Annotated in this window: 50 protein-coding genes, 1 tRNA gene and 2 pseudogenes (2 of these 53 running past the window's edge); 32 read left to right on the top strand and 21 right to left on the bottom strand. The window is 65.4% G+C overall.

The features are described from left to right. Window positions 1–701: the 5' portion of an Lrp/AsnC family transcriptional regulator gene (locus tag LDH74_RS18595; RefSeq protein ID WP_226040166.1), read on the bottom strand. It extends 340 nt beyond the left edge of the window; only the first 701 of its 1,041 coding nucleotides appear in the window; its start codon is at window positions 699–701; the stop codon falls past the left edge of the window. Window positions 702–874: 173 nt separating this feature from the next. Here LDH74_RS18595 and LDH74_RS18590 point away from each other — a divergent pair, with 173 nt between their 5' ends. Together LDH74_RS18590 and LDH74_RS18585 are read left to right on the top strand one after the other, a co-directional pair. Then, window positions 875–1,957 (top strand): anthranilate phosphoribosyltransferase, encoded by a 1,083-nt coding sequence (locus LDH74_RS18590; RefSeq protein WP_226040165.1) that lies wholly within the window; start codon window positions 875–877, stop codon window positions 1,955–1,957. A 629-nt stretch (window positions 1,958–2,586) separates the two neighbouring features. Further along, on the top strand, window positions 2,587–3,384 hold the full coding sequence (locus tag LDH74_RS18585) for an enoyl-CoA hydratase/isomerase family protein (RefSeq protein ID WP_226040164.1): 798 nt from the start codon (window positions 2,587–2,589) through the stop codon (window positions 3,382–3,384). Window positions 3,385–3,888: 504 nt separating this feature from the next. On the opposite strand, the gene LDH74_RS18580 is transcribed toward LDH74_RS18585, so the two are convergent. Beyond that, a complete protein-coding gene (locus LDH74_RS18580; protein WP_226040163.1) occupies window positions 3,889–4,626 on the bottom strand; it encodes a 3-hydroxyacyl-CoA dehydrogenase family protein in 738 nt (245 codons plus the stop codon). A gap of 164 nt (window positions 4,627–4,790) precedes the next feature. On the opposite strand from LDH74_RS18580, the gene LDH74_RS18575 reads away from it, so the two are divergent. From LDH74_RS18575 to LDH74_RS18545, 7 genes are all read left to right on the top strand, one after another. Next, window positions 4,791–5,042, top strand: coding sequence for a hypothetical protein (locus LDH74_RS18575; RefSeq protein ID WP_226040162.1), 252 nt, complete (start codon window positions 4,791–4,793; stop codon window positions 5,040–5,042). Next, window positions 5,039–6,475 (top strand): amino acid permease, encoded by a 1,437-nt coding sequence (locus LDH74_RS18570; RefSeq protein ID WP_226040161.1) that lies wholly within the window; start codon window positions 5,039–5,041, stop codon window positions 6,473–6,475. The genes LDH74_RS18575 and LDH74_RS18570 overlap by 4 nt, the downstream gene beginning before the upstream one ends. A 125-nt stretch (window positions 6,476–6,600) precedes the next feature. Continuing rightward, window positions 6,601–7,533 carry a ribonucleoside-diphosphate reductase gene (locus tag LDH74_RS18565; protein WP_226040160.1) on the top strand — a complete coding sequence of 311 codons (933 nt, stop codon included), beginning with the start codon at window positions 6,601–6,603 and terminating at the stop codon, window positions 7,531–7,533. A 93-nt stretch (window positions 7,534–7,626) separates the two neighbouring features. After that, on the top strand, window positions 7,627–8,790 hold the full coding sequence (locus LDH74_RS18560) for a CaiB/BaiF CoA-transferase family protein (RefSeq protein WP_226040159.1): 1,164 nt from the start codon (window positions 7,627–7,629) through the stop codon (window positions 8,788–8,790). A 77-nt stretch (window positions 8,791–8,867) separates the two neighbouring features. Next, complete coding sequence (locus LDH74_RS18555; RefSeq protein WP_226040158.1) at window positions 8,868–10,505, top strand: long-chain fatty acid--CoA ligase; 1,638 nt, start codon at window positions 8,868–8,870, stop codon at window positions 10,503–10,505. Between the two features lie 30 nt (window positions 10,506–10,535). Further along, on the top strand, window positions 10,536–11,756 hold the full coding sequence (locus LDH74_RS18550) for an acyl-CoA dehydrogenase family protein (protein ID WP_226040157.1): 1,221 nt from the start codon (window positions 10,536–10,538) through the stop codon (window positions 11,754–11,756). Between the two features lie 5 nt (window positions 11,757–11,761). Next, a complete protein-coding gene (locus LDH74_RS18545; protein WP_226040156.1) occupies window positions 11,762–13,198 on the top strand; it encodes an amidase in 1,437 nt (478 codons plus the stop codon). Between the two features lie 35 nt (window positions 13,199–13,233). Here LDH74_RS18545 and LDH74_RS18540 read toward each other — a convergent pair whose 3' ends face one another. After that, a complete protein-coding gene (locus LDH74_RS18540; protein ID WP_226040155.1) occupies window positions 13,234–14,019 on the bottom strand; it encodes an SDR family NAD(P)-dependent oxidoreductase in 786 nt (261 codons plus the stop codon). Window positions 14,020–14,180: 161 nt separating this feature from the next. Between LDH74_RS18540 and LDH74_RS18535 the strand changes: the two genes are divergently transcribed. The 6 genes and pseudogenes from LDH74_RS18535 to LDH74_RS18510 all read left to right on the top strand — a co-directional run bounded on the left by LDH74_RS18535 (window position 14,181) and on the right by LDH74_RS18510 (window position 19,832). Next, window positions 14,181–15,329, top strand: a complete 1,149-nt coding sequence (locus LDH74_RS18535) for a thiolase family protein (protein WP_226040154.1) — start codon at window positions 14,181–14,183, stop codon at window positions 15,327–15,329. Between the two features lie 168 nt (window positions 15,330–15,497). Continuing rightward, a complete protein-coding gene (locus LDH74_RS18530) occupies window positions 15,498–16,748 on the top strand; it encodes an acyl-CoA dehydrogenase family protein (RefSeq protein WP_226040153.1) in 1,251 nt (416 codons plus the stop codon). A 272-nt stretch (window positions 16,749–17,020) separates the two neighbouring features. Further along, the gene (locus tag LDH74_RS18525; protein ID WP_226040152.1) at window positions 17,021–18,271 is read left to right on the top strand and encodes an acyl-CoA dehydrogenase family protein; all 1,251 of its coding nucleotides are present in this window, start codon (window positions 17,021–17,023) and stop codon (window positions 18,269–18,271) included. A 201-nt stretch (window positions 18,272–18,472) separates the two neighbouring features. After that, window positions 18,473–18,577 (top strand): annotated as a pseudogene (locus tag LDH74_RS18520) (dehydrogenase); the annotation flags it as partial. A 303-nt stretch (window positions 18,578–18,880) separates the two neighbouring features. Next, a complete protein-coding gene (locus LDH74_RS18515; RefSeq protein ID WP_226040151.1) occupies window positions 18,881–19,162 on the top strand; it encodes a hypothetical protein in 282 nt (93 codons plus the stop codon). 148 nt (window positions 19,163–19,310) lie between these two features. Then, window positions 19,311–19,832, top strand: coding sequence for an RDD family protein (locus LDH74_RS18510; RefSeq protein ID WP_226040150.1), 522 nt, complete (start codon window positions 19,311–19,313; stop codon window positions 19,830–19,832). A gap of 6 nt (window positions 19,833–19,838) precedes the next feature. Here LDH74_RS18510 and LDH74_RS18505 read toward each other — a convergent pair whose 3' ends face one another. The 8 genes from LDH74_RS18505 to LDH74_RS18470 all read right to left on the bottom strand — a co-directional run bounded on the left by LDH74_RS18505 (window position 19,839) and on the right by LDH74_RS18470 (window position 30,111). Further along, window positions 19,839–20,924, bottom strand: coding sequence for an ABC transporter ATP-binding protein (locus LDH74_RS18505; RefSeq protein WP_226040149.1), 1,086 nt, complete (start codon window positions 20,922–20,924; stop codon window positions 19,839–19,841). A 44-nt stretch (window positions 20,925–20,968) separates the two neighbouring features. Further along, the gene (locus LDH74_RS18500) at window positions 20,969–21,841 is read right to left on the bottom strand and encodes a carbohydrate ABC transporter permease (RefSeq protein ID WP_226040148.1); all 873 of its coding nucleotides are present in this window, start codon (window positions 21,839–21,841) and stop codon (window positions 20,969–20,971) included. Beyond that, a complete protein-coding gene (locus LDH74_RS18495; RefSeq protein ID WP_226040147.1) occupies window positions 21,838–22,791 on the bottom strand; it encodes a sugar ABC transporter permease in 954 nt (317 codons plus the stop codon). Before LDH74_RS18495 ends, LDH74_RS18500 begins: the two co-directional genes overlap by 4 nt. Before the next feature lie 151 nt (window positions 22,792–22,942). Continuing rightward, complete coding sequence (locus LDH74_RS18490) at window positions 22,943–24,307, bottom strand: ABC transporter substrate-binding protein (RefSeq protein WP_226040146.1); 1,365 nt, start codon at window positions 24,305–24,307, stop codon at window positions 22,943–22,945. 326 nt (window positions 24,308–24,633) lie between these two features. Beyond that, window positions 24,634–26,175 (bottom strand): molybdopterin-dependent oxidoreductase, encoded by a 1,542-nt coding sequence (locus LDH74_RS18485; RefSeq protein ID WP_226040145.1) that lies wholly within the window; start codon window positions 26,173–26,175, stop codon window positions 24,634–24,636. A gap of 111 nt (window positions 26,176–26,286) precedes the next feature. Continuing rightward, window positions 26,287–27,579, bottom strand: a complete 1,293-nt coding sequence (locus LDH74_RS18480; protein WP_226040144.1) for an MFS transporter — start codon at window positions 27,577–27,579, stop codon at window positions 26,287–26,289. A gap of 42 nt (window positions 27,580–27,621) precedes the next feature. Continuing rightward, entirely contained in the window at window positions 27,622–29,211 is a 1,590-nt protein-coding gene (locus LDH74_RS18475; protein ID WP_226040143.1) for a class I adenylate-forming enzyme family protein, read from the bottom strand. 126 nt (window positions 29,212–29,337) lie between these two features. Then, window positions 29,338–30,111, bottom strand: a complete 774-nt coding sequence (locus LDH74_RS18470) for an SDR family NAD(P)-dependent oxidoreductase (protein WP_226040142.1) — start codon at window positions 30,109–30,111, stop codon at window positions 29,338–29,340. 69 nt (window positions 30,112–30,180) lie between these two features. On the opposite strand from LDH74_RS18470, the gene LDH74_RS18465 reads away from it, so the two are divergent. The 3 genes from LDH74_RS18465 to LDH74_RS18455 are packed head-to-tail and all read left to right on the top strand — an operon-like array spanning window position 30,181 to window position 31,653. After that, entirely contained in the window at window positions 30,181–30,357 is a 177-nt protein-coding gene (locus tag LDH74_RS18465; protein WP_226040141.1) for a hypothetical protein, read from the top strand. Between the two features lie 17 nt (window positions 30,358–30,374). Next, a complete protein-coding gene (locus LDH74_RS18460) occupies window positions 30,375–30,644 on the top strand; it encodes a hypothetical protein (protein ID WP_226040140.1) in 270 nt (89 codons plus the stop codon). Continuing rightward, window positions 30,634–31,653, top strand: a complete 1,020-nt coding sequence (locus tag LDH74_RS18455; protein ID WP_226040139.1) for a MaoC family dehydratase N-terminal domain-containing protein — start codon at window positions 30,634–30,636, stop codon at window positions 31,651–31,653. Before LDH74_RS18460 ends, LDH74_RS18455 begins: the two co-directional genes overlap by 11 nt. Window positions 31,654–31,691: 38 nt before the next feature. Here the strand turns inward: LDH74_RS18455 and LDH74_RS18450 are convergent, their stop codons facing one another. Together LDH74_RS18450 and LDH74_RS18445 are read right to left on the bottom strand one after the other, a co-directional pair. Next, a complete protein-coding gene (locus LDH74_RS18450; protein ID WP_226040138.1) occupies window positions 31,692–32,117 on the bottom strand; it encodes an OB-fold domain-containing protein in 426 nt (141 codons plus the stop codon). After that, window positions 32,114–33,262: an acetyl-CoA acetyltransferase gene (locus tag LDH74_RS18445; RefSeq protein ID WP_226040137.1), complete on the bottom strand. Its 1,149-nt coding sequence runs from the start codon at window positions 33,260–33,262 to the stop codon at window positions 32,114–32,116. Before LDH74_RS18445 ends, LDH74_RS18450 begins: the two co-directional genes overlap by 4 nt. A 267-nt stretch (window positions 33,263–33,529) precedes the next feature. Between LDH74_RS18445 and LDH74_RS18440 the strand changes: the two genes are divergently transcribed. The 3 genes from LDH74_RS18440 (at window position 33,530) to LDH74_RS18430 (ending at window position 37,117) form a co-directional block, all read left to right on the top strand. Further along, the gene (locus LDH74_RS18440; RefSeq protein ID WP_226040136.1) at window positions 33,530–35,104 is read left to right on the top strand and encodes an AMP-binding protein; all 1,575 of its coding nucleotides are present in this window, start codon (window positions 33,530–33,532) and stop codon (window positions 35,102–35,104) included. 3 nt (window positions 35,105–35,107) lie between these two features. Then, window positions 35,108–36,046: a D-2-hydroxyacid dehydrogenase gene (locus LDH74_RS18435; RefSeq protein ID WP_226040135.1), complete on the top strand. Its 939-nt coding sequence runs from the start codon at window positions 35,108–35,110 to the stop codon at window positions 36,044–36,046. Window positions 36,047–36,127: 81 nt separating this feature from the next. Beyond that, complete coding sequence (locus LDH74_RS18430) at window positions 36,128–37,117, top strand: TIGR03617 family F420-dependent LLM class oxidoreductase (protein ID WP_226040134.1); 990 nt, start codon at window positions 36,128–36,130, stop codon at window positions 37,115–37,117. On the opposite strand, the gene LDH74_RS18425 is transcribed toward LDH74_RS18430, so the two are convergent. Together LDH74_RS18425 and LDH74_RS18420 are read right to left on the bottom strand one after the other, a co-directional pair. Beyond that, a complete protein-coding gene (locus LDH74_RS18425; RefSeq protein WP_226040133.1) occupies window positions 37,090–38,088 on the bottom strand; it encodes an MBL fold metallo-hydrolase in 999 nt (332 codons plus the stop codon). The two genes, LDH74_RS18430 and LDH74_RS18425, sit on opposite strands and share 28 nt — an antisense overlap. Window positions 38,089–38,094: 6 nt before the next feature. Then, on the bottom strand, window positions 38,095–39,291 hold the full coding sequence (locus LDH74_RS18420) for an acyl-CoA dehydrogenase family protein (protein WP_226040132.1): 1,197 nt from the start codon (window positions 39,289–39,291) through the stop codon (window positions 38,095–38,097). 195 nt (window positions 39,292–39,486) lie between these two features. Here LDH74_RS18420 and LDH74_RS18415 point away from each other — a divergent pair, with 195 nt between their 5' ends. Further along, on the top strand, window positions 39,487–40,260 hold the full coding sequence (locus LDH74_RS18415; RefSeq protein ID WP_226040131.1) for an IclR family transcriptional regulator: 774 nt from the start codon (window positions 39,487–39,489) through the stop codon (window positions 40,258–40,260). Between the two features lie 590 nt (window positions 40,261–40,850). On the opposite strand, the gene LDH74_RS18410 is transcribed toward LDH74_RS18415, so the two are convergent. Then, window positions 40,851–42,224: an MATE family efflux transporter gene (locus LDH74_RS18410; protein ID WP_226040130.1), complete on the bottom strand. Its 1,374-nt coding sequence runs from the start codon at window positions 42,222–42,224 to the stop codon at window positions 40,851–40,853. A 598-nt stretch (window positions 42,225–42,822) separates the two neighbouring features. Here LDH74_RS18410 and LDH74_RS18405 point away from each other — a divergent pair. Then, a complete protein-coding gene (locus tag LDH74_RS18405) occupies window positions 42,823–43,581 on the top strand; it encodes an SDR family oxidoreductase (RefSeq protein WP_226040129.1) in 759 nt (252 codons plus the stop codon). A gap of 36 nt (window positions 43,582–43,617) precedes the next feature. Here the strand turns inward: LDH74_RS18405 and LDH74_RS18400 are convergent, their stop codons facing one another. Then, complete coding sequence (locus tag LDH74_RS18400) at window positions 43,618–44,589, bottom strand: succinylglutamate desuccinylase/aspartoacylase family protein (RefSeq protein ID WP_226040128.1); 972 nt, start codon at window positions 44,587–44,589, stop codon at window positions 43,618–43,620. 151 nt (window positions 44,590–44,740) lie between these two features. Between LDH74_RS18400 and LDH74_RS18395 the strand changes: the two genes are divergently transcribed. From LDH74_RS18395 to LDH74_RS18370, 6 genes and pseudogenes are all read left to right on the top strand, one after another. Further along, window positions 44,741–45,259, top strand: coding sequence for a peptidylprolyl isomerase (locus LDH74_RS18395; protein ID WP_226040127.1), 519 nt, complete (start codon window positions 44,741–44,743; stop codon window positions 45,257–45,259). Between the two features lie 272 nt (window positions 45,260–45,531). Continuing rightward, a pseudogene (locus LDH74_RS18390) lies at window positions 45,532–45,675 on the top strand (peptidylprolyl isomerase); the annotation flags it as partial. Between the two features lie 107 nt (window positions 45,676–45,782). Beyond that, a complete protein-coding gene (locus LDH74_RS18385; protein ID WP_226040126.1) occupies window positions 45,783–48,803 on the top strand; it encodes a PAS domain-containing protein in 3,021 nt (1,006 codons plus the stop codon). An 85-nt stretch (window positions 48,804–48,888) separates the two neighbouring features. Beyond that, the gene (locus LDH74_RS18380; protein ID WP_226040125.1) at window positions 48,889–49,839 is read left to right on the top strand and encodes an oxidoreductase; all 951 of its coding nucleotides are present in this window, start codon (window positions 48,889–48,891) and stop codon (window positions 49,837–49,839) included. Between the two features lie 143 nt (window positions 49,840–49,982). Beyond that, window positions 49,983–50,324: a ferredoxin gene (locus LDH74_RS18375; RefSeq protein WP_226040124.1), complete on the top strand. Its 342-nt coding sequence runs from the start codon at window positions 49,983–49,985 to the stop codon at window positions 50,322–50,324. 386 nt (window positions 50,325–50,710) lie between these two features. Next, a tRNA-Leu gene (locus LDH74_RS18370) sits at window positions 50,711–50,794 on the top strand. Between the two features lie 74 nt (window positions 50,795–50,868). Here LDH74_RS18370 and LDH74_RS18365 read toward each other — a convergent pair. The 4 genes from LDH74_RS18365 to LDH74_RS18350 all read right to left on the bottom strand — a co-directional run bounded on the left by LDH74_RS18365 (window position 50,869) and on the right by LDH74_RS18350 (window position 54,817). Next, window positions 50,869–51,792, bottom strand: a complete 924-nt coding sequence (locus LDH74_RS18365; RefSeq protein ID WP_226040123.1) for a hypothetical protein — start codon at window positions 51,790–51,792, stop codon at window positions 50,869–50,871. Window positions 51,793–51,852: 60 nt separating this feature from the next. Continuing rightward, the gene (locus LDH74_RS18360) at window positions 51,853–53,325 is read right to left on the bottom strand and encodes an aldehyde dehydrogenase family protein (protein WP_226040122.1); all 1,473 of its coding nucleotides are present in this window, start codon (window positions 53,323–53,325) and stop codon (window positions 51,853–51,855) included. A gap of 92 nt (window positions 53,326–53,417) precedes the next feature. Beyond that, window positions 53,418–53,849, bottom strand: coding sequence for a hypothetical protein (locus tag LDH74_RS18355; RefSeq protein WP_226040121.1), 432 nt, complete (start codon window positions 53,847–53,849; stop codon window positions 53,418–53,420). Window positions 53,850–53,905: 56 nt separating this feature from the next. Continuing rightward, window positions 53,906–54,817 carry a DUF5806 family protein gene (locus tag LDH74_RS18350; RefSeq protein WP_226040120.1) on the bottom strand — a complete coding sequence of 304 codons (912 nt, stop codon included), beginning with the start codon at window positions 54,815–54,817 and terminating at the stop codon, window positions 53,906–53,908. A gap of 171 nt (window positions 54,818–54,988) precedes the next feature. Between LDH74_RS18350 and LDH74_RS18345 the strand changes: the two genes are divergently transcribed. The 3 genes from LDH74_RS18345 to LDH74_RS18335 all read left to right on the top strand — a co-directional run. After that, window positions 54,989–56,125: a thiolase family protein gene (locus LDH74_RS18345; RefSeq protein ID WP_226040119.1), complete on the top strand. Its 1,137-nt coding sequence runs from the start codon at window positions 54,989–54,991 to the stop codon at window positions 56,123–56,125. A gap of 419 nt (window positions 56,126–56,544) precedes the next feature. Continuing rightward, the gene (locus LDH74_RS18340) at window positions 56,545–56,862 is read left to right on the top strand and encodes a PLD nuclease N-terminal domain-containing protein (RefSeq protein ID WP_226040118.1); all 318 of its coding nucleotides are present in this window, start codon (window positions 56,545–56,547) and stop codon (window positions 56,860–56,862) included. A gap of 108 nt (window positions 56,863–56,970) precedes the next feature. Then, window positions 56,971–57,273, top strand: partial view of a TraB domain-containing protein gene (locus LDH74_RS18335; RefSeq protein WP_226040117.1) — the 5' portion only. Its footprint extends 456 nt past the window's final position; only the first 303 of its 759 coding nucleotides appear in the window; it begins with the start codon at window positions 56,971–56,973; the stop codon falls past the right edge of the window.

Genomic DNA, 57,273 nt, shown 5'->3' with positions numbered 1-57,273 from the left:
CCGCTCTCGAGCAGGCGTTCGATAGCCGCGAGCACGTCCTCGACCGCGTATCCCGCGTTCGCGGCGATATCGCGATACGGCGTCGCCGACAGCGGGAACCCGTCCTGGATCTCGAGGAGGAGTTCGGCCTCGAGCGCGGAGAGATCGCCCGTGGCCTCCTCGCTGATCCGGGTGGCCGAGGAGTCGGTGCGCCGTGCCAGCGATTCGCGCGCGAACCGATCGCTGTTGACGACGGGAAACTCGAGGTCGATGTAGTAGTCGGTCAGCATCGGCAGGTTCAGCACGTCACAGCCGGTTCGGGCCTCGATATCGGCGAGGATCTCGTCGCGGGCCTCGCGCGAACCGGCGGTGACGACGAACCACATGTTCCACTCGTGATCGCGGGCGTAGTTGTGGTTGACTTGCCGATACTCGTTGATGACGGTCGCAATCTCGTCGAAGCGGTCCGCGGGTGCCCGCACCGCGGCGAGCGTCGACGAGCCGATCACGGGCGGGTTGAGGACGGCACCGAACCGGCGGACGATCCCCGCCTCCCGGAGTGCGCGGACGCGGTCGACCGCCGCCGATTCTTCGATCCCGATGTCGGCGGCGACGCGGCGGAACGGGCGCGCTTCGATCGGAAAGCCGCTCTGATAGCCGTCGATCAGCGCCGCGTCCACGTCGTCGATGGCCTCGCGCCAGTCCCCCGACAGGCTACTCATTGGTTGCCCTAGGGAGAAGGGGACCGTATCGTTTTCGGGTCCGACTCGAACCGCGTGCGGCGGTGCCGTTCTTGGGGTTCACCCGATTATCGGTGTGAAACCCGTCAATTGACGGCCGAACGAGCGCCGGAAGCGGGAGACTTTTGCGCGATCCGACCCAACGGGTGCACAACATGGCGCACGCAACCCAGGAATTCGGCGACTGGCCGCTCACGCGGCTCATGACCGAGGTCGTCGGCTCCGGCCCGAAGTCGGCCGACGACATGACCCGCGAACAGGCTCGAGAGGCGTTCCAGCGTATTCTGGCGGGCGAACCGGACGAAACGACGCTCGGCGCGTTCTGGCTGGCAAACCGCTGGAAGCGAAACATCCCGACGGAGCTGGCGGCCTACACCGACGTGATGCGCGAGGAGTCGGTCGTCACCGCCGAGCCGGAGTGCGATCCGGTCGACTGCGGGGCGAACTACGACGGCAAGCACAGCTCCGCCGTCCTCGGCGTCGGAGCCGGCGTCGTCGCCGCGGCCGCGGGCACCCCCATCGTCGTCCACTCCGGCGATCGGGTCCCGACGCAGAAGGCGACGGCGTACAAACACGTCCTCGACGAGCTCGGCGTCCGAACCGAACTCGAGCCCGACGAAAGCGCGGACATGGTCGACGAGACCCGCTTCGGCTTCTACTACCAGCCGAATTTCAACCCCGGAATCCATGACCTCTACGACCGGCGCGATCAGATGGGCGTCCGCACGTTCGTCAACACGATCGAAACGATCGCGAATCCGGCGAACGCCGACGTCCACTTGGGCTCGTTCTACCACCTCGCGTTCGCGAAGAAGCTGACCGACACGATCACCGAGAGCGAGCGACTCGGGTACTCGCGGGCCATCTTCTTCCAGGGGATGGAGGGATACGACGATATCCGGCCCGGATATACGAAGGTCGCGGAGTGGGATCGAGACGGCGACGACGGTGCGGATTCCTTCGAGGATTACGAGATCGAAACCGCGAACTACGGCATGGCGATGGAGGCCGAGGACCTCGAGGTCGACGACGTGACGGCCGACTCCGCGTCGATCACCGAGGCCGTCCTCACTGGTGACCGCGAGGGACACTTCGCCGACGCCATCGCCCTCAACGGCGCGTTCCGGATGCACGCCCGTCAGGACGTCGACAGCCTCGAGGACGGACTCGAGCGGGCGCGCGAGGTCATTGCCGACGGCAGCGCGGAAGCCGTGCTCGAAGACCTCCGGGCCTTCTGAGCCGAGCGGTCTGAGTCGGGCGTTCGGAGTCGGCGTTCGAAGCGGTCGAACACGATCGGACCGGTGCTCGAGCGGCATTCGAGCCGGCACGCAGTATCGTCGGCCGTCCGTCGAAGCGGGAGATGATTTGCCTCTCTTCTGACTATCATAGATATATAACACATCCAGTACAATACAGGTGGGCCAGTAACACCATCGAGAGGTGTGAGACGATCATTCGCGACCAAGTTAGAGGGTTCGACGTCTCTCGCCCCGAACACGATCCGGACGTTTCCAAACTGACGTATAATCCACAATCATCCGCTTTAGACGTTCTATCTGCCGAGATAGATTTTTGGAACGGGACTTACCAAAGAGTAATAAATAGAATGATTATTCATTGGTGTCAGATTCAGTGTATTCTACACTACTATCTCGACCGCCGTCGCCGGCGGCCCTGAACGCGACTCGAGCGAGCGATCGCAGCGTCGGCTCGCTCCCGACCGATCCGTCCGACGACGAGCAAACGGGTGGCGTTCGCCTCGCAAGGTCTGTGATCGGTGTCCGGGACGGTCGTCGGGAGAACGAATTCGCGACGCCTGAAACGACGAACAGTGTACCTTTTTGACTGTTGGCCGTGACCACCGTGCATGGACCACTCATTCGACACTGTCCTGGTGGAGTACGACGACGAGCGCGGCGTCGGCACGATCACGATGAACCGGCCGGACGCGTTGAACGCGCTGAACGGCCAGCTCAGAGATGACATCATCGCGGGGCTCGAGTCCCTCGAGGAACGGAACGAGGACGCCGACGGCGTCGCGCTGCGCGCCGTGGTGCTCGAGGGTGCCGGCGAGAAGGCTTTCTGTGCGGGGGCGGACATCGGCGGCTTCTCCGACGAGTCGGCCGGCGGCACCTCGGCCCGCTCGCACTACGACGTCATCAGGGACTTCCCGACCCCGGTCATCGCGAAGATTGACGGCTACTGTCTGGGCGGCGGCCTCGAGACCGCGCTGGCGTGTGACTTCCGACTGGCCAGCGAGGGGAGCACGTTCGGCTTCCCCGAAGTGAATCTCGGCATTCTCCCCGGTGCCGGCGGCGTTCAGTACGTCGAGAAACTGGCCGGGCCCGCCGTCGCGAAGGAGCTCGCGATGACCGGGAAACACATCTCGGCGGAGCGAGCGGGCGAGGAGGGGATCGTCACCCACGTCCACGCCGCCGACGAGTTCGACGAGGCGGTCGACGAGTTCGTGACCGACCTCGCCGGACAGGCACCGCTGGCGATCCAGGGGATCAAGAAGTCCGCGGATATGGCCGTTCACTCCGGGCTCGAGGAGGGGCTAGCGTACGACAGCTCGCTCTTCCAGGAACTGCTCAAGACGGAGGATCACGCGGAGGGTGCGGCGGCGTTCGCCGAGGACCGCGACCCCGAGTTCGAAGGGAAGTAACGGGACAAGGCGGGCGACCGCCGTCTCACTCCCGTCCGGTTTTCGACCTGCGGTGGCGCGCGCTGTCGATCGGCCAGAGCGGTAGCGAAGGGCGATCGATGATACTGCGCGAGGGATGAGTGAGCGCCGTAAGGCGCGAGCGAATCGGCTGGGGAGGTCGTGGCCCCTCGTGTTGCCACGATAGCAGCGCAACTATCTTGGTCAACGATACACGTTGAGCGCTGTTTAGAACTGGCGAATAAGGGTGTCCTGCTATCGTGACAACTAGGGATTCCACATCCTTCCCAGCCGATTTCTACTCACGGCGGCGGAGCCGCCGTTCGTATGGTTCGCGGAACCGTCGGTTCCGCGCTAACGCTCAGTCACTCCGTTCCTTCGCTCATCCCTCGCGCAATATCAAACCGCAGTTCGCTCGTCGCTCACTGCGGTTCAGCGCGCGCCACCGCATGTCGGTTCGTCGGTCCGAAGCGAAAACGAGTCCGCATCGCTGTGGAAAAACTGACCTCAGTCCCACTCCTCGCCGAGGCCGGCCAGCGAGAACGGGCCGACGGGGAGGTTGTATCCGTCCTCGAGGGCCTTGTCGACCTGATCCTTCGTGGCGATGCCCTCGTCGACGATCTTCTTGGCCTCCTCGCGCATGGCCGCGTGACAGCGGTTGGCGAGGAAGCCGTAGGAGCCGGGATCGTCGTCGATGGTGACGCGCGTTTTCCCGAGTTCGTCGACCAGTTCCTCGGCGCGCTCGACGACGGCCTCGTCGGTTTCGGGCGCTTGCACGATCTCGACCATGTCCATGACCGCGACGGGATTGAAAAAGTGCGTCACCGCGACCCGCGAGGGGTCGGAGACGGCGTTGGCGATCGACGTGACGGCGAAGCCGCTCGTATTCGAGTACAGCGGCTGCTCGTCCGTGACCTCGTCCAGATCGCGGAAGACCTGCCCCTTGATCGCCAGATTTTCCGTGACCGCCTCGATCGTGAAGTCGGTCCCGTCGGTCGCCGCGTCGAGGTCCGTCGTGAACGTCATCCGCTCGAGAACCTCGTCCATCTCGTCCTCGGAGAGATAGCCGCCTTCGACGGCGTCCTCGAGTCCGTAGTTGCCCGAGATTACGCGTTCGCGAGCCTCGTCGGCCAGCTCCTCGTTGATCTCGCGGACGGCCACGTCGTAGCCGTTCCGTGCCAGTACCTGTGCGATGCCAGCGCCCATGATGCCGCCTCCGACGACGGCAGCACTCTTTTGTGCCATGGCAGCAACCTTCACGGGTATCGACTTAGTTCTTATCAACCCTCGTAGACGCCGGTTCGATCGCGGGCCCGTTGCGTACCGACCGCGATCGGGAGGATCACGGACTCTCGCACCTGGTATCAGCCTCCCTAAAATACTTTAGCCGCAGTGTGGTAGGTCATGGCATGGCCATCGGACAGTACCGCGATGATCCGACGGAGATGGACGACATCGAGCGCGAGGTAGCCGCGGCGCAGTATCCCGAGGGCGGGCTCGTGGTCGGTCTCGGCATCGGGATCGTACTCCCCGTACTGACGGTTCAGGCGCTGCTCGTCGTCACACCCTTCCTCGGCGGTGTCGTCGGGTTCGTCCTCGGACGACGGTTCCGCGACTACGCGATTCGTCGCCGCCGCAGGGACCGGTCGGCGACGGAATGAGCACGATTACCGACGACGACGGGGAGACGCTTTCCTCGAGCATCGGCATCCTCGGGGTGCTGGCGCTCCTGGTCGGAAACGCGATTTCGGTCCCGATATTCGTCTTGCCGGGGCCGCTGGCGGGAACCGCGGGGCCGGCGCTCGTCCTGGCGATCATGCTCGCAGCGATCCCGGCCGGATTCGTCGTCCTGTACAACGCCTTGCTCGGCTCGGCGATGCCGGTCGCCGGCGGCCTGTACGTCTACATTTCTCGGCTCACGGCCCCCTACTGGGGGTTCCTGGTCCCGTTCACGATCCCCCTCGTCGCGTGGGCGTCGCTGCTCATTACGGCGACCGGCTTCGCCGAGTACACCCGAATCTTCTTCGACGTGCCGTCGATGTGGCTCATCTACGTCCTGCTCGGATTCGTCTTGCTCGTCAACGTCGTCGGGCTCAGAGTCGTCGCGCAGGTGCAGATCGTCTTTTTCGTCGGTCTCGTCGCCGCACTCCTGACGTTTATCGTCCCCGGAGCGGCCGCGATCGATACCGCCAATTACACCCCGTTTTTCCCGGATTACGGCGGGTTCGGGCTCGCAATCGTGGCACTGTTCTACCCGTTCCTCGGATTCGGGTTACTGATCGAACTCGGGGAGGAGATAGAGGACCCCGGACGGACGATCCCGCTCGTACTGGGGCTCGGTATCGGTATCGTCGTACTGTTTTACGTGGGGTTGATCGCCGTCCTCGTCGGAGTCGTTCCGTACGCGGAACTGGGGAACGAAGCCGATCTCGCGCTCGCCGCCTCGAGATATCTCCCCTGGTGGGGCGAGTACGTCGTCGCCGCCGGCGCGATCTTCGCGGTCGTCACCACGGTGAATACGACGCTGCTCGTCTTCTCCCGAACGCTCATGCGCGCGAGCCGTGACGGCATTCTCCCGGCGTCGCTCTCCCGGATTCACCCCCGGTTCGACACGCCCCATTACGCGATCGCCGTGCTCGGCGTCCCGCCGTTCGTGCTCGTCCCCCTCGCGGACGAAATTGTCGGTCTTTCCGTGTTCATCGGCCTGGCCAGTCTCACGGCGTACTTCTTCTGTGCGATCGGCCTCTGGAATCTGCCGCGGGAGTTCCCGGCACACTACGCCAACGCCCCGTTTCGACTCCGCCGATACCGCGGGCTCCTCCTCGCGGTGCTGGGCGGGGGAGTCGCAACCGGCGCGTTCTGGCTGGTCACGCTCCTCCAGCGACCCGTCGTGGGCGTGGTCCTCATCGGCTGGTTCGGCGTCGCGTACGTCTATTATCGATATCGACTCGCCAAGACCGACCGAATCGAAACCTACCGAGCGATGACCACGCTCGACGTCCACGAGCGCGTCGAGGAGAGCGAGGCGCAACGCGCCTCGGGTGACGCGAGCGGGGACACCCCGCGAGCGAACGCCGACGAGAGCGGCGGCTGACCGACGGACTACACCCCCGTCCCCGTGTCGGCTATCAGCCAGAGACGGTCCGAACGGAGTCCTCGCGGGTCGAGCACAACCGACAGCGACCGCACATTTAATAGTCGAGTCGACATATGTGGGATATGGCAACAGAGTACACGCCGACGGCGATGATGGACCGGGAGTCCAGATCGAACCGCTACTATCGAAACGCGGTCGAGCGACACTGGGACCCCGGCGAGATCGACCTCGAGGAAGACGTCGAAAACCTCCTTGCGTTCATCGAAGCCTCGAAGTCGTACGACCGGGAGTCGTGGTACGGCACCCTCAACGGCATCGCGAAGTTCGGGGCGGGGGAGGACGCGGTTACCGAAGATCTCGCGCCGCTGGGGGCGGTACTCGACAATATCGACGATCAGCTGTTCCTGACGACCCAGCTGTACGAGGAGGCCAAGCACGCGGACTTCTTCGACCGCTACTGGCGGGAGGTCGTCTGGACGGTCGAGGACGAACTGGGCTGGGAACGGTCCGATCCCCGCCACGAGCGGTGGTTCAACGACCCGTACATCGAACTGTTCGACCGCAACCGGAAGGCGCAGTTCCGGCTGCTCGAGGAAGACACGCCCGAAAACCGAGCCAGAGCGTACTGCCACTACCACCTCACGGTCGAGGGGATCCTCGCGCAGACGGGGTACTACGGGATGCAGACCTCCTACGGCGGCGAGTTCGACGAGCTCCCCCACCTGCCGGGGCTCGTCCAGGGCTTTACGAAGATCCGCAGCGACGAGGGGCGCCACGTCGGTTTCGGGATGAACCAGCTCAAGAAGCTCATCGCCGAGGGCGTCGACCCCGCGATCATCGAGGAGACGGTCGAGGAACTCCTTCCGCTCGTACAGGGGATCACCGAGGACGAGCGGTTCCAGCCGGACGATCCCGAGGAACGCGTCGGCCTCGAGGACGGGAGACTGGCCGCCTACGCGGTCGACAAGCACACCGACCGGATGCAACAGATCACGGACGCCGCGGCCGATATCCCGGACGTCGACGAGTTAGTGCAACTCGAGGGCGACGACTGACAGTGGAGGACGGCGACTGACGGAACGGGAGCACCACGAACTGCGAACGACCACCGACAGTAGGCTTTTGAGAGAAGACCGGGACGTGGTACCATGCAGCTCGATTCCGTCCGAGTACTCGACCTGTCCCGCCTGCTTCCGGGCCCGTACGCGACGCAACTGCTCGCCGACGCGGGCGCTGACGTGATCAAAGTCGAGGACACCGACGCGGGAGACTACGCGCGGTACACGCCGCCGACGACGGACCGCGGCGTCGGCGCGCTGTTCGACGGCGTCAATCGTGGCAAGCGTAGCATCGCCGTCGACCTGAAATCGGACGCGGGCCGGACGGCCTTCTACCGGCTCGTCGAGGACGCCGACGTCGTCTTCGAGCAGTTCCGACCGGGCGTCGCCGAGCGACTCGGGGTCGACTACGAAACGCTGCTCGAGTACAACGAGGACCTCGTCTATTGCTCGCTCTCGGGCTACGGTCAAACCGGGCCGTACGCCGAGCGCGCGGGCCACGACCTCAACTACGTCGGGCTCGCGGGGCTGCTCGAGATGACTCGCGAGGACGAGACGATGGCACCGCAGATCCCCGGCTACCAGATCGGCGACCTCGGTGGCGGGCTGTTCGCGGCCTTCAGCATCGTCGGCGGACTCCTGTCTCGCGAACTCGGCAACGGCGGCGAGTATATCGACGTGGCCATGACCGACGTGGTCGCCTCGTTCTCGCAGGCGATTTCCCACGAGGCGCTCACCGGCGACGATCCCCGGCCCGGCGAGACCGCGCTCACCGGACGGTACCCATGGTACGACGTGTACGAGGCGGCCGACGGGCGCTACGTGACGCTCGCGGCGCTCGAGCCGAAGTTTTGGGAGGCCTTTTGCGAGGAGACCGGACGGGAGGAGCTGATCGACGCCCACGGCACCGACGACCCGGCCGAACTCGAGGCGGTCCGCGAGGAACTCGAGTCGCTGTTCGCGAGCCGCTCACGGGACGAGTGGCTCGAGACGCTTTCCGACGAGACGATGGTCGGGCCGGTGTGTACGCCGGCCGAAGCCCTCGAGCACCCCCAGCTCGAGGCGCGCGGACTGATCGAGCGGCCGGCGGACGCGCCGCCGCGGGTCGGCTTTCCGGCGATGGGGTCGAACGTACCCGACAGCCACGACGAGTCGGTTCCGGGCCACGGAGCGCACACCGACGCCCTACTCGCGTCAGTGGGGTACGACGAGAGCGAGCGAGCCGACCTCCGCGAGTCCGGGATAATCCGCTGACGGCTCCGTTCGTCTGTCACGACGGCGTACTCGTCCCAAATCATAAGGTACTGGACAGAATAGCTACGACGGCTATGATGAGAGTCGAGTTAACACTTGACAAGTTACTCGAGCGGGCGATCGACCTGTTCCCCGAGCGGGAACTGGTGACGAAACTGCCCGACGGGAGGGTGCACCGGTATACGTACGCCGACGCGTCCGAACGGATCAACCAACTTGCCCACGCGCTCGACGAACTCGGCCTCGAGCGGGGGGACCGCGTCGGCGTCGTCGCGACGAACCACTACCGGCACTTCGAACTGTACTTCGGGCCGGCCTGTTCGGGGCGGTCGATCCACATGTGCAACATGCGACTGCCCGATCACCACTTCGTCCACACGATCGACGACGCCGAGGACCGGGTGATCTTCGTCGATCCCGGCCTCATCGAGACGGTCGAGGCGAACGCCGACGACCTCGAAACGGTCGAGCAGTACGTCGTCCTCGACGACGAGGTGCCCGATACCGACCTCGAGCCGGTGACCGACTACGAGTCGCTGCTCGAGGGTCAGTCGACGGAGTACGAGTGGCCCGACATCGACGAGGACGCGGAGTACGGGATGTGCCACACCTCGGGGACGACGGGGCTGCCGAAGGGCGTCGCCTACTCCCACCGGGCGATGTACCTCCACAGCATCATGTGCGGCCACACGGACGCCAACGGGGTCGGCGAGGACGACGTCGTCCTGCCGGTGGTGCCGATGTTCCACGCCAACGGCTGGGGAATCCCGTACGCCGCGACGCTCGTCGGCGCGAAACAGGTCTTCCCCTCGGTCCACACTGATCCCGAATCGATCGCCCGGCTGATCGCCGAGGAGGACGTGACGTTCTCGGCGGCCGTGCCGACGATCTGGCTCGAGATGGCCGAGTTCCTCGACGAGAACCCCGAGGTCGACATCTCGAACATCGACCGGCTGACGGTCGGTGGGAGCGCGCCGCCCGAATCGCTCATCCGGAAGTACGACGAGGAGTACGACGCGCCGATCATCCAGGGGTGGGGAATGACCGAGACCTCGCCGCTGGGGTCGCTCAGCACGCTCCGCAAGGAGGTCGCGGAACTGCCGAGCGACGAGCAATACGAGTATCGCGCGAAGGCGGGGCTGCCCGTGCCGGGTATGCAGACCCGCATACTCGACGACGACGGCGAGGAGGTGCCCGACGACGGCGAAACGATGGGCGAACTGCAGGTCCGCAGCCCGTGGGTGGCCGACGGCTATCACAACCGACCGGAGGAAAACGAGCAGTCGTTCACCGAGGACGGCTTCCTGCGGACCGGCGACATCGCCACCCGAGACGGACTCGGCTACATCGATATCGTCGACCGCGACAAGGACGTCATCAAGTCCGGCGGCGAGTGGATCTCGTCGGTGCAACTCGAGAACGAACTGATCGGTCACGAGGGCGTCAGCGAGGCGACCGTGATCGCGGTCGAGCACGAGCGCTGGCAGGAGCGGCCCATGGCGATCGTGGTGCCGCGGGACGGAGCGACGATCAACGAGGACGACCTCGAGGCCCATCTCGCGGAAACGTTCCCCTCGTGGTGGCTGCCCGACGTCTACGAGTTCATCGACGAGATTCCGAAGACCTCGACCGGGAAGTTCGACAAGAAGACGCTTCGAGACCAGTTCGACGTGGTTCTCGAGGCGGAAGACGATGAGCAGACACCCCAGCAATAAGCGGTCAACGGATATCGTTCAAATTTAGACATGGTAGCTAACACCACAGGCGGCGTGAGTTTCGACACCGACGACGAGACCGAACTGATCCTCGACAGTATCGACGACTTCATCGAACGAGAGGTCGACCCGATCGTCGAAGAGCTGGGAGACGTCTACACCAACCCCCGCAAGGGACACCACGAGAACGGCCGCTGGACCGACGAACTGCTCGAGGCCCGCGAGGAGATCCGACGCAAGTCGGCCGAGGCGGGCTTCTACGCGATGAACCTACCTGAGGACGCGGGCGGCGACGGTATCTCTCCGGTGACGTGGTATCGAGCGAAGAAACACGTCGCCAGCCACGGCGGCGGCCTCGAGCGCTACGTCCTCGCCGGCCCCGAGGGGCCGAAGCCGCTGCTGTTGCAGGCCGAGGGCGACCAGCGGGAGAAATACCTCGAGCCCGTGGTCCGCGGCGAGAAGTCGACGGCGTTCGGCCAGACCGAGCCCGGCGTGGGGTCGGACTCGCCCAATATGGGGACAACAGCGGAGAAAGACGGAGACGAGTGGCTCATCAACGGCCGCAAGCAGTGGATCACCAACGCGCCCTACGCCGACTTTATCCAGCTCTTCGCGCGGACGACGCCCCAGGAGGAAGCCGGCCGCTACGGCGGCATCACGTGCTTCATCGTCGAGCGCGACGAGTACGAGATCGGGTCGTACAACAACGCCGTCGGCGCGGAGGGGTCACAGGCCGAGATCGTTCTGGACGGCGTGCGCGTCCCGGAGGACCGCGTGCTCGGCGCGGTCGACGAGGCGTTCTACGCCGCGATGGACTTTCTCTCGCTCGGACGGCTCGAGTTGGGTGCCGAGGCCGTGGGGTACAGCGAGTACCTGCTCGAGGAGGCCGGCGAGTACGTCACCGAGCGCGAGGCCTTCGGCGAGCCGATCGGGAACTTCCAGCAGGTCTCCGCGAAGCTCGCGAAGGGGCGGGCGAAGACCTACGCGGCCGACGCCGCGGGGCTGAAACTCGCCTGGAAGATGGCCGAAGACGAGCGGACGATCATGGACTCGTCGGTGCTGAAGTGGTTCGCGACGAACGTCCTCTGGGAGGTCGCCGACGCGGCCGTCCAGGTCAACGGGGCCAACGGGTTGGCCGAGGAGAACCCCTACATGGATCTGGTCCACCAGGCGCGCATCCTGCGGATCGTCGAGGGGACCGACGAAATTCAGCTCAACACGATCGCGAAATCGATGGGGATCACGGACTGATCCGGATGGTCGCACCACTCACGCGCACGACCGCCGCGGGGATCGCGAGAGCGATCCGAGACGGGGAGTGCTCACCGACCGAGGTCGTCGACGCCACCCTCGAGCGCATCCACGACCGAAACGATCGGACGAACGCGTTCGTGACGGTAACGGACGATCTGGCCCGCGAGATGGCCGCCGAGGCCGACCGCGCGATCGACGAGGGCGAGCCGCTCGGGCCGCTGCACGGCGTCCCCGTCGCGATCAAGGATCTCGACGACGTCGAGGGAGTCCGAACGACCTCGGGGTCGTTGCTCTTCGAGGACCGGGTCGCCGAGTCGGACTCGCCGTTCGTCGCCCGGCTGAAGGACGCGGGAGCGATCGTTGTCGGGAAGACGAACACGCCCGAGTTCGGGCTCGGCGTCACGACCGATAACCGCGTCACCGGGCCGACGGGGACGCCGTTCGATCCCGATCGCGTCTCGGGCGGGTCCTCCGGCGGGGCCGGGGCGGCGCTGGGCGACCGGCTCGTGCCGCTCGCACCCGGTTCCGACGCCGGCGGCTCGGTTCGCGTGCCGGCGAGCTTCTGTGGCGTGTACGGACTGAAACCCACACAAGGCGTGATCCCGAACGTCAGCCGGCCGAACGCGTTCGCCAGTCACACCCCCTTCTCCACGAACGGGCCGCTGGCCCGAACGGTCGAGGACGCGGCGCTCTCGCTGGACGTGATGGCCGGAACCCACCCGCGCGATCCGTTCTCGATCCCGAAGGGGGGCGAGTACCGCGCCGCCGTCGATCGCCCCATCGACGACGTGCAAATCGCGTACAGCCCGGGTATGGGCATCTATCCCGTCGAGCCCGCCGTGCGCGACGTACTCGAGGACGCCGTCTCGGCGCTCGAGCGCGCCGGCGCGACCGTCGACGCGGTCGATCCCGACCTGGGACACGACAACGAGGAGATTCTGGACGCCTACTACACGATGGCGACCGTACGGTGGGGATCGCTGCTCGAGAACCTCGAGGACGAGGGGTTCGATCCGCTCGGCGAGGACCGCGATCGCCTTCGGCCGTATCTCGTCGATCTCGTCGTGGACGCCGAGGAGCCGACCACGCGGGAGTACAAGCGCGCTGACGTCGTTCGAACCCATGTCCTCGACGGACTGGGAGACCTGTTCGCCGAGTACGATCTCCTCGCGACGGCGACCTGCGGGACGACGCCGTTCCCCCACGGTGAGGAGCCGACGGAGATCGACGGCGTCGAGATCGAGCCGTACCGCGGCTGGGTGCTCACGCAGCCGTTCAACCTCACCGGCCAGCCGGCGGCCTCGGTCCCGGCCGGCGTCATCGACGGACTCCCCGTCGGGATGCAAATCGCGGGCCCACGCCACGCCGACGACGACGTGATCGCCGCAAGCGCCGCGTTCGAGCGCCAGCGGCCGTGGCGCGACACGTATCCCGAGTGATCGGCACGACGCAGCCGACGCGTTTCCGCGTGCGATCAGAAGCTAAAGAGGTCGATCCCGCCGGTGACGCCGACGATCTGTCCCGTGACGTAGGAGGCCTGGTCCGAGCAGAGGTACGTGACCATGTTGGCCACGTCCTCCTCCTTCCCGAGGTGGCGCATCGGCGTCGCCTCGGCGATACGAGCGTAGTACTCGTCGACGTTCTCCCGGAGTTCGTCGGGATCCATATCGGCCCAGTCGCCGACGACGATGTTGGGTGCGATGACGTTCGAGGTGACCCCCGACTGGGCTCCCTCGAGCGCCATCGTCCGGCCGAAGCCGATCATGGCGGCTTTCGTCGCCGAGTAGGAGATCTGGCCGAAGCCGCCGTACCAGCCTGCCATCGAGGACATGTTCACGACCCGCCCCCAGCCGCGGTCGCACATCTCGGGGAACACCTCCGCGCTGATATTGTAGGTGCCGGTGAGGTTGATCTCTACGTCGCGGTTCCAGACGTCGTCGTCGTAGTCGGCCAGTCGGGAGCGCGCGTCGACCATCGCGGCGTTGTTCACGAGGATGTCGACGCCGCCGAACGTCTCGCGGACTTCGTCCATCGAGTCGGCAACCGCCGTGCGATCGGTCAGATCGCACTCGAGGGCCATCGCATCCCCGCTGTCAGCTGTCTCGTCGATCTCGTCGGCGACCTCCCGCGCGCCGTCGGCGTCCACGTCGAGGACGACGACGTTCGCACCCTCTTCCGCGAGCGTTCGACAGTCGGCGCTTCCGATCCGTCCGGCCCCGCCGGTGACGACAGCGGTCCGGTCCTGTAGTCCGAAGTCCATCGTCCGAGCGACTACTACGCTATCTGATTTAATTATTGTGACGCGGTAGCAGCGGTCACAGTTTTTCACGAATCGATTTAGCCGAGAAAGAGTCCAGTACCGTCGATCACGAATTTATGCACAACCTCTATGATCGATCGTGTAATAGCCAGTCGCACGTCATGAACTCCGCAGTCATCGTCGACGCCGTCCGAACGCCGTTCGGGAAACGCGACGGCTCGTTCCGGGACACGCATCCGCAGGACCTGGCCGCCGAGCCGCTCGAGGCGCTCCGGGAGCGCAACGGATTCGAGCCGGAGACGATCGAGGACGTCATCTACGGCTGCGTAACGCCGGTCGACGAGCAGGGCCTGAATATCGGGCGACTCGCGCCGATGGTCGCCGGCTGGGGGGACATCGTTCCGGGCGTCCAGCTCAATCGGATGTGCGGCTCTGGCCAGCAGGCGGCCAACTTCGCCGCGGCGAACGTCATGGCCGGCCAGCACGACGTGCTCATCGCGGGCGGCGTCGAGCACATGACCCGCGTGCCGATGGGATCGGACGGCGACGCGCCGACGGACACCTATTTCGAGTATTTCGACGAGCTGACCACGCAGGGCGAAGGTGCCGAGCGAATCGCCGAGGAGTACGGCCTGACGCGAACGGAACTCGACGAGATCGCCGCCGACTCCCAGCGCCGCTGGAAGGAGGCCTGGGACGAGGGACGGTACGACGACCAGATCGCGCCCGTCAAAACGGAACTTGACGGTGAGGAGGTCGTGGTCGAACAAGACGAACACCCCCGTCCCGGCACCGACGAGGAGACCCTCTCCGAACTCCCGCTGTCGTTCCGCGAGGAAGGCGAGGGCTTCCACCACCCCGGCAATTCGTCGGGTATCGTCGACGGCTCGGCTGCGCTGCTCATCGCGAGCGAGGAAGCCGCCGCGGAACACGGCTGGGAGCCGATGGCCCGCATCGTCCAGACCGAAGTCGTCGGCGTCGATCCCGTGACGATGCTGAAGGGACCGATTCCCGCAACCGAGAACGTCCTCGAGAAGGCCGACATGACGGTCGGCGACGTCGATCTCTTCGAGGTCAACGAGGCGTTCGCGGCGGTCGTCGGCGCCTGGCTCGAGGAGACCGGTGCCTCCTGGGAGGACGTCAACGTCAACGGCGGGGCGATCGCCCACGGCCACCCGCTGGGCGCGACCGGCGCAATGTTGCTGACGAAACTGGCCCACGAACTCGAGCGAACGGAGCAGGACACCGCGCTGTCGACGATGTGCATCGGCTTCGGCCAGGGCGTCGCGACGATCCTCGAGCGGGTCTAAGCCACTCGAGCGGGGACCGGCACAACGAACTGCGTCGAGACAGACGGGTGCGACGCAATCGGGAAAAGAGACGACAGGTCTCGACGAGCGAGTAGCATCGCCAACGGTTGCCAATTAATGCGATCCGCTACCTATAGCTTTACAGTGCTGTGTGCGATCATGGATGATATGGAGTACCACGACTCCGAGAAAGCCAAGGAGGTTGCGGGTCGCGTAGAGGAGTTCATGGACGAGGTCGTCATTCCGCGCGAGCGCGAAGCGCTGGCCACGGGTGAGCAGATCACGATGGACGAGATCCACGAGATGTGGGAGATGGCCAAAGAGCGGGACCTGTTCGCGCCGCAGGTGCCAGAGGAGTACGGCGGCCAGGGACTCGACTTCAGCGACATGCTGCCGTCCTTCGAGCAGGTCGGCCGCTCGCTGATCGGCGCGCTCGCGATCCGTGCGAACGCGCCCCAGGAAGGGAACATGCACACCCTCGAGATGGTCGGCACGGAAGAACAGAAAGAGGAGTGGCTCCGCCCGCTCGTGCAGGGCGACATTCAGACGGCGTTCGCGATGACCGAGCCAAAGGTCGGTGCCGGCTCCGACCCGAAGATGCTCCAGAGTACAGCCGTCAAAGACGGCGACGAGTGGGTCATCAACGGCCACAAGTGGTGGACCTCCGACGGGCTCGGCGCCGACTACTATCTGGCGATGGTCCGAACCGACCTCGACGCCCATCCATACGAGGGCACATCGATTATCATGGTGCCACGCGACGCTGACGGCGTCGAAGTCGTCCGTAACGTTCCCCACCTCGGTGGGCACGGCATCACCGAGCGTGAAGGCGGCCACGCCGAAATGAAGTTCGATAACGTCCGCGTCCCCGTCGAGAACACGATCGGCGAGGAAGGTGAGGGCTTCCAGATCGCCCAGATGCGACTCGGCGGCGGTCGGCTTACTCACTGCATGCGCTACTCCGGCATGGCCGAGCGCTCGCTCGACATCGCAAAGGCCTACCTCCAGGAGCGCGAGGCCTTCGGTTCGAAACTCGAGGACAAGCAGGCACTGCGTCACCGCATCGCCGACGCCGAGACGCAACTCCACGCCGCACGGACGATGGTCCGGCACGCCGCACGCGAACTCGACCGCAACGACGCCCGCATCGAGGTCGCGATGTCGAAGATGTTCACGGCGAACGTCACCAACGAGACGATCGACCTCGCCCTGCAGTGCTGTGGCGGCAACGGGATCGGCAAGGATCTGCCGATCGCGCACTTCTACGAGAACGTCCGCGCGTTCCGCATCGTCGACGGGGCCGACGAAGTCCACCGCCGCTCGATTGCCCGCTGGGCCTTCGAGGACGTCGACGAAGCCGAGATCGAAAACTCCCTGCAGTTCGACGAGGAGCTGCGCATCGACGCACTCGACGACTAACGCGTTCGACCGCGAGACTCACCTTTCTCTCTTTCGACGGCCGTCTCGAACGTGAAGCCTGTCCGACGGTCCCCGGAACGACCGGCACATCGTCCTCGAGCGAGTCCGAGTCGCTCGAGCGGAGACCGACACAGCAGGCCACGACAGGACGGACGCGACGCGATCAAGACGGGCAGCGACGGGTCTCGAGGTGTCGATAGTCCCGCGATCGCTTCCAATCAATGGGAATTGTTACCTATGGATTTACAATGGTGTGATACAGTATAGATACTATGGAATACCACGATTCCGAGAAAGCCAAGGAGGTTGCGGGTCGCGTAGAGGAGTTCATGGACGAGGTCGTCATTCCGCGCGAGCGCGAAGCGCTGGCCACGGGCGAGGAGATCACGATGGACGAGATCCACGAGATGTGGGAGATGGCCAAAGAACGGAATCTATTCGCGCCGCAGGTGCCCGAGGAGTACGGCGGCCAGGGACTCGATTTCAGCGACATGCTACCATCCTTCGAACAGGTCGGCCGCTCGCTGATCGGCGCGCTCGCGATCCGTGCGAACGCGCCACAGGAAGGCAACATGCACACCTTGGAGATGGTCGGCACGGAAGAGCAGAAAGAAGAGTGGCTCCGCCCGCTCGTGCAGGGAGACATTCAGACGGCGTTCGCGATGACCGAGCCAAAGGTCGGTGCCGGCTCCGACCCGAAGATGCTCCAGAGCACCGCCGTCAAGGACGGCGACGAGTGGGTCATCAACGGCCACAAGTGGTGGACCTCCGACGGGCTCGGCGCCGACTACTATCTGGCGATGGTCCGAACCGACCTCGACGCCCATCCATACGAGGGCACATCGATTATCATGGTGCCGCGGGACGCCGACGGCGTCGACGTCGTCCGCAACGTCCCCCACCTCGGCGGACACGGCATCACCGAACGCGAGGGCGGCCACGCAGAAGTGAAGTTCGATAACGTCCGCGTCCCCGTCGAGAACACGATCGGCGAGGAAGGCGAGGGCTTCCAGATCGCCCAGATGCGACTCGGCGGCGGCCGACTCACCCACTGCATGCGCTACTCCGGCATGGCCGAACGCTCGCTGGACGTCGCGAAGGCCTACCTCCAGGAGCGCGAGGCCTTCGGTTCGAAACTCGAGGACAAGCAGGCGCTGCGTCACCGCATCGCCGACGCCGAGACGCAACTCCACGCCGCACGAACGATGGTTCGTCACGCCGCACGCGAACTCGACCGCAACGACGCCCGCATCGAGGTCGCGATGTCGAAGATGTTCGCCGCGAACGTCACCAACGAAACCATCGACCTCGCCGTGCAGTGTTGTGGCGGCAACGGGATCGGCAAGGACCTGCCGATCGCGCACTTCTACGAGGCCGTCCGCCGGTTCCGCATCGTCGACGGGGCCGACGAAGTCCACCGCCGCTCGATCGCCCGCTGGGCCTTCGAGGACGTCGACGAGAGCGAGATCGAGAACACGCTGCAGTTCGACGAAGACCTCCGAATCGACGCGCTCGACGAATAGCAACGCAGTGAATCGTCTCGGGGCTTGGTCCCAAGGCACTCGGCCTACTTTTCTCTATAACGGTTGAGCGGCCCGTTTCGGACACCGTGTCTCGAGCAGAGACTTGAGTCGCCGTTCGACGCTCGAGGTGGCGTCGCTACCGGCCTTTTCCGCCGATATTCATCAATAAAATAACTTCGCCGAACTGCCATCGGTGAGGGTATGGATCTCGGACTCGCGGATCGAACGGCCGTCGTCACCGGCGGCGCCGGACGCATCGGAAGCGAAGACTGCCGCACCCTCGCCCAGGAGGGTGCCGAAGTGATGCGGCGTGCTCGTGCTCATCCTCGGCTGGATGGCGCTCGGCTACCCGGTCTACCGATACCGGGTTTGATCGCTCCGGGAACAGAAGGGCGTGGATCTGCCGGCCCGGATGCGCTCACTTCACGAGTACGAGCAAGCACGCGCCGAAGCCGGCTCGAGGGCGAGCCGAACGGGGACGACTGACGAGTCGTCGTCCGGTGATCCATCGTCGTCGACCGAGGACTGATCGCACACTCCGGGAGTCTTCCACTCACATGCCACTGATACCCATAGGTATTTACGCTCGGGCGGGAATACCCGGAACGTATGAGCGGAGACACGACGCGCCAGGCCTCCGAAGACGCCAGTCTGGAAAATATTCGCAAGGCGTCAGACGCAGTTGAGAAGTCCACGGCGCAAATAACCGTCGAGAAGATCGTAGAACGGTGGCGCACCGTCGGTTCCATCGTCGTGCTGGCGGTTGCTAGCGTCATGCTGTACCGCATGGACGGCTACCTGTCGATAGATTCACAGGTCTTCGGGGGAATCACCATCCTCCTGCTAATCTACTTCCTCGCGACGCTTCGGACGGACGTCAGCATGGAGTGACTCGGGCCGACAGCTCCTCCCAGTACCAGCAGAGGGGTAGGTATTTTATCCGCGCTACGAATGTCTCCGCCATGAACGGCGAGGCGGTCGCACCGTGATCGACCGGACGTTGGACGGGTTCTTGCCGACACAGCGGCAACCAGCACCAGTGTTGGAAACGGCAGACGACCGCGACGTGCTGATCGCTCGCGGCGGTGCAGCGGCGATCGACCTGTTCATCTGCTACGTGCTACTCGAGTTTCCCGTGATCTACGTCGCGAGCGTGGTGTTCGGCGAGACATACGAGGCGCTGGGCGGAGGCGTCGTCCTCCTCTCGCTGCTCGCGCTCTTTCCGATTTTCGCCATTTACTCGTTCGTCCTCGAGTGGCGCTACGGCCGGACGCCGGGCAAGGTCAACCGCGGCCTGCTGGTCGTCATAGCCGACGGTCGTGAGTGTACCTACCGCGCCAGCGCCGTGCGGAATCTCCTCCTGTACGTCGATCTACTGGGCGTTCCGCCGGTCGTGGTCGGCCTCGTGACGGCCCTCGTAACCGACGGTCGTCGCCTCGGCGATCTCGCCGCGGGGACGGTCGTCGTTCGCTCGACGCGACCGACGGATCGTGACGAGGCTGTTTCGGCGGACACGGACACGAGCGCCGCCGCTCGAGCGAGCGGCGACGAAAAGAACTGAGCGGAATCAGGCGATCCGAACGCCGGAGTCGTTGTCGTACAACTGGATGTACTCGTCCTCGAAGACGAGTCCGTACTCCTTCCCGTCGCCCTCGAAGTCCGGATCGGTGACGACGACGATCTCGCCGAACTCCGTGTCGAAGAAGCTGTGGGTCGCATCGCCCAGCGGTTCGTCCAGCAGGTGCGTCGCCGGGATACCGTTCGCGGGATCCTCGCTGACCCGGATGTACTGGGGTCGGAGGCCGACGCGGACGTCCTCGCCGGACCATCCCTCGAGCCCGTCGCGGGCGAGGTGGTACTCGTAGCCGCCGACATCGAGTTCGGCGGTTCCGTTGACCGATCCGACGTTCCCCTCGAAGAACTGCGTCGACGGCTGGCCGATGAACTGACTGACGAACTGCGAATTGGGCTCGTCGTAGACCTCTTTCGGCGGGGCGACCTGAGCCAGTTTGCCGTCGTTGATGACCGCGACGCGGTCGGACATGGTCATCGCCTCCTCCTGGTCGTGAGTCACGTACAGCGTCGGACAGCCGATCTCGTCGGTCACCTTCTCGATGACCGGCCGCAGTTCGGCCTTGAGCTTGGCGTCCAGGTCCGACATCGGCTCGTCGAACAGGAAGATCTCCGGGTCGCGCACGAGCGATCGGCCGAGCGCGACGCGCTGTTGTTGGCCGCCGGAGAGCTCCGAGGGCATCTTCTCGAGCTGGTCGGTGATCTGGAGGAGTTCGGCGGCTTCCTCGACGCGGGCCATGCGTTCTTCGCGCGAGAACCCAGCGATCTTGAGGCCGTAGGCGATGTTCTCCTTGACGCTCATGTGCGGGTACAGCGCGATGTCCTGGAAGAGCAACGCAATGTTGCGCTCCTGGACCGGCTTATCCGTCACGTCGCGGTCGCCGAACTTGACCGTGCCGCTCGTGGGTTTGTTCAGCCCCGCGACACAGCGGAGCGTCGTGGTCTTCCCGCAGCCGGAGGGACCGACGAGCGTCACGAACTCGCCGTCCTTGATGGTGAGGTCGACGTCGTCGACGGCGACGATTTTGTTGCCCGATTCTTCGTACACTTTCGTCAGATTCCGTATCTCGATGTCTGGCATATGTTGGGTTATCTCGTGGTGTTAGTTGTAAAGGTGGTGCATTTTCAGAGAGCTCTGACCTGGAACCCCTTCAGCAGGTAGCTCTGCATGAAGTAGGCGAACAGCAGCGGCGGTAGCGTCATGGCCAGCGAGACCGCCATCAGGTAGGCGTCCGGCAGGAACTGCGATTGGTTCATCTCCCGGAGGACGCCGGGGGCGAACGTCGTCGTGTCGGTCGCCGGCAGGAGGATCTGTGCGAACGTGAAGTCGTTCCAGGCGAGCGCGAACGCGAACAGGGCCGCGGCGATGATCGCCGGTCGGCACTGGGGCACGACGACGTCACGGAAGCCGCGCCAGCGCGACGCACCGTCGACCCAGGCGGCCTCCTCGTGGGCCTCCGGGATCGTCATGATGTACTTCCACATCAGCCACACCGCGAATGGCATGGAGATCGCCGACAGCGCGATGATGAGCCCGATTCGGGTACCGAGCAGCCCGATGGACCGCCAGATCTGGTAGAGCGGGATACCGATGACGATGGGGCTGAAGAGGTACCCGATCAGGAGTATCCGCGCGAAGTTCTCCTTGTAGGGGAAGTCCAGCCTCGCGAGCCCGTAGCCGGCAACCAGCGAGACGATGATGACCGTGACGATGGTCCCGATGGCGACCACGGTCGTGTTGAAGATGTAGGTGTACATCACCGGATCCGTCAAGATGTTGAAATTGTTGACCGTGAATATGTCGGGCCACGGGAAGTAGGTGTGGTCACTCGAGACGACCCTGTACTTGGTGAAGGCGAGCTGGGTCATCCAGTAGATCGGCCAGACACCGACGAGAACGATGATCGCGGTGCTGACGAGCTTTAACGCCTCGAATATCTTCGTTTCGCCGTCGTACGAGAGGCCGAAGACGCCTCCCGGTGGTTCGTTCTGACTCATGCTGTCGTTTCCACCTCCTCACTCGGATTGAAGACCATGAAGTAACCGACCGCCGCCACGAGTAGGAAGAGGAACATGACGACGGAGATCGCGTTTGCAAGCCCGTACGCCTGGTCGGTGTAGACTGTCTTGTATGCGAGCACGGGGAGCGTGGTCGTGGCGTTCCCGGGGCCGCCCTGCGTGAGCTGCCAGATGATGTCGAACTTGTTGAACATGAAGACAGACCGGAGCAGGACGACGACCAGGATGATTCCCATGAGACGCGGCAGCGTGATGTCCCGGAACATCTGCCATCGGTTCGCGCCGCACACCTTCGCCGCCTCGTAGAACCGGTTCGGTATCGCGCGCAGCTGCGCGAGCGTGAAGATCGTAATGAAGACGGAGAATTTCCAGCTACCGATGAGGATCAACAGGGGCATCGCCCAGTCACGCGACCCGAGCGGCGCCTCTCCGCCTGCCCACAGGCTGAGATAGTCGGCACCGATCATCTGAAACACGCCTCCTTGCGGGTCGAACACCCGCAGCGCGATCAGCGAGACGATGATGGTCGGGATCAGGTAGGCCGTGAAGACGACTGCGGTGAGCAGCTTCTGACCGTACGTGATCCGGTTGAGCACGAGTGCCATCCACAGGCCGACGGCGAGTTGGAGGAGCGTGCTGCCGACCATGTAGACGATCCCTCGCCACAGCGATCCCCAGAACCGGTTGAGTTCGAGGACCTGAGCGTAGTTCGAGAACCCGGCCCACTCCCAGACGGGGTTGAGCGTGTGGATGTTGTGTAACGATGCCCAGAACGCGAACGCGATCGGTAGCGCCGCGATAAGTAGGTACAGTACGGCGACCGGTAGGATGGTCCCGATCCCGATGACTGTCTCCCGACTCACGGGCAGGTCATCCCACGGGATGAACGCCCTCCCTGGTCGAACCGATTCTCCAGTTTCACCAGCCATATTTACGTTTCCTCTGCATCCGTGTCTGTTTGTCTCATGGTTGTCCGTATGCGATTCTCTTCATCCACGTATGTTAATCTCACGGTTGTTAGTGATCCACTCGTTCTGCACCGAGCATCGCTAAATGAAAAGTCGACGGTGCTATGGTCGACTATCCGCCGAACTGTTCTTTGGCCTCTGAAAGGGCTGACTCGAGTTCGCCTTCGCCGTACTCGTAGGCCTCCTGAACGCTCATCGAGTCGGTGACCACGTTGTTGACCATCTCGCCGTAGAACCACTGGCGCTGCATGTACAGGGCCACGGGCGAGGAGACGTTGGCCGCGTCGACGCTGCCGTAGTGGTTGCCCCAGATTTCGTTCTGGACGTACTGGAGCTTCTCGTAGAGGTGGGGGTGGGCCTGCATGATGCCCTGGTTCTGGAACGCCTCGGAGCCCAGCACGTCGCCGTAGCTCGGTAGGAACCGGCCCGGATCCATCTCGTAGAACTGTACGGTCTTCTCCATGCTGTCCGCGTAGAGCCACTCGAACCACTCCTTGGCAGCTTGCGTGTTCTCGCCGCCCGAGAAGACGTGGTAGCCGTCGGGAGCCGGAGCGGAGAGCCAGTTCTGGTCCTTGCTGATCCCCTCCCAGGTCGGGTACGCCATGACCTGCGTGTTTTCGGCCACGTTGCTCAGGAACTGGCCCTCCTCTTCGCTATCCGCGGCCTCGGCCTGGAGCGCGGCGACGCCGACCGGCCAGGCGTTGAGATGGTACTGCTGGCCGTACTGGCCCTGTGCCCACCCGCCGAGCGACTCCGCCCAGCCGATGCTGGTCGGGTCGGGCGAGTACTGGGCGAGGTCTTTCATGTACTGCAACACCGTCGTCACTTCCTCCTCGGGCCAGTACATCTCGAGTTCGTCCTGCGCTTCTGGGTCATTCCAGCGAATTCCGAGCCCGGACATGCCAGCGCTCGCCAGAAGGACCTGGAACTCGTCCTGACTCTTGCCGGTCGGCATCCCCGCGAGCCCGTAGCCGGCCATGTCGGAGTACGCGCCGCCGGCCTCGTCGATGGCCTGGGCGTTGTCCAGTACGTCCTGGAAGGTCTCCGGTTCCGACAGACCGAGCTCGTCGTAGACGTCCTGTCGGTACTGGAAGTTCGACACGTAGACGCCGTGGGGGATTTGAAACATGTCGTCCCCACCGAGGAACGCGCCGCCGACGTTCAGTTCCCCGTTGACCTCCTCGATCGACGAGACGACGCCGCCGACGGAGCTGAGCTGGTCGGTCGACCAGATGTCGGCAACCTGGTCGAACGTCGAGGTGTTCGCGTCCGGCGGATTGCCCGCCTGAATCAACTGGGCGAGCCGGCCCTCCTGGGTGCCGGACATCCCGCCCTCTTCGATGTTCATGCTGTGGTCTGTGTTCTCCTCGAACTGCGATGCCATTTCGTCCCACAGATTCTCCCAGGAGGTGTTGTAGTAGTCCGTGATGAAGTGGACACCGTCGTCGTCGCCGCCGCCACCTAAGCAACCCGCCATCGCGGCAGTAATTCCCGCCCCAGCACCCGTAAGCACCCGTCGCCTGTTAATTGTATCCCGTGTCATTTGTTCACAATCACTCTTGTCCATTGCTACCATCCAACTACAGCCACATAAACGTTCACGTTTTTTTTTTTTTTCAGACGGTTTTCGCCGTTTGTGAGTCACATCGATATATTCCTTCGCTTTATGTTACCCATCGTACGTGAGTAACGGTCGTCTCGAACCGCGTGAACGCGTGATGATCCGCGGGAGGCCGAGAGAAGGAGGTGAGTCGCCCGATTGACGGGCTCGGTGACCACCGAGCGTCGCCGGCAACGACGCGCTCAGCCCGGCCGTACGGTTTCGGACACCCAGCCGGTGGCGCCGTCGGGCTTCGGGCCGTCCTCGTCTGGGATCTGGAGGCTCCCGTTGCCGTCGCGGGCTCGAACGATCACCTCGTGTCTTCCCGCCGCTCCGTACTCGTAGCGCCACTGGCGCCAAACGTCGTCGCCCGGAAGCGGGTCGGATAACTCGGCCTCGACCCACGTGTCGCCCCCGTCGGTCGATACCTCGACGGCACTGATGCCCCTGGTACCGGCGTAGGCGTGGCCCGCCACCTCGATGCGGCCGCTGCCGAGGTGGTTGACCTGCCAGAGTTTGGCCACGGTGTGAACCGGGCCGGTGCCGTGCCAGCCGCGGTGTTCCCAGTAGCCCATCGTCTCTTCAGTGCGTACCTCGATCTCGGTCAGCCACTTCACGTTGATCTCGCCCCAGTGGCCCGGAACGAGCGCGCGAAGCGGCGCACCGTGCGCCCGCGGCAGCGGGCGGCCGTTCATCCGGTACGCCAACAGTCCCGGCCACAGCGCCTCGATCGGGAACTCGTTGTAGTAGCTGTCGGCCCCGCGGAGGACGACGTAGTTGCCCTCGGGGCCCGCCGCCTCGAGCAGCGATCGAACGGGCACGCCGCTCCAGAGAGCGGTGTCCAACTGTCGCCCGTTCAGTTGATCCCCGACGCAGCGCAGCGTGACGAAGCGATCCTCGAGGGGCATGGCCTCGATGTCCGCGAAGTCGTACTCTCTCTCCTCCTCGACGGCCCCCGTGATCGAGAGCGACCACTCCCTGCGATCGACGTCGGGATCGACGTTACCGATGTCCACCTGATAGAAATTCGTGCTGACCAGCGGCTCGAGCCCCTCGACACCGAACGACTGCTCTTTCGCCCGCGTGAGCAGCTCTCGGACCTCGGGACGGGCGTCCTCGGGGATCTCGAGGGGCGACGGGAACGACTCCTCGCCGGTACCCCGAACGAAGAAGGCGAGCCCGCTCACGCCGATCGCCGAGCCGACGGCTCCGAGGACGCGTCGCCGGGCGGGAGAGCCGAGGGAGCGGCCGTCACCGGCGAGCAGCGCGGACGTTCCGGCCGTCGCGAGCAGAACGAATCCCGCCCCGGCGGCGACGCCGAGCGTCGACGGCTGCGATCGCGTCAGTCCGTACGCGACGACGGCCGGGGGGACTGTCCCGAGGATCACACCGAGGAGAGCGCTGCCGCCCCGAGACAACGCGCCGTGAGCCGGGCCGCGACCCAGCAGGAACGCCGCGCCGGGCAGGGCAGCCAGCCCGAAGACCGCGCAGGTCACTGCGGTGGCCGTCAGGAAGGCCAGTTGGTGACCGAGCGTCCCGAGTTGGGTGATCGCAAAGGTCACGAGCGCGTCGGGGCTGAGTAGCAACACGAGTCGATCGAACGGCCCCACGACGAATGCCGGCCGTCGGCCGACGGATAGGTACGAACCCCCGACGGCGCCCAGCCCCGCGGCGAGCGCCACGGCGACTGCGGGGAGCCACGGGCGCGCCCGGGCGGCTACCTCCCCCGTGCGAGACCTTATCATGATAGTACGTAACAATAGCCGCGGCCGAACATGAAAGCTTCGTACACGTGAGAAGGGGTCCCGGCTCCGAACCGCGCCGGATGGCCGTCGATCGACGCAGTGACTGCCACCCTAGTCCGCTTTCACTCCCGCTCGCGTGACCTCCGGGTTTCGCAACAGCGGGAGCGAAACGATCGTCAGGCAACTCAACACGAGCGCGGCACAGAGCACGTAGGTCGTCTGGTAGCCGAACCAGCTATCGACGGCCGGGATCGCGATCAACGGCCCCAGGCTGAGTCCGATATCGCCCATCACCTGATAGGCACCGCCCATCCGGCCGAGTTCGTCGCCGGGCGTGAGATCGCCCATGATCGCGAGCATGGCGGGCGCGGCCGCGCCCATGCCGCCGCCGACGAGGACGATCGCCCCGAGTAGCGCCTCGATCGTCGGGACGTAGGCGATGATCAGGAATCCCGCGCCCATCGACAGGAACGCGGGGACCGTCAGTAGCGTCCGGTCGCTGACCAGATCCGACGCCCAGCCGGTGACGACCGTCAGCGATCCCGACGTCACGACGCCCAGTCCCATCACCATCCCGCTGATCCCGGCAGCGCCGAGGGCGGACAGCTCGAGGCCGTAGTCGCTCGCGTAGCGGGCGAGCGTCGAGAGGATAATACCGCCCCAGAGGAAGCGGACGGTGAAGTTGCCGTAGCCGATCAGGAGGACGGTCGGATTACTGACGAGCAACGACGGGACTTCGCGGAGTTTCGCCGCCCGGCCCTCCGCACCGGCGTGAACGTCCGGCAACACGAGCGTCGCGATGATCCCGGCCAGCAGCGCGAGCACGCCAGCGGTGAGAAACGCCGTCTGCATGCTCGCGAGATCGGTCAGGAGGCCGCCGAGGACGAGCCCGGTCGGGAACCCCAGCGACTGGCCGCCGCGCATGTAGCCGACCCAGCGACCGCGGTTGTTAGCCGTCGTGACGTACGTGATCGTGGCGAACGCGCCGATGAAGACGAACGCGCTGCCGATCCCCCAGAACAGCCGCGAGAGGACGAAGACGACGCCCGGAAGCGACACGTCGCCGAGTATCGGCAGCGTTCCGAGATCGGTCGGGGGCGTGTGAAGACCGACGACGTAGCCGAAGGGAGCCAGCGCTTGCGTGAACAGCCCGAAGATCATCGGTTTCCGCGCGCCGACCTGGTCGATGATCGTCCCGGCCGGCGTGTTCATGAACAGTCGGGCGATCCGATTGGCCGAGAGGATCAGGCTCAGCATGATCGCGGAGATAACGAGCTTCTCGTCGAGCAGCGGGAGCGTGGGGAAGGCGACGCCGGTCGCGACGCCACCGAAGAAGACGCCGGCGATAACCGCGAGCGCGATCGTCCTGATCTCCGCCGTCGAGTAGGTTGGATCCTCAGACATCGTCGTGATATGTACGGACTCGAGCGCCCGGGTACAGATAGCTCACGGTTCGAGTCCGCGGTCCGCGACGAACTCCTCGCGCAGGGTCGTCTTGCGGATCTTCCCGCTGCCCGTCTTGGGGAGGTCGCGGCGAATCTCGACGATGCGCGGGTGTTTGTAGGGTGCGAGTTCGCCGAGGACGTACTCCTCGACGTCGTCCGCGGTCAGCGCCGCGTTCTCCGTCGGCCTGACCGCGGCGGCGACGGTCTCGCCGCGTCGCTCGTCGGGAACGCCGAACACCGCGGCCTCGTGGATATCGGGGTGCTCGTAGAGCAGGTTCTCGACCTCGCGCGGGTAGACGTTGTAACCCGCGGTCAGGATCATCTCCTTCTCGCGACCCTTGATGTAGTAGTAGTTGTCCTCGTCGCGCATGCCGATGTCGCCGGTGCGGAAGTAGCCGTCCTCGGTGAAGGCCTCCTCGTTCGCCTCGGGGTTCTCGTAATAGCCCTTCATCACCTGCGATCCGGCGATGAGGATTTCGCCCTCCTCGCCGGGGCCGAGCTCGTTCCCGTCCTCGTCGACGACCTTCGAGCGCGTGTGGCCGACCGGCTGGCCGACGCTTCCGGGTCTGTTGCCGAGCGACGACCACCGGATCGTGTGGCTCGTCGCGGTGGTCTCCGTGAGGCCGTACCCCTCCGTGAGCGGGACATCGAACGCCGCCTCGAACTGCTCCTGCGTCGGTTTCGGAAGCTTGTCTCCGCCCTGACCCGCCTTGATCAGCGTCGACAGGTCGTACTCGTCGGGATCGTGGGCCTCGAGCAGATCGACGAACATGGCGGCGACGCCGACGAAGGACGGGATGTCGTGTTCGTCGAGTTTTCGGAGCACCAGTTCGGGATCCCACTGGTCGGGCCGGAGCAGGTGCAGCGTCCGGCCGGCACACAGCGAGGCCATCATCCCGAGCAGCCCGGTGATGTGGTACATCGGCAGGACGATGATCCCGTCGCCCTCGATCGGCCCGGCGCTGTAACTCGAGACGCTCTGTGCGATCTGGACCCGGAAGTTGCGGTGGGTCAGCAGGACGCCCTTGGGTTGGCCCGTCGTTCCCGACGTGTAGGGCTGAAGGAGGACGTCATCGTCCTCGCGATCGGCGACGGGAGCGTCCCCGGCAGCGTCGGCGTCGTCGCCCAGGTCCGGCAGCGAGGGGTGGTCATCCGCGGCCGTCGCGCTGACGATCTCCGTCTCGAGGTCCGCGACGGCATCGCGGACGTAGTCGTCCGCGTCGCCCTCGATCAGAACGGCGTCGGCGTCGGCGTGCTCGAGCTGGTACTCGATCTCGCGACGGCGATACTCGGGGTTCAGCGGACTCGCGACGACGCCGGCGCGACAGCAGGCCCAGACGACCGTACAGAAGGGGATTCCGTTGGGCATGTAGAGACCGACCCGATCGCCGGCCTCGAGACCGAGTTCCCGAAGCCCGTCGGCGAAGCGCGCGACCCGGTCGCCGAACTCGCGGTAGGTGACCGTCTCGCCGGCGTGTTCGATCGCGATCGTGTCGGGCTGTTCCACCACCGCTCGCTCGAGCAAGTTCGCGACGTTCCCGTCGTAGGGCGACTCCAAAAGCGTCTCCGCGGAGACGATATCGAGCTCCATGTTGCCCGTGGTTTGTCGTTCGACCGGAAAAGTATATGGGTACTGGTAACAGGGTTCGTCTTTCGGTCCCCGTCCCGCGTAAACGGGCGTCGTACCCGATCGGTCGCACTCGAGGGACCCGTCGCGCTACTCGCCGAGGCGGGGAATCCCCTTGATCTCGATCGTCTCGCCGACCATGTAGGAGGCGGCGGGGCTGGCGAGGAACTGCGCGAGGTCGGCGACCTCCTCGGGTTTGCCGATCGTCCGATCGGGAGTGGTGCGGGCGATCTCCGCGGCGTCGTCCTCGACGCCCATCTGAGTGCGGACGCCCTCGGTGGCGACCAGCCCGGGAGCGATACAGTTGACCCAGACGTCGTCCTCGGCCCAGTCGGCCGCCGCGGAGGTGGTGAAGTTGACGACGCCGGCCTTGGCTGCGCCGTAGTGGCTCATCGTCTTCGAGCCCCGGGTACCCGCGACGCTGGCGAAGTTGACGATTCGGCCGCCGCCGTTGTCGCGCATGTACTCGACGGCGAGCTGCGAGCAGTGGAAGGTACCGTGGAGATTGATGTCGACGATGGTCTTCCAGCCGTTCTCGCTGATCTCCGAGAGCGGAGCCTGGAAGCTCGCCCCCGCGTTGTTGATCAGGATGTCGAGGCCGCCGAACTCGTCGACGGTCTCGTCGATCAAATCCTGGACCGCGTCGCGATCCGTCACGTCGCACTCGATCGCGATCGCCTCGCCCGGCCGCTCGCTCTCGTTGATCGCGTCCGCGACCGGCTCGACGTTCTCCATCTCCCGCGACGTGACGACGACGTTCGCGCCGTCGTCCGCGAAGCGCTCGACGATCGTTTTTCCGATACCGCTCGAGGAGCCGGTGACGATCGCCGTCTGCCCGTCGACGCTGAATTGGTCGACCGTCATCGGTCACCCTCCGCGACGTGCGCTCGTTCTATTGACCGTTCTCCATACCCGAGTGTGATAGTCACTGCCATGAGCGTGTACGCGTTCATCGACCGCCGGTATAAGCTATTCGACCAGTCGGCGTTGCGGTGGCGCGCGCTGGCCCGCGGCGAACGACGAGTGAGACGCGAGCCGACACTGCGCGAGGTTGTCGCGAACGTAGTGAGCGAATGGCTCGGAAGACGCGGAGCGTCTTCCGGTGGATGAACGAATGAACGAAGTGAATGAGTGAATCGGCTGGGGAGGGCGTGGCTACTCCGTGTTACCGCGATAGCAGGACACTGGTCACCGTTGTAGCGGTCGTCGATCGGCCGGCAACCCACTATCGAGCGAACGCGTCACCGCAGGAAGACCGAGAGGGGTACTGTTATGACAGTCGTGCACAAACCGTAGCAGCGATGAAACGCGGCCACCACGGACCCGCGGACGGCGACGCGACGACCGAACAGCCCACGACCGCCGCTCGAGCCACGGAGGGCCACCATGCCGAATAGGCCCATCGAGGAACTCGAGGCGATGGTCGGCGACACCACGGTCACGGCCGAGGAGTTCCGTATCGAACCCGGCAAGGTCGAGGAGTTCGCGCGGGCGATCACGTCCGAGGATCCCGTCTTCCGCGACGAGGCCGTCGCCGCCGAACGGGGCCACGACCGCGTCCCAGCGCCCCTAACCTACACGCAGGTCGCCCGGTTCCCGCGATACACCCCGGACGACGTCGACGGGAAGGGCTTCGACCTCGCCTTCCAGCCGGAGTACGTCATCCACGGCGAACAGGCCCACGAGTACGAACGCCCCATCTACGTCGGCGACGTCCTCGAGGGGACGACCACCCTCGCGGACGTCTTCCAGCGCGAGGGCGGCCGCGCGGGGACGATGACCTTCGCCGTCCTCGAGACCGAGTACCGGACGCCGGACGGCGAACTCGTCCTGACCGACCGCTCGACGGCGATCGAAACCGAGGGAGCGATCGACGACGGCGACGAGAGCGCGGCCGACGCGGACGACACCGCGAGCGACGGCGACCCGACCGAAGCCGACGGTGGCACCGCGGAAACCGGGTCGGCTCCCGACCCGGCCGTTGGCGAGTTCGATCGCGTCCGTACCGTCGCCGACCTCGAGCCCGGCGATACCGGCCCGACGGTCGTCGTCGAAGACCTCGAGCGGCAGCAGTTCGTCAAGTACGCCGGTGCAAGCGGCGACTTCAACCCGATTCACTACGACGAGCCGTTCGCCACGGGTGCGGGCAACGAGAGCGTCTTCGGGCAGGGGATGTTCACCGCCGGGATCACCTCCCGTGTCGTCGCGAACTGGTTCGACCTCCGGGACGTCTCGAGCTTCGGGGTTCGGTTCCAGTCGCGGGTCTTCCCCGGCGACACCGTCGTCGCGACCGGCGAGGTGGCCGAGGTCAACCCCAACGCGGGCACGATCGAGACCGAACTCGAGGCGCGGACGGTGGCGGGTGAAACGCTGCTGACCGGAACCGCGACGGCCGATCTCGAGTAGGGAAGCGAAACGATGCGGCCAGTTTTCCGTCGACTCGACTACTCCGGCACGAACACCGGCATCGCCGCCTCGTCGGAGAGCCGCCAGAAGGTGACCGCGACCGACGCGCCGATCTCGAGGACGTCGGGATCGGCGTCGAGCAGCGCGAGCAGGCGCGGCCCCTCGGCCAGCTCGATCGCGCCGACGATGTACGGCGTCCGATCGGCGAAGCCCGGTTCGCCGGGGACGTGGCAGACGGTGTACGTGTAGATCGTCCCGACGCCCTCGCTCTCCTCGAACGGCGGGTCCTCGGCCCCGCAGTCGGTACAGACCGCCCGGGGGTACAACTGGCGGTTGCCACAGTCGCATTCCTGATAGCGCAGGTCGCCCTCGAGCGTCCCCTCCCAGAAGGGGACCGTCGCGCCGGTCGGAACGGGAACCGGTCCGTCCCACGACTCGCGGCGATCCTCGACTGGGGCGCTCATGCTTCCCTCCGTAAGACGACGGTGCTGCTCGAGGAAAGTAAGCCCCCGGTACCGTGGGCGACCGCCACTTCGGCGTCGTCGACCTGCCGGTCGCCCTCGTAGTCGCCGCGGAGCTGGCGCGCGGCCTCGATGAGGACGAAGATCCCGAAATGACCGGGATGGCAGTAGGAGAGCCCGCCACCCTGCGTGTTCATCGGCAACTCGCCGCCGGGGGCGGTCGTCCCGCCCGAGACGAACTCGCCGCCCGCTCCCTTCTCGCAGAAGCCCAGATCCTCGAGGGTGACTAAGGCGGTGTAGGTAAACGAGTCGTATATTTCGGCGACGTCGACGTCGTCGTGGGTAATTCCCGCTTGCGCGAACGCGTTCGGTCCCGTTACCGCCGCACCGGTGGTCGTCATGTCGGGCATCTCGCTGATATCCTGACGGTGGGTACTCGTCGAGGCGACGCCCGCGACGGCGATTTCCGGCACGCCGAGTTCCCGGGCCTTTTCCTCGCTCACGAGGACGACCGCGCCACCGCCGTCCGAGACGAGACAGCAGTCCAGCAAGTTGAACGGCTCGGCGATCTGTCGAGACTCGAGGACGTCGTCGACAGTAATCGGATCCTGCTGCGCCGCTTTGGGGTTCATCGATGCCCACTCGCGGGTCGAGACGGCGACCTCCGCGAGCTGCTCTTCGGTCGTCCCGTACTCGTGCATGTGCCGGCGAGCGGCCATCGCGTAGGCCCCCGGCGGCCGGAACAGCCCCGTCGGGCGGACGAAGCCGTCGACGGGATGCGTCTCCTCGAGCGACCGATCCCGACCGGGGCCGGTCTTGCCCGTCGAGCCGTAGGCGACGACCACCACGTCGGCCTCGCCGCGGGTCATCGCGTCGCGAACGTGCCCGCAGAAGTGCTCGAACGACGAGCCGCCGATCTCGGTCCCCTCGAGGAACGAGGGTTCGTCCAGATCGAGGTACTCCGAGAGTACCAGCGCGGGCATGTAGTCGTTACCGCCCGCGACCGCGACGCCGTCGACGTCCGCGAGGGAGCAGCCGGCGTCCTCGAGCGCGCGAACGGTCGCGATCGCCGCGTTATCGAGCCAGTTCCGGTCGGGCGTCTCGCCGAGTTCGCTCTCGGCGACGCCCGCAAGGATCGGTTCAGCCACAGGTGTTCCTCCGTCCGGCGGATCGTGTCATCGATATCCGATATCTCGACCGAACGCAAATAGTTTGTGGTGGACGGTACCACAGTGCGCGTTTCTCGAGTCGCGTGATCGGTTGGAAGCGCGACACGTGACGACGCCGCGACAGTGCCGGACGCGTACACCGTTGGTAAGCGGCGAGTCGGTGTGAGACAACGGACTGGTGAACTGGGACTCGATCTCTTGCCAGACATAGATACTATTTTATAGCATTCCGTGGTGGCATTCACCATGGACTTGGCAAGTGTTAGCAAGGATTCCAGAGAGGGGAACGTCGCGCGACTCCACGACGAGACCGCCCGGCTCCACGGTGACGCGCAGGCGATCGAGTATCATGGACAAACGCTCACCCACGACGATCTCAAGACCGAGAGCTCGCGCTTTGCCGGTGGACTGGCCGACCTCGGGATCGAACCCGGCGACGTCCTCCTGCAGTACCTGCCGAACTGCCCGCCGTACCTGCTCGGCGCGCTCGGCGCGTTCAAGGCCGGCGTGATCGTCTCGCCGGTCAATCCCCAGTACCGCAAGCGGGAGCTGACCTATCAGCTCGAGGATACCGACGCGTCGGCCGTACTCACCCACGAGGCGTTAGAGCCCTTCCTCGAGGAGGCGCTCGCCGAAATCGAGTGGGATCCGGTCGTCATCTCGGTCGGCACCGAGACCGACGAGTTCCGCGCCTTCGACGACGTCCGCGGCGAGGCAACGTTCGTCGAGCGCGCCGACGACGATGTGGCGCTGTTGCCCTACACCTCGGGGACGACGGGGAAACCGAAGGGGGTCCAGCTCACACACCGCAACTTCCGCGCGCAGACGTTCTCGGTCCTCTCCCAGGAGCAGGCGCTCGAGGACGAAGACGTCAGGAGCCTCGTCTGGCTGCCGCTGTACCACATCACCGGCTTCACCCACACCGCGTGGCAGCCGCTGATTCGCGGCGGCAGCGTCTACCTCCGGAGTGCGGCCAACTGGGACGGCGACGCCGCCATGGAACTGATCGAGGAGGAGGGAATCACCCACTACGTCGGCGTCACCGCGATGTACGTCGACATGATCAACAGCGAGCACTTCGGCGAGTACGACCTCACCAGCCTCGAGTCGGCCGGCGAGGGCGGTGCGAAGATGTCCATCGCGGTCCAGGAGGAGTTCGAGGAGACCGCCGGCGTCGAGATGAGCGAGGGGTACGGGCTCACGGAGACGAACGGCGCGACCCACTCCCAGAGCGGTTCGACGTTCGGCCTGCGCCACGGAACGATCGGGCAGCCGACGCGGATGACCGAGGCGATCATCGTCGACGGCAGCGGCGAGACCGTCGGCATCGGCGAGGAAGGGGAGCTCCTCGTCCGCGGCCCGCAGGTGATGAAGGGCTATCACAACATGCCCGAGGCGACCGAGGAGGCGTTCACCGAGGACGGCTTCTTCCGCACCGGCGACATCGCCCGCCGGGACGCGGACAACTACTACGAGATCGTCGACCGGAAGAAGCACATGATCAACTCCGCCGGCTACAACATCTACCCGAGCGAACTCGAGGAACTCCTCGCCGAACACGAGGCCGTCGCCGAGGGCGCGGTGGTGGGGATCCCCGACGAGCGCCGGAACGAGGTCCCGAAGGCCTACGTCGTCACCGTCCCGAACGTCGAGCCCGGCGTCGACGTCACGGAAGAGGAGATCAAGGAGTACTTCCTCGACAACGTCGCCTCCTACAAACACCCCCGCGAGGTCGAGTTCATCGACGAACTCCCGCGGACGACCTCGGGGAAGATTCAGAAGTACAGGCTCGAAGACCGTGAGGAATCGGAGGATCAGTAACCCGTGCGAGTCATCGTCACACCGTACGTTCTCTCGGGCGGCGGGAAGATCCTGACCGACGAGATCCGCGAGCGCCGGCCCGATATCGACCTCGAGCACGTCGAAGACGAGGACGAACTGCTCGGGGCCGTCGACGACGCCGACGTGCTCGTCACGCATCGGCTGCCGGACGACGTGCTCGAGGCGGCCGCCGATCTCGAGTGGGTGCAGGCGCTCAGCGCTGGCACCGATTTCTTCGACCACGACGCGCTGGCCGACCACGGCGTGGCGCTAACGAGCGTCTCGGGGATCCACGCGAAACCGATCGGGCAGCAGGTGCTCGGCTACCTGCTCCACTTCGAGCGGTGCTTCGATCGCGCGGTCGCACAACAGCACCGCCGGGAGTGGGACCGGTACACGGGCGGCGAACTCGGCGATCGGACGGTCGGCATCGTCGGCGTCGGCGCGATCGGCTCGAAAGTCGCCGACTACTGCCGGCCGTTCGACGCCCGCGTGATCGGAACCAAACGGGATCCGACCGACGCGCCCGACAGCGTCGACGAGATCTACGGCACTGACGGGCTCGAGTCGGTCCTGGCCCGGAGCGACTACCTCGTGCTCGCCTGTCCGCTGACCGACGAAACGCGGGGGCTGATCGACGCCGACGCGCTGGCGGCGCTCTCGGACGACGCCGTACTCGTCAACATCGCCCGCGGCGGCGTCGTCGACCAGTCCGCGCTCGTCGACGCGCTCGAGGCCGACGAACTCGGCGGGGCGGCGCTGGACGTCTTCGAGGAGGAGCCCCTGCCCGAGGAGTCGCCGCTGTGGGACCGCGACGACGTGCTGGTGACGCCGCACATGGCCGGCAGTACCCCCCACTACTGGGAGCGCTGCGCCGACGTTTTCCTGCGAAACTACGATCGGTTCCGCGAGGGCGAGGGCCTCGAGAACCGCGTCGTCTGAGCCGAAAATCGGCGCTCCGTTTTCCGTTACGGTCGCGAAACGCGGCCATAGATTGAAGCCCCGTCACGTCGAGCATCGAGTATGTCAGATCTTCGCATTGACGCGATGGTGCCCGGACTGTCGACCGACTCCGGCGCGGCCGCCGCACGCGCCGAAACCCTCGGATTCGACGGCGTCTGGACGCCCGAGATGGACAACGACGCCTTTCTCCCCCACCCGCTGATCGCGGATCGGACGAACACGATCCAGCAGGGGACGCGCATCGCGCTGTCGTTTACCCGCAGTCCGATGGCGCTCGCGTACGCCGCGTGGGACCTCGCGCAGTATACCGACGGCCGGTTCACGCTCGGAATCGGCACGCAGGTCAAGGGCCACAACGAGCGCCGATTCAGCGTGGACTGGGCGTCGCCGGGACCCCGACTGCGGGAGGTCGTCGAGTCCCTCCGGCACATCTTCGACGTCTTCCAGGGCGAGGCCGAACTGGACTACGACGGCGAGCACTACTCGTTTTCGCTCATGACGGACAACTTCAATCCGGGACCGATCGACCATCCCGACGTCCCGATTTACATCGCGGGCGTCAACGAGTACAACATCCGGCTCGCGGGCGAACTCTGCGACGGGCTGGCGATGCACCCGTTCAACACCCCCGGCTACACGGACGAGGTCATCGCACCGACCGTCGCCGAGGGGGCCGACCGCGAGGACCGCTCGCTCGAGGACGTGTCGCTCTCCGCGAGCCCGTTCGTCGTGACGGGCGACACCGAGGAGGAACGCGAGCGATCGCGGGCGGAGGTGCGCCGACGCATCGCCTTCTACGGCAGCACCCGGACCTACCACGACGTGCTCGCCCACCACGGCTGGCGCTCCGTCGGCGAGGAGCTACACGACCTCTCGAGGGACCAGCGCTGGGAGGAGATGACCGACCTCGTCACCGACGAGATGGTGGCGACGTTCGCGATCGAAGCGCCGCCCGAAGAGTTACTCTCTCAGGCCGAGGCCGTCTACGGCGGCATCGCCGATCGGGTCGTCCTCCCGCTCGATCACGGCGAGGCCTTTCTGACCGAGTAGTAGCGGACGCCGTCGCGGTCCTCGTACTCGATCCTGTCTCGCGTCTCGAGCGTGCCGAGCGCGCCGAGCGTGTCGAGCAACTGGGCCGGATGGCGGAACTCACCAGTGCGGTTCCGGGTAATTTCGACCGGCGTCGCGGGCCCGACGGCCGCGACCGCTTCGAACGTCTCCCCCGTCAGCTCCTCGAGCGAGGATCGAGTGGTGTCGATCGCGCGCTCGTACTCGGTGAAGATCGGGCCGTGCCCGGGGAAGACGCGATCGACGGTCCGCCCCTCGAGTCGGTCCATCGCGGCGTGGAAGGCGTCGACGGCCTCGTAGGCCCCGAAATCGAGGCCGACGTGGATCGCGCCGGGTCGGAACGGCTCGATGAGCGCGTCGCCGCTGAACAGGGCGCGCTCGCCGTTCAGCTCCGTCGCGAGGCTCGCGTGGTGGATCTGGTGGCCGGGCGTGTGGACGGCCTCGAACTCGCGGCCCGCGACGACGAACGGCTCGCCGAATTCGAACGGGACGGTCTCCTCGGGCGCGAGCAACCGGCGGTTGCGCTCGAGGGAGGACCTGGCGCGCTCGACCTCCCGCTCGATCGCTTCGCCGTGGTAGCCCGCGGACCGGCCGATCTGGCGAACACCCGCCGCGAGATCGTCGGGTTCGCGCTCGAGTTGCTCGAGGACCGGCCGGGGGGCGTACACCGTCGCACCGGCCTCGCGCAGCAACGGGACCTGGCCGATGTGGTCGCTGTGCGGGTGCGTGACGACGACCGCCTCGACGTCGGCGGGGTCGTACCCCTTTGCGGCCAGTTCCTCTCGGATCGTCGCTTCTGCAGGCGCCTCCGGATCGCCGGTGTCGATCAGGGTGAGCGCCGGCTCCTCGAGCAGGTACGCCGCGGCGTGTTTCGGCGGCCACTCGATGTCGAAGTCGAGCCGCGTGACGCGGGTCGGCGCGGCCTCGGGTCCCCGCTCCGTCGAGTCGTCCATCGGGAGTTAGATGAGTTCCCGAGCGATCGTCCGCTTCTGGATCTCGTCGGTCCCCTCGAAGATGCGGAAGACGCGGGCCGAGCGATAGTTGCGCTCGATCGGGAGCTCCTTCATGTAGCCGGCGCCGCCGTGGACCTGCATCGCGATGTCGGCCGCGTCGTTGGCGAGTTTCGCGCCCCGGAGCTTCGCCATCGACTCCTCTTTGCGCGCGCGTTCGCCGTTATCCATCTTCCAGGCCGCGTACCGGTAGAGCTGGCGGACCTGTTCGATGTCCGTCGCGAGTTCGGCGAGCTGGAAGGAGACCCCCTGCCGGTGGCCGATCGGTTTGTCGAACGTCTCCCGGTTGCGCGCGTACTCGACGGACATGTCGAGCAGGAACTGCGCGGTGCCGACCGAGCCCGCGGCGATGTTGATCCGCCCGCCGCCGATCCAACTCATCGCCGCCTGGAATCCGTGGCCGACCTCGCCGAGTACCTGGTCTTCGCCGACCCGACAGTCGTTGAAGTAGAGTTCGGAGTGGGTTCCGGGCGTCATCCCCATCGCGCGGTGGATCGTGCCGACCTCGAAGCCGGGGTTGTCGTCGTCGACGAGGAAGCACGTGATCCCCTCGAGGTCACCGTCCTCGCCGCTCGTCCGTGCGAACACCATCGTGAAGTCGGCGTAGGGGCCGTTCGTGATGAAACACTTTTGTCCGTTGATGACCCACTCGTCCCCGTCCTTCTCGGCGCTGGTATCCATGTGGTGGGCGTCGCTGCCGTGACCCGGCTCGGTGAGCGCGAAGCAAGTAGTGATCTCGCCGTCCATAAGCGGCTCGAGGTACTCCTCGCGCTGGTCCTCGTCGCACTCGAGCAGGATGGGCGTCGGTCCGCCGGCCCCGCCGAAGATGGCGCTGTGGAAGCCCGGCGGCCGGTTCGACATGTGCTCCCCGACGATGGCGCGCGTGAGAATGTCGATGTCGCCGCCGCCGACCTCCTCGGGCATCGTCATCCCGTAGAAGCCCGCTTCGACCGATTTCTGTCGAATCTGTTCGACGATATTTCGGTACTCGGGGACCTGTCGATGGTCGTCGTCGACGATCTCCTTCTCGTAGTCCGCGCCGAGGAACTGATCGTACTCGTTCTCGAGCGGCGCGACTTCCTGGTCGATAAAGTCGTCGAGGGCCTTCCTGATCTGTACGGCTTCGGACGGTTCGCTAAAGTCCATAACATATCTCATATAACTCGATACTTAAGCGTTACCGTGTTACAGTCTTTCAATGACAGTGTGTGAACCGATTCGCCCGCGTTCGGTCGACTGAGCCGATAAAATCCGGGAATGAGAATATAACACGATTTTTTCATGGGGAAGTAGCGTTCAGCAGAGCGGAACAGTTTTAGTTCGCTTCGTCGAACGTGAAGTATGGCAACAACAGGCACTGACGGGGGGGCGCGGATCGAAGCGGTGGTCAAAACGCTCGACGTGCTCGAGGCGCTGTGGCAGGCTGAGGGGGCCGGTGTGACGGATCTCACCGAGCGAACGGGGCTGGCGAAGAGTACGGTCCACGCCCATCTGACGACGCTGCGCTCGAAAGGGTACGTGGTCCAGAAAGGTGACGAATACCGGTTGAGTCTGCGGTTTCTTTCCTTCGGCGAACACGTCAAACACGCCGAACCGCTGTACGCGGCGTCCGATGGGCCAATCGACAAGTTCGCGGACGAAACGGGGGAACGAGTGCTCTGTTCGACACACCAGAACGGACTCGGAACGGTCATTAACATCGGCGAGGGGCCTCGGTCGTTCACGAGCGATATCGACATCGGGACGCACACCTACCTCCACAATTCGGCCGGCGGGAAGGCCATGCTCGCACACTTCTCCGAGGAACGCGTCGACGAGATCATCGACGAGTGGGGACTCCCCGCGTTCTCCGAGAAGACGATCACCGACCGAGAGACGCTCTCCGAGGAACTCGAAACGGTTCGCGACGAGGGCGTCGCGTACACTCGCGGGGAGTACCTGCCCGGAATCAATGCGATCGGCGCGCCGATACTGGACCCCGACGGGACCGTCTACGGGGCCGTCAGCGTCGCCGGACCACAACACCAGCTCGAGAACAAATGGGAAAAGACCGACTTCCAGGATCAGCTACTGTCGACGGCGAACACGATCGAAGTGAATATGATGTTCTCGTAGTTGTTCAATGGGAGTGAACACGATATTGCGGCGTCGCTCGAGACGACAGCACCGAACCCCACAGTGAACGACCGCCGAGCGGATCGGCCTCGTCGCACCCCCCAAGCGGAGTTCGCGACGCGTTCCCGTCCACCGCCACACCGAAGAATTACACCCTTATGAACGTAATTTTCTGTTTCTCGTCGACCGCGTCGCTGCGACGGTGACGTGAACCGACTGACGACTCGAGCTCTCGAGTCCAACCGGACGAGAACGACAGTTCCCACAGATGACGGTACGATAGTACATTGTAAAATATGTCAGATATTTGTCGCCGAAGAGCGTGGAGAGAGTCAACGCCTGAGTATCGTTCATCTCCACCTCAAATATAGCCTAATAAACGGCCACGCGATCATATTTCCAAAGAAATACGTCGGAAGCGACCCAGTTCGAGTAGATCGATGTGAGAGAACGGGAGAGGGGAAAATACCAATAAAAATATAATATTGAAGACATGGCAGAAATGATATGGTATATAAGTCGCCAAACGGGCGACGAGCAGAGCGACGGTTCGGCACTCGATCGATCGCGTCGGACCCGAATCAATGTAGTTACTCGGGTTGCTCCGCTCGTTCGGCCATCATCGCCGCCGCACCGGCCGCCCAGTCACCCCACAGGAACCCCAGCCCGACGACGAGGGCCCACCACGCGTAGCTGAGCACGATGCCGGCGTACACGCCGAGGAGTCCGTAGCCGAGCGTGACTCCGGCGAGGTACGAGAAGCCGAGCAGAAACAGGGTGGTCCCGGTCAACCGGGCGTAAAACGGCGTCCGCGTATCGCCCGCGCCGCGGAGACTGCCCGACAGCGGAAAGAACAGCCCGAAGAACGGCATCGAGACGCCGAAGGCGCGAGTGAAGGCGGCCGCGTGCTCGAGCGTGGCGGGATCGCCCGTGAACAGTCGAGCGATCGGTCTCGCGCCGGCGACCAGGACCACGGCGGCGAGTCCGAGCGTGAGCACGCTGAGCGCCGTGATCGCCAGCCCCGCGAATCGCGCCTCGTCGGGGTCCCCCTCCCCGAGCAGCTGACCGACGATGATGCTCGCGGCGACGCTGTACGAGCGGTATAGCGGTCCGCTGAACTGTTGATAGACCCGCCGACTGATGTGATAGGCGGCCGTTACGTCGGTCCCGAAGGTCAACAGGAGCGCGTTGAACGGGAAGTTCGCGAGCGACGTGCTCAGTCCCTCCGCGACGTTCGGCAGGCTGACCGCCACGAGCTGGCGCGTAATGGTTAGGCTACGCGGTCGCGCGAACGAGGGAGTCGTCCGTGGGCTGGCAACCGCGGCCGTGATCGCGACGGCCTCGATCGTCCGGCTGACCGCCGTGGCCAGCCCGACGCCGACGATGCCCAGATTCGGGAACGGGCCGAGTCCGAGCCCCAGGCCGACCGTCGCCGCGATATTGATGACGTTCGCGCCGCCGTTGACCACCATCGGCGTCCGCGTGTCGCCGGTCCCCTGTAACGACCGCGCGCCGATCAGGCCGACGATACGCATCGGCGCAGCCGCGAAGACGAGCGCGAGGTACTGACCGCCCATGTCGACCACCGCGGGTTCGGCCCCGAGCAGGGCGATCAGCGGACCCGACAGCGTCAATCCGACGAGCAGGAGCGGCAGGCCCGCCAGAAATCCGATGATAAACGCCTGGGTGATCGACCGGTCACGGGTCGATACCACACCCCGTCCCGTCTCCTGACTCGAGAGGGCGATCGCGCCGGTTCCGAGCCCGAGCCCGAGCCGCAGCGGGAGCTGGGCGTAGAGATCGGCTAGCCCGACCGCGGCGACGGCCGCCGGCGAGAACAGGCCGGTGACGACGATGTCGACCGTCCGCATCAGCGTGTTGAACGTCTGCTGGACGGCGAGTGGCCACGAGAGCGAGAGGGTCCGCCGCCAGACGGTCCGGACGCAACCGCTGAGCTCGGCCATACACCGTCGGCGACGGCCATCGGCCGAATCAAGGTGTCGGTCCGGGCAAACGCCGAGGGGATTATCGATACTATCCTAACAGAAACAGATATAGTTTGTGGTATCGATAGGTGAGCGATAGACGCGCAGGTATCCGTCCGCTCGAGTGAGTTGCTGATTACGATCCAATAACAGTCTATACAGTGTAAATCGCACACTATCGGCGTCTCTACTGGTGAAGACACCGATCGGAGAAGAATACACTCTCGTACGTTCGATCCGACCGATTCATCATCGACAAGGCATCTACCGAGAGTATTAGTCGATTTTCGCTGCTCGAGTCGGGAGGAGACTGACGGAACAACCAGTATGATCTGAGTTTCGATACGTTGTGAGTAGCATCAGTATAGTTATCAGATTGAAACTGTGTGATTCCCGGCCGGTGCGTTCACCGATCACGAGGCGGACCGTCACGGGTAGGCCGCGGAGACGGGACCGACCGACGATCACGGCGAAGAAGTTTCCACTGTTCGATGGTTTCCAGACGTACGTGACAGAATAATTCTCGAACGCGGTAATTATGAACGATTTCATGTATCAGCCGTTCGATGCGAGACGTATGCGACTCGAAGACAAAACCGTAGTTATCACGGGTGCGGCGTCGGGGATCGGTCGGTCGACGGCCGAGCGCTGCGCCGAAGAAGGGGCACGCGTCATTGTGACCGACATCGACACCGAGGGCGGACGGGCGGTCGCCGAGGCCATCGAGGACTCCGGCGGCGACGCCGAGTTCCACGAACTCGACGTGACCGACAGCGATCAGTTCCACGCGGTGGTCGACGCGGTCGCCGAGGACGACGGACTGGACGTGATGGTCAACAACGCCGGGACCGGCCATCCGGCCGGTAGCCTCGAGACCCTCGAGGACGACGTCCGGGACTTCGTCATCGACATCAACGTCAAGGGCGTCTGGAACGGCTGTCACGCGGCGCTCCCCCACCTCAAGGAGCAGGGCCACGGCGCCATCGTCAACGTCGGCTCGCTGGCGAGCATCCTCGGGCTTCCGAAGCAGTCCGCCTACTCGATGAGCAAGGGCGCGGTTCTGAACATGACGCGAGCGGTCGCCTCGGAGGCCGGCCCGTACGGCGTCCGCGCGAACACGGTCTGTCCCGGCTTCACCGAGACCTCCCTGCTCGACCAGTATCTCGAGGATCAGGAGGATCCCGAGAAGGCTCGCGAGCGAATGATTCAGCAGTATCCGCTCAAACGCCTCGCCGAACCGGAGGAGATCGCGGACGCGATCCTCTTCCTGGCCAGCGAGGAGTCCTCGTTTGTCAACGGCCACGGACTCGTCGTCGACGGCGGCTTTTCGGCCTGAGCCGGCCCGTTTGCTCGCCCCGAGACCTGCGGTCGGTCACTCCTCGCGGACCAGCGCCACGCTCGCGAGCTGGTCGCCCGCGGTCACGGTCGCCTCGCGGGTGAGCGCGTAGAGCACCCCGTCGCGGTCCGCGCGGGCGTCGTGGAGCGGCTCGTACGTCGCCGGATGATAGACCGTCCCGATGGCCGTTCCCTCGGAGATCGACTCGCCGACCTCGAGCGACGGAGTCGGCCGGAAGAGCCCGGAGTCGTCGGCGGTGACCTGCCCGAGGTGGTTCCGGGCGACGATCGGGTCGCGATCGGGAACGTCGCCGGGGAGGAGACCGAGATACCGGCAGACGTCGAGCAGGCCGTCGACGCCCTCGTCGACGACGTCCTCGAGAATCTGCTTGTTGTGTGCGAGTTCGGGCGTGATCGACGGGATCCCCTTCTCGGCGGCGGCCACCCGGAGCTTTCCCGCGAAACCGCGGTGGTGCCACTCGTCGGGAGCGTCTTCGTCGGCCTGTTCGGACAGGAGGAGGTCGGTTCCGAAGGCGTCGGCGAGGCTGCGAGAGCGTTCGTCGTCCTCGCGGTAGACGACGTGGGGGAGCATGTTGGGGCTCCCCGTGTGGAGGTCGACGAGGGCGTCGGCCGCCGTGACGAACTCCCAGAGCCGGGCGGCCATGCGCTGGTGAAGGCTCCCGTCGCTGTCACCCGGCCAGATCCGGTTCATGTTCGGGTTGACGCTATCGAGCTGTTCCGGCGTCGTGTAGGAGACGCGATCGAACGTCAGCGGATTCGCGATGGGGACGGCGATCACGGTCCCCGACAGCGACTCGAGGGGGAGTCGCTCGTGGAACCGTCGCAGCACCTCGGTCCCGTTGATCTCGCGGCCGTGCTGGGCCGCCTGCACGTACAGCGTCGGGCCCGATTCGCCGCCGCGATAGGTGTGGACCGTCGTCGTCAGTTCGACTCCCGACGGCAACCGTGCGAGCGTTACCTGTTCAGCCGTGTGCGTACCCTCGCTCATGCCCGGACGTTCCACGTCCCGCGGTATGTACCTGCGGCCGGCCGCCGGCAGACGTGTCCGTCCCGTCGTCCGATGGATCGGTGGATGCGGGCTCAGTGGTCGCCGACTCGAGACCACTAGCGTTTTCACTCGTCCCGCCGTCCCTGAGGATATGGGAGACGTTACTGCGACGCTACACACGAACGAGGGCGACATCGAGGTCGAACTGTACGACGAGCGCGCGCCCCGGACCGTCGACAACTTCGTCGGGCTCGCGACTGGCGGCAAGACCTGGGAAGACCCCGAAACGGGCGAGGAAGTCGACGGCGAGCCGCTGTACGACGACGTGGCCTTCCACCGCGTCATCGAGGACTTCATGATTCAGGGCGGCGACCCGACCGAGACCGGTCGCGGCGGCCCCGGCTACCAGTTCGACGACGAGTTCCACGACGAGCTCCGCCACGACGACGAGGGCGTCCTGAGCATGGCCAACTCCGGCCCCGACACCAACGGCTCGCAGTTCTTCATCACGCTCGGTCCCCAGCCCCACCTCGACGACCGCCACTCCGTGTTCGGCAAGGTCACCGACGGCATGGACGTCGTTCGCGAGATCGGCGACGTCAACACGAACGCCAACGACCAGCCGAAAGAAGATGTCGTCCTCGAGTCCGTCTCCGTCGACTACGAGTAACGCGTCGATCGACCGGTCACGGACGTTTTTCTGGCGGTTCGGCGCTCGGCTCGAGCGGGATGCGGTACACGTCACCGGCAGCAGAGCCGATATCGTTACTTCGGTGCCGAATCCACGAACGGTATCACTTGTCATCGACGAACGCTACTGGCCGGAACCGCCTCGAGTCTCGCCCTGCCGCTCGCCGGCTGTGCGGGGGATGATTCGGATGAGACGGAAGCAACGGGACCCGACGCGAGTGGGTCGTCCGAAGCTGGGGCTACGAGCGGGGGATGACGGCGACGATACGCACGAGCGAGGGCGATATCGACATCGAACTCTACGACGAGCGCGCACCGCAGACCGTCGAGAATTTTGTCGGCCTCGCGACGGGTGAGCGCGCGTGGATCGATCCCGAGACGGGCGACACCATCGAGGCGCGAACCGCCGTTTCTTCGACGTGGCGTTCGAGCGACGTGACGGCCCGTATCGACGCCGCGAGTGACCGAGACGTTTTATCACCTGCGCGACTATGTGCTGTCGAATGGGTACGTCTTCGCCGACTGATGCGGATCTCCACGCGCGTCTTCGCCGACAAGAGGTCATCACCGAATTGAGCCAGCAGGCGCTGGCGGGGGCCGATTTCGATGGGCTCTGCCGCGATGCGACGGCCGCCGTCGCCGAGACGTTAGATACCGAGTACTGTGTCGTCCTCGAGCGCTTACCGGACGGGAAGAAGGGCGTCTGCAGAGCGGGCATCGGCTGCACGGCGGGGGCCGTCGGGAATGCGACCGTCGTGTTGAATCGAGACTCGCGGTCGGCGGAGTCCAGCCCCGCCGAGGAGCCCATCGTCGTCGACCACCTGCGCGCGGACGAGGGGACGAGCGGCCCGGCGTCGCTCACCGATCTCGACACCGTGAGCGGTATCAGCGTCCCGATCGGCTCGGGCGGCGAGCCGTGGGGCATCCTCGAGACGTACGCGACCGAACGGCGAGCGTTCACCGAATCCGACGCCGATTTCGTGGGACGCATCGCGGACGTCCTCGCCTCGGCCGTCGAGAACGAGCGGGCACACGCCGAACGCGAGGAGCTGTTCGGTCGGATCTCGGACGCCTTCTTCGCGCTCGACGAGGAGTGGCGGTTCACCTACTTCAACGAGCGCGCACACGAACTGATCAACCCCGAGGGGCGTGAGCTGGTCGGCGCGAACATCTGGGCGGCGTTCCCCGAAGCCAGCGAACGGGCGTTCAAATCGGAATACGAACGGGCGATGTCTGAACAGGAGACCGTCACGTTCGAGGAGTACTACCCCGACCCGCTCGACGCGTGGTTCGAGGTTCGCGCCTATCCGTCGGCGACCGGTCTCTCCGTCTATTTCCGCGACGTTACCGAACGACGCACGCGAGAACGAGAGCTCGAGGAGTCCGAGCAGCGATACCGAACGCTCGTCGAACACTTCCCGAACGGGGCCGTCACCCTCGTCGACGAGGAGTTGTGCTATCAGACGGTCGGCGGTACTCCGCTCGAGGCGGCCGATGCCACGATCGAAGAGCTCGAGGGGAAACCGCTCGAAGAGGTGCTGCCGCCGGCGTTGGCTACCGAACTCGTCCCGCGCTATGAGGCCGCGCTCGAGGGGGAGGCCAGTACGTTCGAACTGACGTCGAACGATCGCAGTTACGACGCGCGGATCGTCCCGATTCGCGACGACGACGGCGCGGTCTTCGGCGCACTGGGGATGTCCCAGGACATCACCGAACGCCGCGAGTCCGAGCGCCGCCTCGAAGAGTCCGAGCGCCGCTACCGGGCGCTGGCCCAGCACTTCCCGAACGGTGCCGTCGGCGTCTACGACCGCGATCTCGAGTATACGCTGACCGAGGGTACCATACTCGGCGAGGTGCTCCCGTCCGCGGACCGACTCGAAGGGAGCCGAATGCCCGATGTGTTCCCCGAGGAGGCGGTCGCAGACCTCGATCCGCTGTTCCGGGCGGCCGTCGAGGACGGCGAAACCGGTAGCACGGAAACGGCGTTCGGCGGCCGAAACTGGCGCGTCTGGGCGACACCGCTCCGCGACGGCGACGGTGACATCTTCGCCGGGCTGAGTTTCGCCCAGGACGTGACCGAACAGGTCGAGCGCGAGAACGACCTCGAGCGGTACGAAACGATCGTCGAGGTCGTCAACGACGGCGTCTACGTCGTCGACGAGGACGGACGGTTCACCATGGTCAACGACACGTACGCCGAGATGCTCGGCTACACCCCCGACGAACTCGTCGGCACGGACGCGTCCGCGGTCGTCGACGACGCGGTGGCCGAGACGGTCCGGGAACTGGAAATCGCCACCGCGGATACGGACGTCGAGTGGCCCTCCGTCGAAGCCGACCTTCGGACGGCGGACGGCGATACGCTTCCAGTCGAGGGGACCTTCGCGATGCTGCCCGAAGACGACAGTCGGTGGCACCGGGTCGGCATCGTCCGGGACGTCAACGATCGAAAGGCCCGGGAACGGCGGCTCGAGGAGTCCGAGCGCCGCTACCGGACCCTCGTCGAGAACTTCCCCGAAGGCGCGGTCGGCCTGTTCGACGAGGACCTCACGTACACGGCCGTGGGCGGGCAACTCCTCGATGAGATCGGCGTTGCCACGGAAGACCGCGTCGGGAGCAGCATAGACGAGCTCCATCCGGACCACTTGGTCGACGAGATCGAGCAGTACTTTCACGCGGCCCTCGACGGAGAGACGAACTCCTTCGAAGTCGAACGGTACGACCGTCACCTGTACGCCCACACGCTCCCCGTCAGGAACGGCGAGGACGAGATCTTCGCGGGCATGGTCGTGGTGCAGGACGTCACGGAGCGCCGGGAGTATCAGCGAAAGCTCGAGGAATCGAACGAGCGACTCGAGCAGTTCGCGTACGCGGCCTCCCACGACCTGCAGGAACCGCTCCGGATGGTCACGAGCTACCTGACGCTGCTCGAGAAGCGCTACGACGACGCCTTCGACGAGGACGGCCGGGAGTTCCTCGCCTACGCCGTCGACGGGGCCGACCGGATGCGCGAGATGATCGACGGGCTGCTCGAGTACTCCCGGGTCGAAACGCAGGGCGATCCGTTCGAGTCGACGGATCTGAACGCGGTGTTCGAGGACGTCCGCGAGGACCTCCAGATACAGCTCGAGGAGAGCGGTGCCGAGATCACCGTCGAGGAGCTGCCCCGCGTCGAGGGCGACGCCAGCCAGTTGCGACAGGTGCTCCAGAACCTGCTGAGTAACGCGATCACGTACAGCGGCGACGAGTCGCCGCGGGTCCACGTCGGTGCCGACCGGCGGGGCGACGAGTGGGTGGTCTCGGTCCGCGACGAGGGAATCGGCATCGACCCGGCTAACCAGGATCGGGTATTTACCATCTTCGATCGCCTCCACAGCCGCGAGGAGTACGAGGGGACGGGTATCGGGCTCGCGCTCAGTGAACGCATCGTCGAACGCCACGGCGGCGAGATCTGGGTCGACTCCGAGCCCGGGGAAGGCGCGACGTTCTCGTTTACGCTGTCCGCCTCGCAAGCGCGGGAGTAGTACCGCCGTCTCGTCCGTCCCGCTCGAGCACCTGCCGGATCACCCACGGCGCACCCATTTAGGGCCCGGACGGTATAGAACGCCTATGAGCTGGACAGCCGACGACGTTCCCGATCAGGACGGCCGAACGATCGCCATCACGGGCGCGAACAGCGGCATCGGCCTCGAGGCGACTCGCGAACTCGCGCGCAACGGCGCGACGGTGATCATGGCCTGCCGGAGCGTCGAGCGCGGCGAGGACGCGGCCGACGACGTTCGCGAGGACGTTCCCGACGCCGACCTGCGCGTCGAGGAGTGCGACCTGGGTGACCTCGAGTCCGTTCGGTCCTTCGCGGCGGGGCTCGAAGACGAGGCGATCGACGTGCTGATCAACAACGCGGGAGTCATGGCGATCCCGCGCTCGGAGACCGCGGACGGCTTCGAGACCCAGTTCGGCGTCAACCACCTCGGTCACTTCGCACTTACCGGCCTGGTGCTCGAGAACCTGGCGACCGACGGCGAGGAGCCCGCACGGGTCGTCACCGTCTCGAGCGGGGCTCACGAGAGCGGCGAGATCGACTTCGACGACCTCCAGGGCGAGGAGTCCTACGACAAGTGGAGCACCTACGCCCAGTCGAAACTGGCGAACGTGCTTTTCGCGTACGAACTCGAGCGACGGTTCCTCACCGCAGATATGAACGCACAGAGCATGGCAGTGCATCCCGGCTACGCGAATACGCAACTGCAGTACCGCGGGCCCGAGCAGAGCGGGAGTCGGCTCCGAATGGCGGCGATGAAACTGATGAACACGGTGGTCGCACAGTCGGCCGAGATGGGTGCGCTCCCGACGCTCTATGCTGCGACCGCACCCGACGCCGAGGGCGGCGCGTACTACGGCCCCGGCGGCTTCCAGAACATGCGTGGCACACCCGAGCGACAGGCCTCCTCGGATCGGTCCTACGACGAGGAGACGGCCCGTCGGTTGTGGGCCGTCTCGGAAGACCTGACCGGCGTCACGTACGACCTGCCGAAGCCGAAAGAAGAGGTGCCGGCGTAGCGGAACGGATCGCACTCACTGCTCCAATTGCGGCCCCTCGGGCGCGAGCCAAACGGCGAGACCGCCGGGTTCCTCGAGCGGGCCGATGGCTCATCGTTCGCGCCAACCGTAACGCGAAAGACGGCTCGCTCGAACGGGTACACATGAGCGACGACGACGGCATCCAACGCGCCAGCGATGTCGGTTCCAGCGACGCGCCGCCGGTCGACGAGAAACCCTACAAGATCATCTTCGAGGCCAACAAGTGCTTCGGCGCGGGCAAGTGCGCCGAGGTCAGCGCCAACTGGGAGATGTCCATCGCCTCGGGCATGGCACAGCCGAACGAGTACTTCTTCGGCGAGGAGGACCTCGAGCACAACGTTCGCGCCGCGGAGGTCTGTCCGGCGAAGAAAGACGACGGCTGCATCCACGTCGTCGACCGCCGGACCGACGAGGAGATCGCGCCGGATCCTCACGGCGACGGCACGCTGAGCGTCGACTGGTAGGGGCTCGAGCACGGCACGGGCATCGAAACTCACATTCCGGGTGGGCCGCTCTCCTCGAGTGCGCTTCTGTGCGAGGGGAGCCAAGCAGGCCAACGGCGGTGGGCTTATCACGCCGGGACCTTTTGCTGCGTTCCGCTCGCGAACTCACGGGTTTCACCCGTTCGTCTCCGCGCGGCGCACGGCGCCGCGCTCTCGCTCGCGTCACTGGCAAAAGCTCCAGCAAAAGCCGTCGTCACCCCCTCCGGGGGTTCCTCGGCCGCTCGCTCACTTCGTTCGCTCACGGAGACAACAGCTATTCGCCTGTTCGAAGCGCGAACGTCTATTCAGTGGCACGGACATCGAAACGCACATTCCGGGTGGGCCGCTATCCTCGAGTGCACTTCTGTGCGAGGGTAGCCAAGCAGGCCAACGGCGGTGGGCTTAAGACCCGCTCCCGTAGGGGTCCTTGGGTTCAAATCCCAACCCTCGCACTCGTCACGAAGGATTCATGACGAGTGCGTGCTCGAATTCCTCGAGCCGAAAACCGCGGTCCCGACTGACGGGATCAGTCCGACGGCTCGTACTGTTCCCGATGGACGACCGTCTCGGTGTCACCGCGAACGGCGGTCACGACGATCTGATCGCCAGCCGGATCGAGCTGGACGTTCGCCCAGGTTCCCGCCCACGACGTCGACGGCTCGTCTTCGTCCTCGCCGTAGAACTCGAACTCCGCGCCGGCGACGGTCGATTCGGTCCGGATCAGGTCAGCCTCGAGGCCGGGCGAGTCCGTGAGGTGGACGCGGGCGTAGTCCCCGGTTTCGAAGTCGGATCCCTCGGGGGCGTCCACCGCGTCGACGTCCCACTCGATCCGCTCGACGACGTCGTCGTCCGTGTCGATGATCTCCGCCTCAAAGGTTTCCTCGGGGTTTTCCGAGATTTCGTCCTCACTGCCGACCCAGAAAACCTTCCACTCGTCGTCCTCGGTCACGAGCGCGTAGACGCCGGTCTCGCCGGTCGATTCCTCGCCGTCCAGTTCGGCACGGACCAGCGTGATCTCCTCGTCGCCAATCTCGGCCTCGAGGTCGGACTCCGCGAACCAGAACTCGGCACCCTCCAGCTCGCGGACGTCCGCAATGGAGCCGTCGGCCGTCACGACCTCGGTCTCGAGGGCGTCGAGGTCGACGGAGCCGCTCGATTCGAACTCCCACTCGGGATCGGTGAGAAGGCCCTGTAACGGGCTCGCGCTGTGGACGACTTCGGCCATCGCGTCGGGGTTTTCCGCCTGGGCCGCCTCGAGGTACGTCTCGATGACCGGGCCGGGGTCCGGTTCGCTTTCGGTTCCGGACTCATCGCCGTCGGGGTCCGTTTCGTCGTCGCCGTCGGACCCGGCGCTGTCGGACTCGGTATCGCTCGGGTCGTCGCTCAGACAGCCCGCGAGGAGGGACGATGCGCCGATTCCAGCGGTGACCAAGTAGGTTCGGCGTTCCATACCTACTGGTTGGTGTCCTGATATTATGATAAGAATTACGATTACGCGGCCGCGCGGGTCTCAGAACGGGTACTCGCGGGGCTCGTGCTGGACCGAGATCCACTTGGTCGTCGTCACTTCCTCGAGGATCTGCTCGCCGTTGTACCGGCCCATGCCCGATTGCTTCATCCCGCCGAAGGGGACGTGAGGCTCGTCGTTGATCGGCTGATCGTTGATGTGGATCATCCCCGTGTCGATCCCGTCGGCGATTTTCCGGGCTTGCTCGAGATTCTCGCTGTGGACCGAGCCCGACAGGCCGTGAATCGTGTCGTTCGCGAGTTCGATCGCCTCCTCGTCGCTCGAGTAGGGGATCACGGGTGCCACGGGACCGAAGTGTTCGTTGCAGGCCGCGGCCATGTCGTTGTCGACGTCGGAGAGCACGGTGGGTTCGACGACGAGGCCGTCGTGATCGCCGCCGGTCTCGAGGGTCGCGCCCTCGTCGATCGACTCCTCGATGTACTCCACGATCTGATCGCGCTGGCTCTCGTCGATGATCGGACCGATGATCGTCTCATCGGCGGTCGGATCGCCGGTCGCCAACGACGCGGCTCGATCGGCCAGCGCGTCGACGTAGTCGTCGTACAGCGACTCGTGGACGAGGTGACGGTTGGTCGAGATGCAGACCTGCCCCTGATGGAGGAAGGAGCCGAAGACGCCGCCGTCGACGGCCCGCTCGAGGTCGGCTTCGTCGGTGACGACGTGGACGTTGTTCCCGCCGAGTTCGAGCGCGGGCAGCGCGCAGTTGCCGGCCGCCTTCTCCGCGACGCGCTGGCCGATCTCTGTCGAGCCGGTGAAGGCGATGACGCGCGGAATTTCGTGGCCGGCGACCGCGTCCCCGATCTCCGAGCCGCGGCCGGGAAGCACGCTCAGGACGCCCTCCGGCACGCCGGCCGCCTCGAAGATCCGCGCGAGCAGCAGGCCGCCGGTGATGGGCGTGTTCGAGGCGGGCTTGAGCACGACCGAATTCCCGGCCGCGATGGACGGCGCGACCGCTCGCATCGAGAGATGCAGCGGGAAGTTCCACGGGGAGATGACGCCGACGACGCCGACGGGGACCCGCTCGGCGGTGTTCTCCTTTCCCGGGGTAATCGAGTCCATGTGCTGGCCGCTCATTCGGAAGGGGTAGCTCGCCGCCTCCTGCATCATCCCGCGGGCGGTCTGAATCTCTGCCTCGCACTTAACCGGCGCGCTGCCGGACTCGAGAGCCAGCAAGTCGGCGATCTCCTCGCGGTGATCCCCGACGAACTCGATCGCCGCGTTGATCACGCCCGCTCGAGCCTGCGGCGGCTGCTGGGCCCACGCCTCCTGTGCCTCGGCCGCGGCCTCGTAGGCCGCGTCGACGTCGTCTTCGGTGCCCGCGGGAACGCTCGCGATTTCCTCGCGCGTGTACGGGTTCTCGTCGGAGATCGCGTCCCGGTCGCCGGCGTCGGTCCAGCTACCCGCGAGGTACAGCGACTCCCAGCCGTGTTCGGGTGTCAGCGGAAGGTCAGTCATACGGGAGGCCTACCTCTCGAGTGGGGAAAAGGAACACACTCGCAGGTGCAACGAATCGCGGGTGTACTGGAACCGACTGACAGGGGGCCGTCTCAGGCGAGGCGTCGCGGGAGCAACACCGCGAGCGGGACGTAGATCGCCAGCGCGATGACGGCCGTTCCAATGACGCCGAGCAGGAGGGAGTCGTTGATGAGCCGCCACGCGAACAGCATGATTCCCGCCGGCGGGAGCGCGAGTCCGGCCGCCGTCCGGTGGAAGCTCCGGACTCTGGTCCCGACGGCCACCGGCTCGAGGTCGTCGGTATCCCGTTCGCGATCCTTCGCCATAGCCCCGGGAAGAAACAGGTACGTTCCGATCCCGAGTACGAGCCCGACGAACGCACCGAAGATCGGGTCGTCGACCAGCTCGAGGCCGAGATACGCGAACACCGCCACGTCGACGACGCCGACGCCGATCCCGAGCAGGGCGGGCGACAGCCCTCCTTCGTCGACCGACTCCGCCCCGGCGTCACGTGAACCGTTCATTCGTGTGCCGATCGATTCGCTACAGCCATATTATAGTTCTCTGTCGTCCCCGCGAGCTACTCGTCGTCTCGTTCGCGGAGTTCCTCACTGGCCTCGCGCACCTCGCGCATCACGCTCGAGATGCGTTCTTCGGCCTCGAGTTCGTCCTCGACCGAGAGGTCGACGCCCTCCACCTCGAGCAGGAACTTGGCGACCTCCGTCGCCTCGTACATGACGTCGTCGAGCTCCTCGGCGGTGAAGAAGTCACACATCGCACCGTAGAGGAATGTCGCGCCGGCGGTCCGAACCTTGTCCTCGAAGGAAGAACGGGCCTGGTTGACCGCTTGGGGGGTGTACGTATCGGTCATGAAGGGGATGAGCTCGGGCAAGTTCTCACCGATCTTGGTCATCTCGACGCCGGTCTCGGTCCGGAAGTCCGAACAGAGGCGGGCGATGGCCCACTCGCGGGCGGTGATGTAGGTCCGCTCCCGCAGGAACTCGTTGACTCGCTCGTACTGCGCGCCGTCCATCTTTTTGAAGCGGGCGTACTTCCGGACGTCCTCCGGAACGTCGTGCTCCTGCGGCTCGGGGTCCGGAACGCCCGGCATCGACCCGCCGCCGGTATCGTCGGGTTCGGTCTCGTGACCGCTCGCATCGTCATCCCCGTCGGAAGCGTCGACAGTGGGATCGTCAGGAACGTCGCCAGCTGGGTCGTCGGTGGCATCGACGTCTGCAGCGTCGCCGTCACCCGCCGGATCGGTGTCGGTCGGTTCCGCTGGAGCTGTCGAATCGGGGGCAGTATCCGAATCGGAAGCGGCCGCCGACTCGGACGCGTCCGAGTCGAGAGCGGCGTCCGCATTAGAAACATCGGAGGCGTCGGAGGCATCGGAAGCGGCATCCGCATCGGCGACATCGCCGTCGTCCTCCGCGTCGGCCGCCGATTCCGTCTCGGCCTCGAGTCGAGTTGCGTTCGGTCCGTCCTCGTCCATGCCCGCGTATTACCAGCAATCCGAGATAAGGGTTGTTCTCGAGCGAGTTCGACCGTCGGACGGCGGCAGTACCGTGTCACTCGAGGCTCGCGGTCGCTACCGACCGTAAACGGCTCGCGTATGAATGAGAGTTCGACCGGATTTAAGTTCGTGAGGGATGTTCGGTAGTATATGTCACAGACGCCAGTCGTCGTGAAAGCAGTACGAACGCCACAGGGGAAAGAAGACGGCGTGTTCGCCGACGTTCGAAGTGAATCGCTCTCGGTGCCGCTAATCGACGAAATCCTGGCCGAAACAGGCCTCTCCGGCGAGGAGGTCGACGACCTGATGTGGGGCTGTGCCCAGCAGCGCGGCGAACAGGACAACAACCTTGCCCGCGTCATCGCCCTGCTCTCGGAGCTCGGCGAGAGCGTGCCGGCGACGACGATCAACCGCTGGTGTGCCTCCTCGATGCAGGCCGTCATCTCCGCCTCCGACGCCGTCGCGGCCGGCAACCGCGACGCGATCATCGCCGGCGGCGTCGAGAACATGAGCCGCGTCCCGATGGGCGGCGGCTTCGACGGCATCAATCCCAAGCTGGCCGAACTGTACGATCTCGGCGATCTTCAGATGGGAATGACCGCCGAGAAGGTCGCCGAGGAGTACGGCGTCAGCCGCGAGGAACAGGACGAGTACGCCGCCCGCAGCCAGCAGCGCGCGGTCGAAGCCACCGAAGAGGGCCGCTTCGACGACGAGATCGTTCCGATCGAGACCGAGGACGGCACCGTCGAGGAAGACGAGGGCCTCCGCCCCGGCACCACCGCCGAAAAGCTCGCCGAGCTGCCGACCGTCTTCAAGGAGGACGGCTCCGTCACGCCCGGGAACGCCTCCCAGATCTCCGACGGCGCGTCCGCCCTGCTCATCACGAGCGAGGCCTTCGCCGAGGAACACGATCTCGAGATCATGGCCGAGGTCGGCATGAACAACGTCGCCGGCGTCGACCCCACCGTCATGGGCATCGGTCCGGTCCCGGCGACGAAGGGGCTACTCGAGCGCAACGGCCGCGACATCGACGAGTACGATCTGGTCGAACTCAACGAGGCGTTCGCGAGCCAGTCGCTGTACTCCCGCGACGAACTCGGTATCGACCCCGACATCTTCAACGTCAACGGCGGTGCGATCGCGATCGGGCACCCGCTCGGAGCCTCCGGCGCACGGCTGCCGGTTACGCTGATCAACGAACTCCAGAAGCGCGGCGGCGGCCTCGGGCTGGCGACGCTCTGCGTCGGCTTCGGTCAGGGCGCGGCGATCGAGTTCGACGTCAACTAAGGCAGCCGACCGATCCGGTTTTGCGATTCTTTCGGGCGGAATAGACGATACAACGGGATCAATCCACGCGCGGTGGCGCGCGCTGAGCCGCAGTGAGCGAAAGCGAACGCGGCTCAAAGCCGTGCGAGGGATGAGCGAGCGATGCGAGGGATGAACGGAGTGAATCCCTCGCTAGCGAACGGTGACCGACGGGAACCGTGAGCAGTGAGCGAATCGGTTGGGGAGGGCGTGGCGATTCCCTGTCGCCACGATAGCAGAACACGCCGCTTTCCTCATCTGAATCCGGTAGAACACTCGCCTCCTCATCCGAGTACGGCAGTGCGTTCCACCTCCTGTTAGCACTCGAGCCGCCGAGAACGAACCGATCACCTCGAGCGAGCAACCAGCGATTTAGGTGCCTCGAGCGCGTGCATAGGCGTATGGACCCGCTGTTGGCGGTACTCGTGGGGATTCCGCTCCTGTGGCACCTCGGGCTCACCGCCGTCGCCTACTACGACGCCGGACGGGTCGGCCTCGAGCCGCCGAAGAAGTGGGCGGCGATCACCTTTTGTCTGCCGCTGATCGGGTTCTTTATCTACCTGTTCGAGCGCAGTGAACTCTCCTACGATCCGGAGAGCGACCCCTATCGGGAGCACAACTTCAACGTCCATCCCTCGAGAGCCGACGACACGCCGCTGCCCTCGCGCGGTGACGACCGACTCTCGCCGGAGAACGACGAGGAAAAGCGCGACGAGTAACCGCCGACGGGCGTTCGAGCACCCACGGGTCGACGTACCCACGGGTTCGACGGGGTCGGTCCGCGAGCGGTCGTGGATTCAAGCCGCTGGCGGACGAACGAATACGGGATGTCGGACCACGGAACCATCACCCTCGTCCCCAGCGTTCACTTCTCACCGACGCACCGGCGGCGCGTCCGAGCGGCGATCCGCGAGACGGCCCCGGATCTCGTCGCCGTCGAACTCGACGAGTCGCGTTTCGAACGTCTCGAGGGCGACACCGGCCCGGATCTCGCCGAACTGACCCGCGAACTGCCGCCGCCGACCGCGGCCGCCTATAGCGCGCTGCGGGCGCTCCAGCGGTCGGTCGTGCGGTTGTACGGCCTCGATCCCGAATACACCGACATGGAGGCGGCGATCGAGACGGCCGCC

This window comes from Natrinema sp. DC36 (assembly GCF_020405225.1).
Taxonomy (GTDB): Archaea; Halobacteriota; Halobacteria; order Halobacteriales; family Natrialbaceae; genus Natrinema.
The sequence above is the reverse complement of the archived record's forward strand: the minus strand, read 5'-3'. Positions and strand labels throughout refer to the sequence as shown.

Coding starts and splice junctions, on each gene's coding strand:
- LDH74_RS18590 (WP_226040165.1), top strand. CDS start 875: ATGGCGCACGCAACCCAGGAATTCGGCGACTGGCCGCTCACGCGGCTC.
- LDH74_RS18585 (WP_226040164.1), top strand. CDS start 2,587: ATGGACCACTCATTCGACACTGTCCTGGTGGAGTACGACGACGAGCGC.
- LDH74_RS18580 (WP_226040163.1), bottom strand. CDS start 4,626: ATGGCACAAAAGAGTGCTGCCGTCGTCGGAGGCGGCATCATGGGCGCT.
- LDH74_RS18575 (WP_226040162.1), top strand. CDS start 4,791: ATGGCCATCGGACAGTACCGCGATGATCCGACGGAGATGGACGACATC.
- LDH74_RS18570 (WP_226040161.1), top strand. CDS start 5,039: ATGAGCACGATTACCGACGACGACGGGGAGACGCTTTCCTCGAGCATC.
- LDH74_RS18565 (WP_226040160.1), top strand. CDS start 6,601: ATGGCAACAGAGTACACGCCGACGGCGATGATGGACCGGGAGTCCAGA.
- LDH74_RS18560 (WP_226040159.1), top strand. CDS start 7,627: ATGCAGCTCGATTCCGTCCGAGTACTCGACCTGTCCCGCCTGCTTCCG.
- LDH74_RS18555 (WP_226040158.1), top strand. CDS start 8,868: ATGAGAGTCGAGTTAACACTTGACAAGTTACTCGAGCGGGCGATCGAC.
- LDH74_RS18550 (WP_226040157.1), top strand. CDS start 10,536: ATGGTAGCTAACACCACAGGCGGCGTGAGTTTCGACACCGACGACGAG.
- LDH74_RS18545 (WP_226040156.1), top strand. CDS start 11,762: ATGGTCGCACCACTCACGCGCACGACCGCCGCGGGGATCGCGAGAGCG.
- LDH74_RS18540 (WP_226040155.1), bottom strand. CDS start 14,019: ATGGACTTCGGACTACAGGACCGGACCGCTGTCGTCACCGGCGGGGCC.
- LDH74_RS18535 (WP_226040154.1), top strand. CDS start 14,181: ATGAACTCCGCAGTCATCGTCGACGCCGTCCGAACGCCGTTCGGGAAA.
- LDH74_RS18530 (WP_226040153.1), top strand. CDS start 15,498: ATGGAGTACCACGACTCCGAGAAAGCCAAGGAGGTTGCGGGTCGCGTA.
- LDH74_RS18525 (WP_226040152.1), top strand. CDS start 17,021: ATGGAATACCACGATTCCGAGAAAGCCAAGGAGGTTGCGGGTCGCGTA.
- LDH74_RS18515 (WP_226040151.1), top strand. CDS start 18,881: ATGAGCGGAGACACGACGCGCCAGGCCTCCGAAGACGCCAGTCTGGAA.
- LDH74_RS18505 (WP_226040149.1), bottom strand. CDS start 20,924: ATGCCAGACATCGAGATACGGAATCTGACGAAAGTGTACGAAGAATCG.
- LDH74_RS18500 (WP_226040148.1), bottom strand. CDS start 21,841: ATGAGTCAGAACGAACCACCGGGAGGCGTCTTCGGCCTCTCGTACGAC.
- LDH74_RS18495 (WP_226040147.1), bottom strand. CDS start 22,791: ATGGCTGGTGAAACTGGAGAATCGGTTCGACCAGGGAGGGCGTTCATC.
- LDH74_RS18490 (WP_226040146.1), bottom strand. CDS start 24,307: ATGGCGGGTTGCTTAGGTGGCGGCGGCGACGACGACGGTGTCCACTTC.
- LDH74_RS18485 (WP_226040145.1), bottom strand. CDS start 26,175: ATGATAAGGTCTCGCACGGGGGAGGTAGCCGCCCGGGCGCGCCCGTGG.
- LDH74_RS18480 (WP_226040144.1), bottom strand. CDS start 27,579: ATGTCTGAGGATCCAACCTACTCGACGGCGGAGATCAGGACGATCGCG.
- LDH74_RS18475 (WP_226040143.1), bottom strand. CDS start 29,211: ATGGAGCTCGATATCGTCTCCGCGGAGACGCTTTTGGAGTCGCCCTAC.
- LDH74_RS18470 (WP_226040142.1), bottom strand. CDS start 30,111: ATGACGGTCGACCAATTCAGCGTCGACGGGCAGACGGCGATCGTCACC.
- LDH74_RS18465 (WP_226040141.1), top strand. CDS start 30,181: ATGAGCGTGTACGCGTTCATCGACCGCCGGTATAAGCTATTCGACCAG.
- LDH74_RS18460 (WP_226040140.1), top strand. CDS start 30,375: ATGAGTGAATCGGCTGGGGAGGGCGTGGCTACTCCGTGTTACCGCGAT.
- LDH74_RS18455 (WP_226040139.1), top strand. CDS start 30,634: ATGCCGAATAGGCCCATCGAGGAACTCGAGGCGATGGTCGGCGACACC.
- LDH74_RS18450 (WP_226040138.1), bottom strand. CDS start 32,117: ATGAGCGCCCCAGTCGAGGATCGCCGCGAGTCGTGGGACGGACCGGTT.
- LDH74_RS18440 (WP_226040136.1), top strand. CDS start 33,530: ATGGACTTGGCAAGTGTTAGCAAGGATTCCAGAGAGGGGAACGTCGCG.
- LDH74_RS18430 (WP_226040134.1), top strand. CDS start 36,128: ATGTCAGATCTTCGCATTGACGCGATGGTGCCCGGACTGTCGACCGAC.
- LDH74_RS18425 (WP_226040133.1), bottom strand. CDS start 38,088: ATGGACGACTCGACGGAGCGGGGACCCGAGGCCGCGCCGACCCGCGTC.
- LDH74_RS18420 (WP_226040132.1), bottom strand. CDS start 39,291: ATGGACTTTAGCGAACCGTCCGAAGCCGTACAGATCAGGAAGGCCCTC.
- LDH74_RS18415 (WP_226040131.1), top strand. CDS start 39,487: ATGGCAACAACAGGCACTGACGGGGGGGCGCGGATCGAAGCGGTGGTC.
- LDH74_RS18410 (WP_226040130.1), bottom strand. CDS start 42,224: ATGGCCGAGCTCAGCGGTTGCGTCCGGACCGTCTGGCGGCGGACCCTC.
- LDH74_RS18405 (WP_226040129.1), top strand. CDS start 42,823: ATGCGACTCGAAGACAAAACCGTAGTTATCACGGGTGCGGCGTCGGGG.
- LDH74_RS18400 (WP_226040128.1), bottom strand. CDS start 44,589: ATGAGCGAGGGTACGCACACGGCTGAACAGGTAACGCTCGCACGGTTG.
- LDH74_RS18395 (WP_226040127.1), top strand. CDS start 44,741: ATGGGAGACGTTACTGCGACGCTACACACGAACGAGGGCGACATCGAG.
- LDH74_RS18385 (WP_226040126.1), top strand. CDS start 45,783: ATGGGTACGTCTTCGCCGACTGATGCGGATCTCCACGCGCGTCTTCGC.
- LDH74_RS18380 (WP_226040125.1), top strand. CDS start 48,889: ATGAGCTGGACAGCCGACGACGTTCCCGATCAGGACGGCCGAACGATC.
- LDH74_RS18375 (WP_226040124.1), top strand. CDS start 49,983: ATGAGCGACGACGACGGCATCCAACGCGCCAGCGATGTCGGTTCCAGC.
- LDH74_RS18365 (WP_226040123.1), bottom strand. CDS start 51,792: ATGGAACGCCGAACCTACTTGGTCACCGCTGGAATCGGCGCATCGTCC.
- LDH74_RS18360 (WP_226040122.1), bottom strand. CDS start 53,325: ATGACTGACCTTCCGCTGACACCCGAACACGGCTGGGAGTCGCTGTAC.
- LDH74_RS18355 (WP_226040121.1), bottom strand. CDS start 53,849: ATGAACGGTTCACGTGACGCCGGGGCGGAGTCGGTCGACGAAGGAGGG.
- LDH74_RS18350 (WP_226040120.1), bottom strand. CDS start 54,817: ATGGACGAGGACGGACCGAACGCAACTCGACTCGAGGCCGAGACGGAA.
- LDH74_RS18345 (WP_226040119.1), top strand. CDS start 54,989: ATGTCACAGACGCCAGTCGTCGTGAAAGCAGTACGAACGCCACAGGGG.
- LDH74_RS18340 (WP_226040118.1), top strand. CDS start 56,545: ATGGACCCGCTGTTGGCGGTACTCGTGGGGATTCCGCTCCTGTGGCAC.